This is a genomic window from Aestuariivirga litoralis (genome assembly GCF_003234965.1).
Taxonomy (GTDB): domain Bacteria; phylum Pseudomonadota; class Alphaproteobacteria; order Rhizobiales; family Aestuariivirgaceae; genus Aestuariivirga; species Aestuariivirga litoralis.
In genome coordinates this window covers 1-56,989 of sequence record NZ_QKVK01000009.1, presented here as the reverse complement: position 1 = coordinate 56,989, position 56,989 = coordinate 1, and the positions used below count along the sequence as shown (strand labels likewise).

The 56,989-nt window shown below is 66.0% G+C and carries 49 protein-coding genes and 1 tRNA gene (1 of these 50 cut by a window edge); 16 read left to right on the top strand and 34 right to left on the bottom strand.

Translation table 11 applies throughout. From position 1 onward, the window contains the following. Both DK847_RS17090 and DK847_RS17085 read right to left on the bottom strand, forming a co-directional pair. Positions 1-858, bottom strand: partial view of a ribonuclease T2 family protein gene (locus DK847_RS17090; protein ID WP_245414658.1) — the 5' portion only. Its footprint begins 129 nt before the window's first position; 858 of the gene's 987 nt are visible here — the first part of the coding sequence; it begins with the start codon at positions 856-858; its stop codon lies beyond the left edge, outside the window. A gap of 2 nt (positions 859-860) precedes the next feature. After that, positions 861-1,472, bottom strand: coding sequence for a helix-turn-helix domain-containing protein (locus DK847_RS17085; protein WP_111199906.1), 612 nt, complete (start codon positions 1,470-1,472; stop codon positions 861-863). Positions 1,473-1,706: 234 nt separating this feature from the next. On the opposite strand from DK847_RS17085, the gene cysD reads away from it, so the two are divergent. After that, entirely contained in the window at positions 1,707-2,831 is a 1,125-nt protein-coding gene (gene cysD / locus DK847_RS17080) for a sulfate adenylyltransferase subunit CysD (protein WP_111199754.1), read from the top strand. Continuing rightward, positions 2,831-4,735: a sulfate adenylyltransferase subunit CysN gene (gene cysN, locus DK847_RS17075; RefSeq protein ID WP_111199753.1), complete on the top strand. Its 1,905-nt coding sequence runs from the start codon at positions 2,831-2,833 to the stop codon at positions 4,733-4,735. The genes cysD and cysN overlap by 1 nt, the downstream gene beginning before the upstream one ends. 122 nt (positions 4,736-4,857) lie before the next feature. Here cysN and DK847_RS17070 read toward each other — a convergent pair whose 3' ends face one another. From DK847_RS17070 to DK847_RS17045, 6 genes are all read right to left on the bottom strand, one after another. Beyond that, entirely contained in the window at positions 4,858-5,961 is a 1,104-nt protein-coding gene (locus DK847_RS17070) for an HPP family protein (protein WP_245414657.1), read from the bottom strand. A 6-nt stretch (positions 5,962-5,967) separates the two neighbouring features. Beyond that, positions 5,968-6,573, bottom strand: coding sequence for a 2-hydroxychromene-2-carboxylate isomerase (locus DK847_RS17065; protein ID WP_111199752.1), 606 nt, complete (start codon positions 6,571-6,573; stop codon positions 5,968-5,970). Further along, on the bottom strand, positions 6,570-8,114 hold the full coding sequence (locus DK847_RS17060; protein ID WP_111199751.1) for an AMP-binding protein: 1,545 nt from the start codon (positions 8,112-8,114) through the stop codon (positions 6,570-6,572). Before DK847_RS17060 ends, DK847_RS17065 begins: the two co-directional genes overlap by 4 nt. Continuing rightward, positions 8,111-8,875 (bottom strand): SDR family NAD(P)-dependent oxidoreductase, encoded by a 765-nt coding sequence (locus DK847_RS17055; protein ID WP_111199750.1) that lies wholly within the window; start codon positions 8,873-8,875, stop codon positions 8,111-8,113. The genes DK847_RS17060 and DK847_RS17055 overlap by 4 nt, the downstream gene beginning before the upstream one ends. A 131-nt stretch (positions 8,876-9,006) precedes the next feature. Then, the gene (gene hutH / locus DK847_RS17050) at positions 9,007-10,539 is read right to left on the bottom strand and encodes a histidine ammonia-lyase (RefSeq protein WP_111199749.1); all 1,533 of its coding nucleotides are present in this window, start codon (positions 10,537-10,539) and stop codon (positions 9,007-9,009) included. Continuing rightward, complete coding sequence (locus DK847_RS17045) at positions 10,536-11,900, bottom strand: formimidoylglutamate deiminase (RefSeq protein ID WP_111199748.1); 1,365 nt, start codon at positions 11,898-11,900, stop codon at positions 10,536-10,538. The genes hutH and DK847_RS17045 overlap by 4 nt, the downstream gene beginning before the upstream one ends. 46 nt (positions 11,901-11,946) lie before the next feature. Between DK847_RS17045 and hutI the strand changes: the two genes are divergently transcribed. Genes hutI through hutU form a run of 3 tightly spaced genes read left to right on the top strand, consistent with a single transcriptional unit; the run spans position 11,947 to position 15,553 of the window. Next, positions 11,947-13,140 (top strand): imidazolonepropionase, encoded by a 1,194-nt coding sequence (gene hutI / locus DK847_RS17040; protein WP_111199747.1) that lies wholly within the window; start codon positions 11,947-11,949, stop codon positions 13,138-13,140. Beyond that, positions 13,140-13,871, top strand: a complete 732-nt coding sequence (gene hutC / locus DK847_RS17035) for a histidine utilization transcriptional repressor HutC (RefSeq protein WP_111199746.1) — start codon at positions 13,140-13,142, stop codon at positions 13,869-13,871. The genes hutI and hutC overlap by 1 nt, the downstream gene beginning before the upstream one ends. Before the next feature lie 11 nt (positions 13,872-13,882). Further along, a complete protein-coding gene (gene hutU / locus DK847_RS17030) occupies positions 13,883-15,553 on the top strand; it encodes a urocanate hydratase (RefSeq protein ID WP_111199745.1) in 1,671 nt (556 codons plus the stop codon). A 117-nt stretch (positions 15,554-15,670) separates the two neighbouring features. On the opposite strand, the gene DK847_RS17025 is transcribed toward hutU, so the two are convergent. From DK847_RS17025 to DK847_RS16990, 8 genes are all read right to left on the bottom strand, one after another. Continuing rightward, complete coding sequence (locus DK847_RS17025; RefSeq protein WP_111199744.1) at positions 15,671-16,783, bottom strand: PQQ-dependent sugar dehydrogenase; 1,113 nt, start codon at positions 16,781-16,783, stop codon at positions 15,671-15,673. Positions 16,784-16,840: 57 nt separating this feature from the next. Continuing rightward, positions 16,841-17,491: an alpha/beta hydrolase gene (locus DK847_RS17020; RefSeq protein WP_111199743.1), complete on the bottom strand. Its 651-nt coding sequence runs from the start codon at positions 17,489-17,491 to the stop codon at positions 16,841-16,843. After that, positions 17,488-18,690 (bottom strand): serine hydrolase domain-containing protein, encoded by a 1,203-nt coding sequence (locus tag DK847_RS17015; protein WP_111199742.1) that lies wholly within the window; start codon positions 18,688-18,690, stop codon positions 17,488-17,490. Before DK847_RS17015 ends, DK847_RS17020 begins: the two co-directional genes overlap by 4 nt. A 67-nt stretch (positions 18,691-18,757) precedes the next feature. Then, positions 18,758-19,792 (bottom strand): ABC transporter substrate-binding protein, encoded by a 1,035-nt coding sequence (locus DK847_RS17010; RefSeq protein ID WP_111199741.1) that lies wholly within the window; start codon positions 19,790-19,792, stop codon positions 18,758-18,760. Positions 19,793-19,814: 22 nt separating this feature from the next. After that, a complete protein-coding gene (locus tag DK847_RS17005) occupies positions 19,815-20,615 on the bottom strand; it encodes an ABC transporter permease (protein ID WP_111199740.1) in 801 nt (266 codons plus the stop codon). After that, a complete protein-coding gene (locus DK847_RS17000; protein WP_111199739.1) occupies positions 20,608-21,534 on the bottom strand; it encodes an ABC transporter permease in 927 nt (308 codons plus the stop codon). The genes DK847_RS17005 and DK847_RS17000 overlap by 8 nt, the downstream gene beginning before the upstream one ends. A 2-nt stretch (positions 21,535-21,536) precedes the next feature. Then, positions 21,537-22,676, bottom strand: coding sequence for an ABC transporter ATP-binding protein (locus tag DK847_RS16995; protein WP_111199738.1), 1,140 nt, complete (start codon positions 22,674-22,676; stop codon positions 21,537-21,539). 91 nt (positions 22,677-22,767) lie between these two features. Then, positions 22,768-23,511, bottom strand: a complete 744-nt coding sequence (locus DK847_RS16990; protein WP_111199737.1) for an SDR family oxidoreductase — start codon at positions 23,509-23,511, stop codon at positions 22,768-22,770. Between the two features lie 68 nt (positions 23,512-23,579). On the opposite strand from DK847_RS16990, the gene DK847_RS16985 reads away from it, so the two are divergent. Both DK847_RS16985 and DK847_RS16980 read left to right on the top strand, forming a co-directional pair. After that, complete coding sequence (locus DK847_RS16985) at positions 23,580-25,025, top strand: amidase (protein ID WP_111199736.1); 1,446 nt, start codon at positions 23,580-23,582, stop codon at positions 25,023-25,025. 31 nt (positions 25,026-25,056) lie between these two features. Further along, a complete protein-coding gene (locus DK847_RS16980) occupies positions 25,057-26,145 on the top strand; it encodes a site-2 protease family protein (protein WP_111199735.1) in 1,089 nt (362 codons plus the stop codon). Positions 26,146-26,173: 28 nt separating this feature from the next. Here the strand turns inward: DK847_RS16980 and DK847_RS16975 are convergent, their stop codons facing one another. From DK847_RS16975 to DK847_RS16950, 6 genes are all read right to left on the bottom strand, one after another. Continuing rightward, positions 26,174-27,232, bottom strand: a complete 1,059-nt coding sequence (locus DK847_RS16975; RefSeq protein ID WP_111199734.1) for a sulfotransferase — start codon at positions 27,230-27,232, stop codon at positions 26,174-26,176. An 85-nt stretch (positions 27,233-27,317) separates the two neighbouring features. Beyond that, complete coding sequence (locus DK847_RS16970) at positions 27,318-28,610, bottom strand: class I SAM-dependent methyltransferase (protein WP_161957343.1); 1,293 nt, start codon at positions 28,608-28,610, stop codon at positions 27,318-27,320. Then, on the bottom strand, positions 28,603-29,274 hold the full coding sequence (locus tag DK847_RS16965) for an ATP-binding protein (protein ID WP_111199732.1): 672 nt from the start codon (positions 29,272-29,274) through the stop codon (positions 28,603-28,605). The genes DK847_RS16970 and DK847_RS16965 overlap by 8 nt, the downstream gene beginning before the upstream one ends. Then, positions 29,261-30,772, bottom strand: coding sequence for a nucleoside/nucleotide kinase family protein (locus DK847_RS16960; protein ID WP_111199731.1), 1,512 nt, complete (start codon positions 30,770-30,772; stop codon positions 29,261-29,263). The genes DK847_RS16965 and DK847_RS16960 overlap by 14 nt, the downstream gene beginning before the upstream one ends. Then, a complete protein-coding gene (locus DK847_RS16955) occupies positions 30,753-31,757 on the bottom strand; it encodes an SDR family NAD(P)-dependent oxidoreductase (RefSeq protein ID WP_111199730.1) in 1,005 nt (334 codons plus the stop codon). Before DK847_RS16955 ends, DK847_RS16960 begins: the two co-directional genes overlap by 20 nt. A gap of 5 nt (positions 31,758-31,762) precedes the next feature. Next, positions 31,763-32,509 (bottom strand): glycosyltransferase family protein, encoded by a 747-nt coding sequence (locus tag DK847_RS16950; RefSeq protein WP_111199729.1) that lies wholly within the window; start codon positions 32,507-32,509, stop codon positions 31,763-31,765. 231 nt (positions 32,510-32,740) lie between these two features. On the opposite strand from DK847_RS16950, the gene DK847_RS16945 reads away from it, so the two are divergent. Then, positions 32,741-34,456: an ABC transporter ATP-binding protein gene (locus DK847_RS16945; RefSeq protein WP_111199728.1), complete on the top strand. Its 1,716-nt coding sequence runs from the start codon at positions 32,741-32,743 to the stop codon at positions 34,454-34,456. Here DK847_RS16945 and DK847_RS16940 read toward each other — a convergent pair. From DK847_RS16940 to DK847_RS16930, 3 genes are all read right to left on the bottom strand, one after another. Further along, entirely contained in the window at positions 34,453-35,370 is a 918-nt protein-coding gene (locus DK847_RS16940) for a sulfotransferase domain-containing protein (protein ID WP_111199727.1), read from the bottom strand. The genes DK847_RS16945 and DK847_RS16940 overlap by 4 nt on opposite strands. Positions 35,371-35,444: 74 nt before the next feature. Then, entirely contained in the window at positions 35,445-36,773 is a 1,329-nt protein-coding gene (locus DK847_RS16935) for a sugar-transfer associated ATP-grasp domain-containing protein (protein ID WP_111199726.1), read from the bottom strand. Positions 36,774-36,809: 36 nt separating this feature from the next. After that, a complete protein-coding gene (locus DK847_RS16930; protein WP_161957342.1) occupies positions 36,810-37,910 on the bottom strand; it encodes a mitochondrial fission ELM1 family protein in 1,101 nt (366 codons plus the stop codon). A 103-nt stretch (positions 37,911-38,013) separates the two neighbouring features. Between DK847_RS16930 and DK847_RS16925 the strand changes: the two genes are divergently transcribed. The 5 genes from DK847_RS16925 (at position 38,014) to DK847_RS16905 (ending at position 44,812) form a co-directional block, all read left to right on the top strand. Continuing rightward, positions 38,014-38,946, top strand: coding sequence for a hypothetical protein (locus tag DK847_RS16925; protein WP_204508374.1), 933 nt, complete (start codon positions 38,014-38,016; stop codon positions 38,944-38,946). A 50-nt stretch (positions 38,947-38,996) separates the two neighbouring features. Then, positions 38,997-40,127 (top strand): glycosyltransferase family 4 protein, encoded by a 1,131-nt coding sequence (locus tag DK847_RS16920; protein ID WP_245414656.1) that lies wholly within the window; start codon positions 38,997-38,999, stop codon positions 40,125-40,127. Next, on the top strand, positions 40,117-41,127 hold the full coding sequence (locus DK847_RS16915) for an ELM1/GtrOC1 family putative glycosyltransferase (RefSeq protein WP_161957341.1): 1,011 nt from the start codon (positions 40,117-40,119) through the stop codon (positions 41,125-41,127). Before DK847_RS16920 ends, DK847_RS16915 begins: the two co-directional genes overlap by 11 nt. 15 nt (positions 41,128-41,142) lie before the next feature. Beyond that, positions 41,143-42,123, top strand: coding sequence for an aldo/keto reductase (locus DK847_RS16910; protein ID WP_111199721.1), 981 nt, complete (start codon positions 41,143-41,145; stop codon positions 42,121-42,123). A 169-nt stretch (positions 42,124-42,292) separates the two neighbouring features. After that, positions 42,293-44,812, top strand: coding sequence for an AMP-binding protein (locus DK847_RS16905; RefSeq protein WP_111199720.1), 2,520 nt, complete (start codon positions 42,293-42,295; stop codon positions 44,810-44,812). Here the strand turns inward: DK847_RS16905 and DK847_RS16900 are convergent. The 8 genes from DK847_RS16900 to DK847_RS16865 form a co-directional block, all read right to left on the bottom strand. Next, positions 44,809-46,275 (bottom strand): mannitol dehydrogenase family protein, encoded by a 1,467-nt coding sequence (locus DK847_RS16900; RefSeq protein ID WP_111199719.1) that lies wholly within the window; start codon positions 46,273-46,275, stop codon positions 44,809-44,811. The two genes, DK847_RS16905 and DK847_RS16900, sit on opposite strands and share 4 nt — an antisense overlap. A gap of 32 nt (positions 46,276-46,307) precedes the next feature. Further along, complete coding sequence (locus DK847_RS16895; protein WP_111199718.1) at positions 46,308-47,078, bottom strand: L-iditol 2-dehydrogenase; 771 nt, start codon at positions 47,076-47,078, stop codon at positions 46,308-46,310. Then, entirely contained in the window at positions 47,078-48,079 is a 1,002-nt protein-coding gene (locus DK847_RS16890; protein WP_111199717.1) for an ABC transporter ATP-binding protein, read from the bottom strand. The genes DK847_RS16895 and DK847_RS16890 overlap by 1 nt, the downstream gene beginning before the upstream one ends. After that, the gene (locus tag DK847_RS16885) at positions 48,080-48,910 is read right to left on the bottom strand and encodes a carbohydrate ABC transporter permease (protein ID WP_111199716.1); all 831 of its coding nucleotides are present in this window, start codon (positions 48,908-48,910) and stop codon (positions 48,080-48,082) included. Positions 48,911-48,915: 5 nt separating this feature from the next. Then, entirely contained in the window at positions 48,916-49,824 is a 909-nt protein-coding gene (locus DK847_RS16880) for a carbohydrate ABC transporter permease (protein ID WP_111199715.1), read from the bottom strand. A gap of 73 nt (positions 49,825-49,897) precedes the next feature. Beyond that, entirely contained in the window at positions 49,898-51,202 is a 1,305-nt protein-coding gene (locus tag DK847_RS16875) for an ABC transporter substrate-binding protein (RefSeq protein WP_111199714.1), read from the bottom strand. A gap of 494 nt (positions 51,203-51,696) precedes the next feature. After that, positions 51,697-53,145, bottom strand: coding sequence for a cardiolipin synthase (cls, locus tag DK847_RS16870; protein ID WP_111199713.1), 1,449 nt, complete (start codon positions 53,143-53,145; stop codon positions 51,697-51,699). Between the two features lie 56 nt (positions 53,146-53,201). Beyond that, complete coding sequence (locus tag DK847_RS16865; protein ID WP_111199712.1) at positions 53,202-53,714, bottom strand: invasion associated locus B family protein; 513 nt, start codon at positions 53,712-53,714, stop codon at positions 53,202-53,204. Between the two features lie 165 nt (positions 53,715-53,879). Here DK847_RS16865 and DK847_RS16860 point away from each other — a divergent pair, with 165 nt between their 5' ends. Next, a complete protein-coding gene (locus DK847_RS16860; RefSeq protein ID WP_146256170.1) occupies positions 53,880-54,734 on the top strand; it encodes a hypothetical protein in 855 nt (284 codons plus the stop codon). Positions 54,735-54,753: 19 nt separating this feature from the next. Beyond that, positions 54,754-55,290: a GNAT family N-acetyltransferase gene (locus DK847_RS16855; protein WP_111199710.1), complete on the top strand. Its 537-nt coding sequence runs from the start codon at positions 54,754-54,756 to the stop codon at positions 55,288-55,290. A gap of 44 nt (positions 55,291-55,334) precedes the next feature. On the opposite strand, the gene DK847_RS16850 is transcribed toward DK847_RS16855, so the two are convergent. Then, a tRNA-Met gene (locus tag DK847_RS16850) sits at positions 55,335-55,411 on the bottom strand. 141 nt (positions 55,412-55,552) lie between these two features. Here DK847_RS16850 and DK847_RS16845 point away from each other — a divergent pair. Further along, the gene (locus tag DK847_RS16845) at positions 55,553-56,704 is read left to right on the top strand and encodes an MFS transporter (protein WP_146256169.1); all 1,152 of its coding nucleotides are present in this window, start codon (positions 55,553-55,555) and stop codon (positions 56,702-56,704) included. The last annotated feature ends 285 nt before the right edge of the window (positions 56,705-56,989 follow it).

Below are 56,989 nucleotides of genomic sequence, written 5' to 3'. Positions count from 1 at the left end.
GATCAGCCGGCGCCGCCCGTCATCCTTGCAGGTCACCCGCACGCGGTTTCCCGCCCCGGGGCCAAAGGCCTGGTCGAAGGCGGCGCGGATGTCTGCCGCGCTCACCTGGCGGCCGATGTTCTGCATGAGAAGGGTGGCGACGGGCGAGGCGTTCACCTCTTCCAGCAGGCGGAAGGAATCACGGAAATAGGTTTCGGCATCGGCGGGGTAGCAGCTGCCGTGCTTGGCCCATTCATGGCGCTCCAGCAGGGACTGCGCCCCGGGCATCATCCGCTCCAGGTCGGCCTGGGTGGACAGGTTGAGCTCGACTGGCGGAATGTCCTTCCAGCGCCCGCCCTCGCCCGCGGCGCGCACCGCCGGCGCCAGGTCGCAATACTGCAGGCTGGACGGCTGGGGCCACAGCCCGTGCAGCGACAGGTAATTGGCATCATGGCGCGAGCCGGTCTGCCAGCGGCATTCGCGCTTGCCGGGGTTCGCCTCGCAGAAGGCGGGCTGCCAGCTGAGCGCCAGCACATAGGCGCGCTCCACCGGCTTCGGCGCCGCCGGGGCCGGCGCTGCCTCGCCCGCCGGGGCGGGCTGCGCCTTTCCGCACTCGGCAGCGACCCAGCGCTCCGGCGGTTCCGCGCCCGGAATCTCGATCCGGTAATGCGTGGCCTTTTTCTGGTTGCGGGCCAGCAGCCGATAACTCATGCCGGGGCCGGTAATGATCTTTCCCGGATTGGTCTCCTTGCGGATCGACAGCAGCGCCTCGCAGGAGCGGCTGGCGCGGAAGGTGCCGTCCATCGGCTCGTCGGCGCGCAGGGGCGTTGCCACCAGAAGGGCCAGGCCGGCGGCGGCGGCACGCATGGCACGGCGCAAGGCTAGTCCTCGCGGCGATAGCTGATGACGGAGAGATAGCGGATGGGCAGCTTGCGCAGTTCCTCTGGCCCGTGCGGCGCCTCGGCATCGAAGAACAGGGCGTCGCCCGGGTGCATGTCATAGGTCTTCTCGCCGTGGCGGTACACGACGTTGCCCTCCAGCATGTAGAGGAATTCGAGACCGGCATGCTGGAAGGTCGGGAACACGTCCGACTCATGCGTCAGCGTGATCAGATAGGGCTCGACCATGACCGGCCCGTGCGGGCTGTGGCCGAGAAGCTCATACTGGTGGCCGGCACGCGTGCCGCGGCGCTCGATGGTGAGGCCCATGCCCGCCTTGACGAAGGTGGCGTCGCGGATCTCCTCATAGGACCGGAAGAAGGCCGTGACCGGCACCTGAAGCGCCTTGCCCAGCGCCTGCAGCGAGGCGAGCGAAGGCGAGGTTGCACCATTCTCGATCTTCGACAGCATGCCGGCGGACATCTCCGCCGCCTTGGCCAGCTCCGCGATGGTGAGGCCGAGTTTCTCGCGGAATTCCTTCACGGCACGGCCGATCGCCTGCTCCAGCAGCTTGCCCGTCGCCTCGCCATGCCCATGCGGGTCCTGGAAAGGCATGCCGGACTTCTGGGCCGGCTTGCGTCCGTTGGCTTTGTCCACTTCGTTTCCTCCGAGGAAAAACTCTATCGCGGAGGCTGGGCGACCTCAAGAGGCACAAATCCGATTACACATCGGATAAATCCTATCAACCAGAGCCTGAAAACGGCATGCTCACAGAAATTTTCCTATCAAGACGGCCAATCTTGCGCTAGTTGCCCTGTCATTCACCCCATTCAAAGGGAAAATCCTATCATGGACAGTGTCGCACAATCCTTCCTGGCGGAGATCGAGCGTTACCTCTCTTCCGCTGGGGTAGATCCCACGGCGCTCGGCAAGCAGGCGCTCGGCGATCCCAATTTCGTCTTCGACCTGCGCAAGGGGCGGTCGCCCTCCACCCGCACCATCGAGAAGGTGCGCAACTGGATCACCCAGCAATCCACGCCCGCCGGTGCGCCGAAGGCGCTGCACCGCGATGCCAAGACGCTGACCCATCTGGAGCGCCTCGAAGCCGAGTCGATCCACATCATCCGCGAGGTTGCCGCCGAGTGCGAGAAGCCGGTGATGCTCTATTCGATCGGCAAGGATTCGGCCGTGATGCTGCATCTCGCCATCAAGGCTTTCTACCCCTCAAAGCCGCCCTTCCCGCTGCTGCATGTCGATACCGGCTGGAAGTTCCGCGACATGTACGCCATGCGCGAGGCGACCGCGAAGAAGTATGACTGGGAGCTGATCGTCCACAAGAACCCGGAAGGTGTGGCCAAGAACGTCAACCCCTTCGACCATGGTTCGGCGCTCCACACCCAGATCATGAAGACCGACGGCCTGAAGCAGGCGCTCGACAAGTATGGCTTCGATGCAGCCTTCGGCGGCGCTAGGCGCGACGAGGAGAAGTCGCGCGCCAAGGAGCGCATCTTCTCCTTCCGCGACTCGCGGCACCGCTGGGACCCGAAGAACCAGCGCCCCGAACTGTGGGACCTCTATAACGCCCGCAAGAACAAGGGCGAGTCGATCCGCGTCTTCCCGCTGTCGAACTGGACCGAGCTCGACATCTGGCAATACATCCACCGCGAGAACATCGACATCGTGCCGCTCTATTTCGCCGCCGAGCGCCCGGTGGTGGAGCGTGACGGCCAGCTCATCATGGTCGATGACGAGCGCATGCGCCTCAATCCCGGCGAAACGCCCCAGATGCGCAAGATCCGCTTCCGCACGCTGGGCTGCTATCCGCTGACCGGTGCCATCGACTCGAACGCCACCTCCCTCCTCGACATCGTGGAGGAGATGCTGGTGGCCACCTCCTCCGAGCGCCAGGGCCGCGTCATCGACAAGGACGCCTCCGCCTCCATGGAAAAGAAGAAGCAGGAAGGATATTTCTGATGACGCGCTTCATCGAATTCACCGGCGGCGACGTCGAGGCCTATCTCCACGCCCAGGAACAGAAGGACCTGCTGCGCTTCATCACCTGCGGTTCGGTCGACGACGGCAAGTCCACCTTGATCGGGCGGCTGCTCTATGAAGCCAAGATGCTGTTCGAGGACCAGCTCACCGCACTCGAGGCCGACTCGAAGAAGATGGGCACGCAAGGCGGCAACCTCGACTTCGCCTTGCTGGTCGACGGCCTCGCCGCCGAGCGTGAACAGGGCATCACCATCGACGTCGCCTACCGGGCGTTTACCACCGACAAGCGCAAGTTCATCGTCGCCGACACGCCCGGCCATGAGCAGTACACGCGCAACATGGCGACGGGTGCGTCCACCGCCGACCTCGCCATCATCCTGATGGACGCGCGCAAGGGTGTGCTCACCCAGACGCGCCGCCACACCTTCATCTGCACCCTGCTGGGCATCAAGCACCTCGTGGTGGCGGTGAACAAGATGGACCTGATGGATTTCGACCAGGCCGTCTTCAAGCGCATCGAGGAGGATTACCGCGCCTTCGCCAAGTCGATCGGTGCCGACGAGATCACGGTGATCCCGGTCTCGGCCCTCCTCGGCGACAACATGATCACCCGCTCCGCCAACATGCCCTGGTACCACGGCCCCACGCTGATGGCGCATCTCGAGACCGTGCCGGTCGGCGACGATCTTGCCGACAAGCCGTTCCGCCTTCCCGTCCAGTGGGTGAACCGCCCCAACCAGAATTTCCGCGGCTTCTCCGGCACCATCGTGTCGGGCACGGTGAAACCGGGCGATGCCGTCAAGGTGCTGCCCTCGGCGCGGAGCTCCGTGGTCGAGCGCGTCGTCACCTATGACGGCGACCTCGACGAGGGTGTGGCCGGCCAGTCGCTGACCATCACGCTGAAGGACGAGATCGACATCAGCCGCGGCGACGTCATCTGCACGGCCAATGACCCGGTCGAGGTCTCCGACCAGTTCGAGGTCGAGATCCTCTGGATGAGCGACGAGCCGATGCTGCCCGGCCGTCCCTATCTCTTCAAGTCCTCGACCAAGACCGTGCCGGGCACGCTCGAGGAGCTGAAATACAAGGTCAACGTCAACACCATGGAGCATGTGGCGGCGAAGACGCTGGCGCTCAACGAGATCGGCGTCTGCAACCTCGAACTCGATGCCCAGATCGCCTATGCGCCCTATGTCGAGAACCGCAACCTCGGTTCCTTCATCATCATCGACCGCTTCTCCAACAACACGGTCGGCATGGGCCTCATCCGCTTCGCGCTGCGGCGTGCGGCGAACATCCACTGGCAGGCGGTGGACGTGAACAAGCAGGCGCGCGCTTCCCTCACCGGCCAGAAGCCCGCGGTCCTCTGGTTCACGGGGCTTTCGGGGGCGGGCAAGTCGACGATCGCCAACCTCGTCGAGAAGCAGCTCCACGCCGCCGGCCACATGACCTACCTGCTCGATGGCGACAATGTCCGCCATGGCCTCAACCGCGACCTGGGCTTCTCGGACGCCGACCGGGTGGAGAACATCCGCCGCGTCGGCGAGGTCTCGAAGCTGATGGTGGATGCGGGCCTGATCGTGCTCGTCTCCTTCATCTCGCCCTTCCGCTCCGAGCGCCTGATGGCCCGCGAGCTGCTGGAGGACGGCGAGTTCATCGAGATCTTCGTCGACACATCGCTGGCGGAAGCCGAGAAGCGTGACGTGAAGGGCCTCTACGCCAAGGCCCGCCGCGGCGAGATCAAGCACTTCACCGGCATCTCGTCGCCCTACGAGGCGCCGGAGAAGCCGGAGATCCGCGTCGACACCACCAAGGTGACGGCGGAAGGCGCGGCCGACCTCATCGTGCAGTACCTGAAGGACAAGGGGCGGCTGGCGAAATAGGCCCAGCACAACCCTCGGATCTCATCATGGCCGGGCTCGTCCCGGCCATCCTTTTTGGAGCCCGCGAAAGGATCGCCGGAACACGCCCGGCGATGATGCCATGGGTGGTCGAAGGTCTTGCCTTACGTCTTCACAGGACGCGCCGCCCCCGTCACCGCCAGCCTCGCCAGGGCGACGATCATGTCCGTCTGCGTCACCAGCCCGACGAGCTTGCCACGGCCGTCGGTGATCAGCACCGCGTGGTGGCGGCCGTCGCTCAAGTGATCGACCAGGCGCAGCACGCTGTCGTCCGGCAGGGCCGTCACAGCATCGCTCATCATCTCGGAAACCGAACCAAGCGGGTGATCGGGCTCATGCATCTCGACGACGCCGGCAACGCGGCCCTCCCCATCGACCACCGGCAGGATGCGCAGGTCATGCGCCAGCAACAGGCGGTGCGCCTCGCTCCATGGGGCATCGGCGCGCACCGAAAGGACATCGCGTGACATGACGTCGGCGCAGCGCGGCACGCTTGCCGTGCGCTCGAGTGCCGAGAGTTCGGCGCGGCGCACGATGCGGTGGAGGTCGTCACGCGAGATGTCCAGCGGCTCGTCGCCTTCCGCCAGTGCGGCATCGATGTCGCCTTCGGTGAGTTCGACGCGAAGCTGCGGGGCCAAGTCCTTGGTGCCGTGTGTCTGCGCCATCACCACCTTGGCCCTGTGCGGATAGCTGTGCTTCGAGAAGCGGTGGAAGACGAGGCCCAGGATCACCAGCAGGATCGAATTCAGCGCCACCGGCACAAAGGCGAAGCCGAAACTGTATGACGCCGCCGCCGGCCCGCCCAGCACGCCGAGCAACGAGGCGGCACCACCCGGCGGATGCAGGCAGCGCAGCAGCGACATGACGGCAATGGCGAGGGCAACTGCGACTGCCGCTGCGAGCGCCTTGTCCGGGATCAGATGCGCGACGGCGATGCCGACGAGGGCCGAGATGGTGTTGCCGCCGATGATCGACCAGGGCTGGGCGAGCGGGCTTGCCGGCACGGCGAAGAGCAGCACGGCGGAGGCACCGAGCGGCGCCACCAGCAGCGGCAGGTGCTGCATGTTGCCCACCGCCCAGCCGGAAATGAGCCCGGTGACGCCGATGCCGATGAGCGCGCCCAGGCAGGCGATGCTCCGGTCACGGAATGTGGTGCCCGCCATGCGTGGCGTGAGGGCGCGCACCACGCCCATCAAGGTGTCCTGCATGGCGGCTCAAACTAGAGGGATTTTGCCGCGCGAGATATGAATATCCAGCAGGTCCAGCCTGTCGTTTCCAAAATACAATCTGGTGCCGGTATCGAGCGTGGGCACGCCGAAGACGCCGCGCGCGATGGCCTCGGCCGTGTTGTCGTCCAGCCGCTGCTTGTAGACCTCGCTCACCGCGGCGGCCTTCACCGCCTGTCCGTCGAGCCCGGCTTGCGCTCCCCAGCGCGCCAGCTGGTCGAGATCGGTGATGTCGGCCTCATCCGCCCAGTAACCCTTGAGCACAAGGCGAACGAAGTTCTCCGCCTTGCCTTGCTCCTCGGCAAGAATGCAGGCGCGCAGCGCGCGGGAGTTGCGCAGCGGATAGTGCGGGTGATAGCGCAGCGGCACGCCCTGGAGCTCCGCGTGGTCGAGGATGTCCTGCCGGAACCACGCAACGCGCGCCGGTGTGGCTTCCAGCGGCTTCACGCCGCCGATCTCGTCAAGCAATCGCGGCAGGTGCAGCGGCCGCCAGTGCAAGGCAAGGCCATGCTTGCGGGCGAGGTCGCCGACGCGGAAGGAGGCGAGATAGACCCAGGGCGAATGGACGTCGAACCACAAGGTGAGCTCCGTCATGCCAGCCTCTCCATGCGCTTCTCCCTCGCCCAATCGCGCAATTCAACCTTGCGGATCTTGCCCGACGGCGTGAGCGGGAAGCGCTCCACCGCGAAGATCACGGCGGGCACCTTGAACTTCGCAATGCGCGCGGCGCAGAGCGCCTGCAAGTCGGACGCCGCGACGGGCGCGGCCAGCTTCACCGCCGCGCCGACGATCTCGCCGTAATAGTCGTCCGGCACCCCGAAGACCGCGACCTCGGCCACCGCCTCGTGGCCCTGCAGCACCGCCTCGATCTCGGCGGGATAGATGTTCTCGCCGCCACGGATGATCATGTCGCGCAGCCGTCCGCCGGCGATGACGAGGCGGCCGTCGTCACGCAAGTAGCCGAGATCGCCGGTGCGCAGCCAGCCGCCGTCGATGATGGTCTCGGCCGTGGCCTCGGGCTTGTTGTAGTAACCCTCCATCACCATCGGCCCCTTCGCCTGGATTTCGCCGATCTCGCCCGCGGGCAAGTCCTCCAGCGTTTCCGGATGCACGATGCGGAGGTCATAGCCCGGCAACGCCCTGCCCGCCGTTTCCCAGCGCAGCGGATCGTCGTGCTCGGGGCAGACGAAGAGCGTGCCGCCCTCGGTCTGGCCATAGACCTGGGAGAGGCCAGGCATGGGGAATTCTTCCGCGCAGCGCCGCAGCACATCCGGGTTGCAGTCCGCCCCGCCGCAGCTTCCGGCCTTCAGGCTCGACAGGTCGTAGCCGGCCCGCGCCGGGTGGTCGAGCATCGCCAGATAGGAGGTGGGCACGCCGGAGAGATGCGTGCAGCGCTCGCCCTCGATGACGCGGAACATGTTCTCCGCATCGAAGCTCGGCACGCCGACATAGGCGGCACCCTGCGACAGGCAGCCGAGAAGATTGAGGATGCAGCCCGCACAATGGAACAGCGGGATGATCGAGGTCCAGCGGTCGCCCGCTTCCACCCCCAGCCGGAGCGCGCTGTTGGCCGCCACCAGCATCATGGCGCGATGAGAAAGCAGCGCACCCTTGGGAAAGCCCGTGGTGCCGGAGGTGTAGAGCAGTGCGGCGGTGGCATGCGCATCGGGCACGACCGGCGTGAAGGCGTGTCGCTCGGCAACGAGACGGGGATAGTCCTCCTCCAGCGTGAAGACATGCGCCAGCAGCGGCAGCTGCGGGCGCAAGGCCGTGACATTCTCGAGATAGGGATTGGAGCGATACTGCGTGGAGCAGATCAGCGCCTTCGAGTCCGACTGCTTCAGCGCATAGGCAAGGTCATCCTTGCGGTAATGCGTGTTGAGCGGCACGAAGGTGGCACCCAGCGCCGCGCAGGCCATCTGCACCACCGCCCATTCGACGCGGTTCTCGGCCAGCAAGGCGATGTGATCGCCAGCGCCAAGGCCGCGCGCGGCAAGCGCACCCGCCAGCGCCTGCGCGTCATCACGATACTGCGCGAAGCTGCGCCGCGCCTCCTGGTGCGGGAAGACCAGTGCATCCGCATCAGGCCAGGCCTTCGCCGCATGCTGCAGTGCCGTCCACGGATGCAGCATCATTGCGCGCACCAGCCGCCATCGGCGAGGAGAATCGTGCCGGTCACGAAGCTCGCGGCATCGGAGGCGAGGAACACGGCGGGCCCCACCATCTCCTTCATCTCCGCCATGCGGCGGAGCGGTGTTCTCGCCGCGATCTCCTTCTCGGCCCGTGCCAGATAGGCCTGGCCCTCGGCCGTCATCGAATGCCTGGTGTAGCCGGGGTTGAAGGCGTTGACGCGGATGCCATGCGGACCCCACTCGCTCGCCAGCCCCCGCACCAGCATGTCGATGCCGCCCTTGGCCGCGCAATAGGGTGTCAGGTCCTCGAAGGCCGCGACGGAGGCGTTCGACGAATTCATCACGATCACGCCGCCCCTGCCCTGGGCGATGAACTGGCGCGCCGCCGCCTGCGCGCAAAGGAAATAGGACCTGAGGTTGCCGCCGATCACCGTGTCGAACTCGGCGGCGGTAAAGTCGATGGCCTTCTTCTTGACGTTCACGCCGGCATTGCAAACGAGAATGTCGATCCGGCCATAGCGGCGCACCGCGGCGGTGATCAGCGCATCCGCCCCTTCGGGCGTGGCGACGTCGGCCAGCACGGGCAGCGTGTCATGGCCCTTGGCGCGGAGTTCGGCGGCGGTCTTCTCGGCCGTCTCGTAGCTCCGCGCGCAACCCACCACGATGGCGCCGGCCTCGGCGAAGCCATGCGCCAGCTCCCGCCCGATGCCGCGGCTCGTTCCGGTGATGACCGCCACGCGGCCGGTAAGGTCGAAGAGGTTCATCGATGAGTTCAGCTTTCCCGAGTACCACCCTTTAGCACCGTCATCCCGGCGAAAGCCGGGACCCCGCTTCGAGCCCCTGCCACGCGGAAAGCGGGGCCCCGGCTTTCGCCGGGGTGACGACCCTATTGTATCTACCTGCAGCCCAGCGCGCCGAGCAACTCCGGCACCAGCTGTGCAAAGCTGCCCTGCTCGACGAGCGTGGCGACGGCCTCGGTGTCGGTGGCGAATTCGCGGTCCTCGTCGCGCTTGGCCGATTTGGCACGCACGATGCGGTGCGCCTCCTCGATGGGCGCGGAAGATGCCAGCGGCCGGCGGAAGTCGATGCCTTCTGCCGCTGCCATCAGCTCGATGGCGATGATGCGGGAGAGATTGGCGTTCATCAACCCCAGCCGCCGCGCGCCATGGGTGGCCATGGACACATGGTCTTCCTGGTTGGCCGATGTGGGTGCCGAATCAACCGAGGCCGGATGCGACATCTGCTTGTTCTCGCTCATCAGCGCCGCCGCCGTGCATTGCGGGATCATGAAGCCGGAGTTGAGGCCGGGGTTGCGGATGAGGAAGGGCGGCAGCAGCGAGATCGAGGAATCGATCAGCGCCGCGATGCGCCGCTCGGACAGCGAGCCGATCTCGGCAATCGCCATGGCGATGATGTCCGCCGCGAAGGCCACGGGCTCGGCATGGAAATTGCCGCCGGAGAGCACGGCACCATCCTCGGCGAAGACGAGCGGGTTGTCGGAGACCGCATTGGCCTCGATCACCAGTGTCCTCGCGGCATTGGCCAAAAGGTCGAGGCAGGCGCCCATCACCTGCGGCTGGCAGCGGAAGGAATAGGGGTCCTGCACCCGGTCATCGCCCTCGAGGTGCGAGGCGCGGATCTGGCTGCCGCCGAGCAGGCGGCGGTAATGCGACGCCGCCAGCTGCTGGCCCGGATGGGGCCGCAGCGCATGGATGCGCGGGTCGAAGGGCGTGTCGGAGCCCATCACGGCATCGACCGACATGGCGCCCGCGAGGATCGCGGCCTCGGCATTGCGTTCGGCGGCGACGAGGCCGGCGAGCGCCAATGCGGTCGAGACCTGCGTGCCGTTCAGCAGCGCGAGGCCCTCCTTGGGGCCGAGCGCCACGGGGGCGACGCCCGCAGCCTTGAGAGCTTCGGCGCCGGACACGCGTGCGCCCTTCACCATGGCCTCGCCTTCGCCGATCAGCACCAGGCTCATGTGGGCGAGCGGTGCCAGATCGCCCGAGGCGCCAACCGATCCCTGGCCGGGGATCACCGGCAGCACGTCCGCATTGATGAGGGCGGCCAGCGCCTCCATGGCAGCGAGCGAGATGCCCGAGGCGCCCTGTGAGAGCGCATTGAGCTTCATCAGCAGGATCAGCCGGGTGACGCCCGCCGAGAGGGGTGCACCCACGCCTGCCGCATGCGAGCGCACGATATTGACCTGCAGCCGGTCGAGGTCGACCATGGCGATGCGCGTCTTGGCCAGCTTGCCGAAGCCGGTGTTGACGCCATAGATCGCATCGCCCGTGGCCAGCAGCCGCTTCACCGTCTCGGCCGAGCGGATGATGCGGGCGCGCGCGCCGTCCGACAGCGTGACCTTGATCGGGCCTGCCAGCGCGGCGCGGATGTCGGCAAGGTCCAGCGGGCGTTCACCGATGGCGATCATGTGTCGAGCCTCCTCAAGGCAGCGCGGAAGTTCCGCGCGATGGTCTCTTCGTTGACGTGGTGGCGGTCCTTCACGACCTGCGTGCCGCCGACGATGACGTCCTTCACCAGCGCATTGCCGCCGGAAAAGATCCAGGTGTCGAGGGCCGCATCCTCGCGCCGCCCCGCCAGCAGCGGGTGATCTGCATCGAGCACCGTGATGTCCGCCCTGTATCCGGGGGCGATGGCGCCCACCGGCTGGCGCATCGAGCGCGCCCCGCCCTTGAGCGCCGCGTCAAACAGTGTGCGCCCCGTGGACTGGCCGGGGCCGGCCGCCAGCGCATTGCGGGTGCGGTCGCGCAGGCGCTGGGAATATTCCAGCATGCGCAGGTCTTCCGCAGGTGAAACGGTGATGTGGCTGTCGGAGCCGATGGCGATGGCCCCGCCTTCGGCCATGAAGCCGGTGGCGGGGAAGATGCCGTCACCGAGATTGGCCTCGGTGGTCGGGCACAGCCCGGCAATGGCGCCGGAGCGGGCCAGCGCGGCCGTCTCGGCCGGGGTCATGTGGGTGGCGTGGATCGCCGTCCAGCGGTCGGAAAGTGCGAAGCTCTCCATCAGCAGCTCCACCGGGCGGCGGCCCGAGAAGGCGAGGCAGTCGTCCACCTCCTTCACCTGCTCGGCGACATGCACGTGGATGGGGGCATCGTCCGGCAGCCCGGCAACCACCTCGCGCAGCAGCTCCGGCGTCACCGCCCGCAGCGAGTGGGGCGAGATGCCGACGCGGCGAAGGGGGTCTCCCTTTGCCTGTATAGACAGGTTGTCCACGATCTTCAGGAAGCGCTCCGCCTGGTTCAGGAAGCGCCGCTGGCCTGCCACCGGGTCCTGCCCGCCGAAGCCGCCGAAAGCATAGAGCGTGGGCAGGATGGTGATGCCGATCCCTGCATGTTGCGCCGCAGCAAAACAGCGGAGGCTCATCTCGGCCGGGTCGGCGTAGGGGGTGCCGTCCGGCTGGTGGTGCAGGTACTGGAACTCGCCGACGATCGAGAAACCGGCCTTCAGCATCTCCACATAAAGCTGTGCGGCCACCGCTTCGAGGTCGTCGGGCGACAGGCGCAGCGCGAAGCCATACATCGCCTCCCGCCAGGTCCAGAAACTGTCCGCCCCCGGCCCTGCCCGCTCGGCAAGGCCCAGCATGAAGCGCTGGTGGGCGTGGGAATGGACGTTGGGCATTGCCGGCACGGCGATGCCGGAGAGGCGTTCGCCCTCCGCACGGCCCGCCGCGACGCCCGAAATCATGCCGCCGCTGTCGACGGTGACGGTCACATCCCGTTGCCAGCCTTGCGGCGTGAGCGCGCTGGCGAAGTGAAATTTCCGGCTTTCCATGGGTCGGACTATACTGTATATACAACCTTATACAAGAGGCTTCGTCATGCTGCTCACCAACCTCACGGCCGCCACCATGAAGGACGGCTATGGCCTGATCGAGGACGCCGCGATCCTCATCGAGGGCGGCCGCATCGCCTGGGTCGGCCCCCGGTCTGAAGCGCCCTCAGGCCATGACGCGACCGACTGCGAGGGCAGGCTGGCCACCCCGGGCCTCATCGACTGCCACACCCACCTCGTCTATGGCGGCAGCCGGGCGCATGAGTTCGAGCAGCGCCTCACCGGCACATCCTATGCGGAGATCGCCAGGGCCGGCGGCGGCATCGCCGCCACCGTGCGGATGACGCGGGCCGAATCGGAAGCCGATCTGGCCGCCTCGGCGCTGCGCCGGCTGGACAGCCTGCTGGCCGAGGGGGTGACGACCATCGAGGTCAAGTCGGGCTACGGGCTCGACCGCGACACCGAGATCAAGATGCTCAAAGTGGCCCGGGAGCTTTCCCAGTGGCGCCCGGTCGACGTGGTCACCACCTATCTCGGCGCCCATGCCCTGCCGCCGGAGTTCAGGGAGAACCGGGCGGGCTACCTCGACCTCGTCTGCAACGAGGTGATGCCCGCAGTGGCGGAGGCGAAGCTCGCCGACGCCGTTGACGCCTTCTGCGAGGGCATCGCCTTCTCGGTCGATGAGACCCGCCGGGTCTTCGAAACCGCCAAGGCGCTGGGTCTCCCCGTCAAGCTCCATGCCGAGCAGCTCTCCAATCTCGGCGGCTCGGCCATGGCGGCCTCATTCGGGGCCCTGTCGGTCGACCACATCGAATATCTCGACCAGCCGGGGGTGGATGCCATTGCCCGCTCCGGCACGGTGGCGGTGCTGCTCCCCGGCGCCTTCTATTACCTGCGCGAAAAGCAGGCGCCGCCGGTCGATGCCCTCCGCAAGGCAGGGGTGCCCCTGGCGGTCGCCACCGACCTCAACCCCGGCACCTCGCCCGTGCACTCGATCCTCACCGCCATGAACATGGCCTGCGTGCTCTTCGGCCTCACGCCGGAAGAAGCACTGAGGGGCGTCACCGACAATGCCGCCAAGGCGCTCGGCCTCTATGACCGCGGACTCCTCACGCCGGGCATGCGCGCCGACATCGCGCTGTGGAACACCGCGCGGCCGGGCGACCTCGCCTATCCGCTGGGATTCAACCCGCTCGCCGCCGTCATCCACCATGGCGAACTGGTGCGGGGCATCCTCTGATGAGCGAGGCCCAGCCGCTCTACGCCAAGGTCAAGGACCACATCCTGGAGAACATCCGCTCCGGCGCCTGGGAGGCGGGCCGCCGCGTGCCCTCCGAGAACGAGCTGGTCGAAAGCTTCCGCATCAGCCGCATGACGGCCAACCGCGCGCTGCGCGAGCTCACCGCCGAGGGCTTCCTCAGCCGTGTCCCCGGTGTGGGCACCTTCGTCAAGGAGTCGCCCGCCCTCTCCAGCCTGATGGAGCTCCGCAACATCGCCGAGGAGATCGCCCAGCGCGGCCACCGCTATTCCTCACGCCTCATCCGCAAGGGGCTGGTCGATGCCAATCCGGCGCTGGCCGAGGAGTTCGAGGACCGGGCGCTGAAGCAGCTCTTCCACATCGTCATCGTGCATGAGGAAAACGGCGTGCCCGTCCAGCTCGAGGACCGCCACGTCAACCCGTCGCTCGTCCCCGACTTCCTCGACCATGACTTCACAGAAACGACACCAACTGCCGTGTTGCTCGCCGCAACGCCGGTGGATGAGCTGGAGCACACGGTGGAGGCAACGCTTCCGACAACCGAACAGCAACGGCTGCTCAACATTGCCGCACTCGAACCATGCCTGGCGCTCTACCGCCGCTCATGGAGCCGGGCACGCGTCGCAACCGTCGTCACCCTCACCTACCCCGCCAGCCGCTACGCGCTGTACAGCCGCCACCGCACCAACGCGCGCGGCACCTTCTCGCAATAGGAGCCCTTCCCATGACCACCCGCCGCGACAACACCCGCGTCATCAAGGCGCCCACCGGCACCACGATCTCGGCCAAGAGCTGGCTCACCGAGGCGCCCTTGCGCATGCTGATGAACAACCTCGATCCCGGTGTTGCCGAACGCCCGGAAGAGCTTGTCGTCTATGGCGGAATCGGCCGCGCCGCGCGCAACTGGGAAGCCTTCGACAAGATCGTGGCGGGCCTCCGCTCGCTCGAGGAGGACGAGACACTGCTCGTCCAGTCCGGCAAGCCCGTCGGCATCTTCCGCACCCACAAGGATGCGCCGCGCGTGCTGATCGCCAACTCCAACCTCGTACCGCACTGGGGCACCTGGGACCATTTCAACGAGCTCGATAAGAAGGGCCTGATGATGTACGGCCAGATGACGGCCGGCTCGTGGATCTATATCGGCACGCAGGGCATCGTGCAGGGAACCTACGAGACCTTCGCCGAAGTGGGCCGCAAGCACTACAACGGCAACCTCAAGGGCAAGTGGTTCCTCACCGCTGGCCTCGGCGGCATGGGCGGCGCGCAGCCGCTCGCCGCCACCATGGCCGGCGCCTCGATGGTCGCCATCGAATGCCAGCCCTCGCGCATCGAATTCCGGTTGAAGACACGCTACCTCGACACCAAGGCCAACTCGATCGAGGAAGCGCTCGAGATCATCGACCGCTCGCACAAGCAGGGCAAGCCCATCAGCGTCGGCCTGCTCGGCAACGCCGCAGAACTACTGCCCGAATTCGTCAAGCGCGGCATCCGCCCCGATGCGCTCACCGACCAGACCTCGGCGCATGACCCGATCAACGGCTATCTCCCCGCCGGCTGGACACTGGCCGAATGGGAAGAGAAGCGCGTCACCGACCCGCAGGCGGTGAAGGCCGCCGCCATGGCCTCGATGAAGGCGCATGTGCAGGCCATGCTCGACTACTGGCACATGGGCGTGCCGACGCTCGACTATGGCAACAACATCCGCCAGATGGCGCTCGAGATGGGCCTCAAGAACGCCTTCGAATTCCCGGGCTTCGTGCCAGCCTACATCCGGCCGCTGTTCTGCCGCGGCATCGGGCCCTTCCGCTGGGCCGCACTCTCCGGCAACCCGGAGGACATCTACAAGACCGACCAGCGCGTGAAGGAGCTGATCCCCGACGATCCGCACCTCCACAACTGGCTCGACATGGCGCGCGAGCGCATCGCCTTCCAAGGCCTTCCCGCGCGCATCTGCTGGGTGGGCTTGGGGCAACGCCACCGCCTCGGCATGGCCTTCAACGAGATGGTAAAGAACGGCGAGCTCGAAGCACCCATCGTCATCGGCCGCGACCACCTCGACTCCGGCTCCGTCGCCTCGCCCAACCGCGAGACGGAAGGCATGATCGATGGCTCGGACGCAGTGTCCGACTGGCCGCTGCTCAACGCGCTGCTCAACACCGCGTCGGGCGCCACATGGGTGTCGCTGCACCATGGCGGCGGCGTCGGCATCGGGTACTCCCAGCATGCCGGCATGGTGATCGTCGCCGACGGCACGGACGATGCCAGGCGCCGCCTCGAGCGCGTGCTGTGGAACGACCCCGGCACCGGCGTCATGCGCCATGCCGATGCGGGTTACGAGATCGCGGTGGAGTGCGCCAGGGAACAGGGGCTGAAGCTTCCGGGGATCACGGTGTAAGTTACAGCGACTCTCACCCCACTCTCATCATGGCCGGGCGCGTCCCGGCCATCCTTTTCGGTGACCGCGAAGAGGATGCCCGGACCAAGTCCGGGCATGATGAGGCTCAGAGATCGCTCACCCCGCAACCACCCGCATCACCCGCCCCTTCGGCGCCGCCTCATCCGTCAGCACGTAGAAGAACCCGTCCGGCCCCTGCCGCACGTCGCGAAAGCGGGCTTCGCCGTCGAAGAGCTTTTCCTCCTCGATGACCTTGTCGCCGTCGAGCTTCAGCCGCGCCACGTGCTTCAGCGCCAGGGCGCCGACGAAGAGATCGCCCTTCCAGTTCGAATAGCGGTCTCCGGTATAGAACACCATGCCCGAAGGACCGATGGAGGGCGTCCACACATGGACGGGCTGTTCCATGCCGGGCGTCTCGGTGAGGCCCTCCCCGATCGGCTCGCCGGAATACTCGCGGCTGTAGGTGATGACGGGCCAGCCGTAATTCCTTCCCGCTTCCGGATGGTTCAGTTCGTCGCCGCCCTTGGCGCCATGTTCCGTGGTCCACAGCCTGCCGGTCTCGGGATGGATGGTCGCGCCCTGCAGGTTGCGGTGGCCGATGGACCAGATTTCCGGAAGCCAGCCCGCCACCTTCGGATTGTCCGGCGGAATGCCGCCATCCTCGGTGATGCGGATGACCTTGCCGATGTGGTTGTCGGTCTGCTGCACCAGCGGACGCAGGTTCAGCCGGTCGCCGGTGGTGACGAAAAGCGCACCCGTCCTGTCGAAGGCGAGCCGGGAGCCGAAATGCGCGCCGCCCTTGTAGGCGGGTTGCTCCCGGAAAATGACCTTCACATCCGAGAGGCTGCGCAGGTCCTCCGACAGCCGCCCGCGCATCACGCTGGTTCCGTTCTTGCCCTCCTCGCGTGGCTCCGCGAAGGACAGGAAGACGAGGCGCGTCGTGGCGAAATTCGGGTGGAGGGCGATGTCCAGGAGCCCACCCTGCCCCCCGGCGGCAACCTCCGGCAAACCGCTGATGGGCTCCGACAACTTGCCGTCCGATGCGATGGTGCGGAGATTGCCCTTCCGCTCGGTGACGAGGATCGGGCCCTCCGGCAGGAAGGCGAAGGACCAGGGATGATCGAGGCCCTCGGCCACGGTCTCCAGCGTCACGTTCGACGAGGCGCGCGCAGCAAGTGGCGCGAGCGGGACGGCGAGCAGGCTGGCGAGAAGGCTTCGGCGGTCGATCATTGGGCACCCACTTTCAACTGAGCAGGCTTGTCTACGAAGCGGGCGGAATCATGGATGTCAGGTGGCCAGCGGAGCGAGCCCCGTTCGCAGTTTCGTGATCTCGTCGTCATTGATGCCGTGTGACGACCCCGGATAGATGCGCTCGGTGACGGCGGCCCCCATGCGGGTGAAGAGTTGTGTGGTCTCCTTCACGCGCGCCAGCGGAATGTGCGGGTCATGGTCCGAGCAGCCGAGGAAGATGGTGGCGCCCTCCAGCGAGCCCGCATAGTCGCGCGGCGTGCCCGGCGGGCCAATGGCGCCGCCGCTCAGCACGCCGACGAAGCCATAGGGCCGCGGGTTGCGCAGCACGGTTTCGCTGGTCAGGCAAGCGCCCTGGCTGAAGCCGGTGATGGCGAGCCTCTCCGGCGCAATGCCGGCGGCCAGAATGTCGGCGATGATCGCCGCCACGCGGTCCAGCGCGCGGGTGAGCCAGGGCTCGTTCGCCGCGGTGGGCGCCATGAAGCTCTGCGGATACCAAGTATAACGCTCGGCCTGCGGGGCGAGATAGCAGAGCTCCGGCTGGGCCACCACATCGGCAATCGGCAGCATGCTTTCGGCCGTGGCGCCACGGCCATGGATGAGCAGGACGATGCCCTTGGCGCGTGCCGGGGGCGCACCGGCGCGCGCCAGGGCGTGGCGTTCGATGACGGTGTCGAGTATGTGGCTCATGCGAGGTGCCTTCCGATGGCGTGCAGTGCGGCCTGCGTGGCGATATTGAAGGGCGTCGACAGGAAGTCGGGCCAGCTCGAAAGCTTGGCGGCAACGATCCCGTAATCCCAGTTCACATAGATCATCTGGCCGAAGACGCCGCGCGCATAGATCGACCGCGTGCGCGGGTCCTCGATCCACCACTTGTTGCGGTAGGAACCCTGCGGCAGCGATGGCGACGGCGGTGCTGCGGGATCATGGATGCCGCTGCGCGTCGCCTCCACCCAGTCGTGCGGGATGATGCCGCCGCCATTGTCGAGATAGAGCTGGCCCACCCGCGCATAGTCGCGCAGGCAGGCGTTGAAGCCGCCGTCGGCGAGCGAGCTTCCCACCGCATCCACGGTGAAACTGGCGCTCTGCTCGGCGCCCATGGGCTGCCAGAGTTCGTCCGAGACGATCTGGTAGAGGCGCTTTCCGGTGGCGCGTTCCATGCAGAATCCCAGCACTTCCGTCTCGATCGAGCGGTAGGAGAAGCGCTCGCCGTGGCGGCATTCGAGCTTGCCGAGGCCCAGAACCTGCTCGAAGACGTGGCGCGGCCAGCGGAAATTGGGACCGCTGCCCGGCGGCACGGGCTTCCAGCCGGAGGAGACATCGAGCTGGCCGATATCGGAATAGGGATCGGTATAGGTCTCGTCGAAGGTGACGCCGCTGCGCATGTCCAGCACGTGCTGCAGCGTCGCGCCGCGATAGGCAGTGTCGTTGAGTTCAGGGATATAGTGGGTGACGTGAGCTTTCACGTCGAGCAGGCCCTTGCCCACCAGCACGCCGGCGGTGGCGGCGGTGACCGATTTTGCCACCGACTGCGAGAGATGCAGCGTGCGCGGCGTCATGCCGTTGAAGTAGCGCTCATAGACGACGGCACCCTGCTTCAGAACGATGAAGCCATCGGTATAGGTTTCGTCGAGAAGGCCGGCGAGCGTGGTCGCAGCACCTTCCACCGAGGTGACGGGCAGCGCATCGAGGTCCTGCTCCTTGCGGGGCAGCTGTCTCACCGGGTCCTCGCCGCGCCAGACCTCCGCCGTGGGCAGGATCTGACGGATGTTCTGGAAGGCCCAGCGATTCCACGGCGGCCGGTCCCAGTCCTCGCGCGTCGGCACGAGCTGCGGCGGGGCGCCTTCCATGATCGGCGGGCGGGGATCGGAGTTGCGGTAGGAGGTCATGCGTTCACCCAAAAAGAAGAAGGGAGGCCGGAGCCTCCCTTCAGCATAGCACCGCGGCGCGCGCGGATCACTTCATCAGGTCGGTCCAGATCCGGGTGTAGAATTCCACGGCTTCGGGCGGGCAGGCCAGCGCGAAGGTGGACTTGGCCTGGAGGTCGGCCGGGATGGTGAGTTCCGGGGCGTCCTTCATGTCGGCCGGCATGAACTTCTCCGAGCCCGCGATGCCGTTGGCATAGCGTGCGAAGGCCGAGAGGCCCGCCGCATTCTCCGGGTCCATCACGAAGTTCTGGAAGAGCTTGGCGTTCTCGACGTTCTTGGCATCCTTCAGGACGGAGAGATTGTCCATCCAGACGGTGAAGCCTTCCTTCGGATAGCCGTACTTGATGTCCGGGTTCTGCAGGCGCTGGCGCAGCGCCGAGCCGTTCCAGTCGCTGGTGGCGAGATAGTCGCCCTTGGTCATCTTCTCGATCGTCGAGTATTCCATCGCGATCCAGTTCGGCTTGGCGGCGACCAGGGTGTCACGCGCCTTCTTCAGCACCTCCTTGTCGGTGGTACAGCGCGTGCCCCCGTTATAGGCGATGGCGGCATCGATCACGTCGGTCATTTCCGGAACGACGTTGACCTTGCCCTTGAGCTCGGCCGGCGTGTCGAACAGGATGCCCCAGGTGTTCACGTCACCCTGGTAGGCCTTGGTATTGACCGAAACACCCACCGTGCCCCACTGCCACGGCACCGAATAGTGGCGGCCGGGATCATAGGGAACGTCCGCCCAGCGCGGATCGACGTTCTTGAAATTCTCCATCTGGTCCGGCCGCGTCTCGAGCAGCAGGCCCTCGCTGATCCAGATCGGCATGAAGTTGGCCGAAGGCACCACCATGTCGAAGCCGTGGCCACCGGCGCGCACCTTGGCCAGTGCCGTGTCGTTCGAGTCGTAGTCGGTGATGGTGACCTTGACGTTGTACTTCTCTTCGAACTTCTTGATCACCTCGGGGCTGGTGTAGTTGCCCCAGTTATAGATGTTGAGCACGCCTTCGGCGAAGGCGGGCGCTGACATCGCCATCACCATGGCGGCGGCCAGCAGTGCTTTGGACTTGAAACTCATCGTTTGCTCCCTGTTTTCAATTTCACGTCTTTTTCCGGCTGATGAAGAAGAACATCGTCACCAGCAGAACCGAGATGCCGAGGAACACCGTGGAAATGGCGTTGATCTCCGGCGTGACCGAGCGCTTGAGCTGGCCCAGCATGTAGGTGGGCAGCGTTTCCTGCCCGGCGGATTTCACGAATTCGGTGATCACCACGTCGTCGAGCGAGATGACGAAGGCCAGCATGAAGCCGGCGAGGATGCCGGGCCAGAGCAGCGGCAGCGTCACCCGCCGGAAGGCGGCCCAGGGCGTGGCGTAGAGATCCGCCGCGGCGCGTTCCAGCGTCAGGTCCATGCCCTCGAGGCGGGCGCGGATCGGCATGTAGGCGAAGGGGATGCAGAAGGCGGTGTGCGCGGCGATGAGGTAGCCCAGGCCCGAATAGCCGGTCCAGATCTTGATGCGCGAGAAGACGATCAGCAGCGCCACGGCGGTGACGATCTCCGGCACCATGAGCGGCTGGTTGATGAAGGCATATTTGAAGGTGAGGCCGCGATAGGGAGCGGTGCGGGTGGTGGCGATCGCCGCCATGGTGGCCGTCACCGTGGCGATGGTGGCCGCGACGACGGCGATGACGGCGGAGCGGATGGTGGCCTCCTGCACCGCGGTGTTGTGCCAGGCCGACTGGAACCAGCGCAGCGAGAAGCCTTCCCAGACCGAGACATTGATGCCGGCATTGAAGGCATAGAACACCAGGGTCGCCACCGGCAGGTAGAGCACCGCGAAGCAGAGCAGCGCGATGAAGGGGAAGCCCGGCATCGCGCTGATGGAGAAGCCCCTAGACATGGCCGTGGCCCCCGCCCTTGGACGTGTTCCTGACATAGACGAGGAGGGCGAGCGTGACGATGATCATCAGCGTGATCGAGAGGGCGGAGCCCAGCGGCCAGTTGCGGCCCTGGCCGAACTGCAGGTCGATCAGGTTGCCGAGCATCATGTTCTTGCCGCCGCCCAGCACGCGCGGGATGACATAGGCGCCGAGCGAGGGGATGAAGACCAGGATGCAGCCCGCCACGATGCCGGGCTTGACCAGCGGGATGATGACGCGGCGCAGAACCTGGAAGCGGTTGGCATAGAGATCATAGCCCGCCTCGACGAGGCGGAAGTCGAGCTTCTCCATCGAGGCATAGAGCGGCAGCACCATCAGCGGCAGGTAGACATAGACCATGCCGAAGAGGATGGCCCAGTCGGTGAACATGATCTGGATCGGCTTGTCGATGAGACCCAGGCCCATCAGCGCCGAGTTGACGATGCCCTCGTTGCGGATCACCTCCTGCATCGCGAAGGTGCGGATGAGGATGTTGGTCCAGAAGGGAATGGTGATGAGGAAGAGCCAGAGATCGCGCTTCTCGGGCCTGCGGGTGGCGATGAAATAGGCAGTCGGGAAGCCGAAGAACAGTGCCGCGACAGTGGTGATGAAGGAGAGCTTCAGCGAGCGCCAGAAGATGTTGATGTTGGCCCAGGCGGGACCCAGCGTATCGTCGAACATGTCGCGCTCAAAGAGCACGTTGAACCAGCCGTCGAGCGAGAACTGCCAGTACTTCACGTCACCATAGTCGCCCTTGACCATGAAGGAGTAGAGCACGACGACGGCAAGCGGGCCGATGGCGGCGAAGAAGATGATGAGGAGTGCCGGCGCCGAGAGCAGCCAGCGCTTGCGGATGCTCTCGCGTTCGGCCCTGTCGGCCGCCTGCTGCGCGATGCCCATGCTCAGTCCCTCACCACCTGGGCCGAGTTGGGCTCCAGCGCCACGCCGACGGCATCGCCCACCGCATGGCCGGTGCCACCGCCATGCGAGTTCTGCTGGCGGATGATGAAGGTCTCGCCGCCGTCGAGCTTCACGTAATAGTGGGTGTCGGTGCCGAAATAGACCACGTTCTCCAGCCTGCCACGGAGATCGGCGGGGGCACCGGGCGCGACCAGGTCAGCGTGTTCCGGCCGCACCACCACGGTGATGGCGCCGGACGGGTTGAGACCCTCGGGCAGGCCCGCGGTGATGGTGGCGCCATCCGCCAGCCTGACTTCGGCGTGATGCCCCGAGACGCCGGTGACGTTTCCCTTGAGGAAGTTCGTCTCGCCGATGAAGTTGGCGACGAAGCGCACCGAGGGACGGTCATAGATTTCGCGCGGGGAGCCGATCTGCAGGATCTTGCCCTTGCTCATGACGGCGATACGGTCCGACATGGTGAGGGCTTCTTCCTGGTCATGCGTGACGAAGATGAAGGTGATGCCGGTTTCGTGCTGCAGCCGCTTCAGCTCGATCTGCATGTCCTTGCGGAGCTTGTAGTCGAGGGCCGAGAGCGGCTCGTCGAGGAGCAGCACCTTGGGCTGGGGTGCCAGCGCGCGGGCAAGTGCCACGCGCTGCTGCTGGCCGCCGGAGATCTGGCTGGTGCGGCGGTTGGCGAGTTCCTCCATGCGGACGAGCGACAGCATCTGCGACACGCGCTTGTCGATCTCGGCCCGGGGCTTGCCCAGCATCTCGAGGCCGAAGCCGATGTTCTGCGCCACCGTCATGTGGGGGAAGAGCGCGTAGGACTGGAACACGGTGTTGACCGGCCGCTTGTAGGGCGGCAGGGGGGCAATGTTCTCGCCGTAGAGGAGAATCTCGCCATCGGTGGGGAAGTCGAAGCCGGCGATCAGCCGGAGCAGCGTGGTCTTGCCGCAACCCGAGGGCCCGAGCAGCGTGAAGAACTCGTTCTGGCGGATCGAGACCGAGACATTGTCGAGAGCCTTGACGGCGTCGGGGCCTGCTCCGAATTGTTTGGTGACGCCCTTCGCCTCGATGGCGGTCTGGCCTGCTGCCAAGATATAGCTCCCTGTTCCGCGCTTTCCGGCGGTTACCGCTGCCATCCTAAGCCGGGAAAAGACCCTTTGCCAATGGCTTCGCGCTGCCCGTCACAATTGACGCAGCGGCGGCGCAGGGCACCCCGGCAAAAATCGCCTAGATCGACCAGCCGCCGTCGATGACGAAGGTCTGCCCGGTGACGAAGGCCGCCTCGTCGCTGGCGAGATAGACCACCAGCATGCCGATTTCCTCGGCCCGGGCCATGCGGCCCATCGGCTGGCGCGAAATGAAGGCCGATTTCGCCGCCTCGTAATCACCCGTGGCCTTGAGGCGCTCGGTCAGGGACGGGCTGTCGACCGTGCCGGGGCAGATGGCATTCACGCGGATGCCCTTCGAGGTGTAGTCCGCCGCCAGCGCCTTGGTCATGCCGATCACCGCGGCCTTGGTGGCGCCATAGACGAAGCGGTTCGGCACGCCCTTGATGGAGGAGGCGGCGGAAGCCATGTTGATGATGACGCCGTTGCCACGGGCGAGCCAGCCCGGCATGAAGGCCTTCATCATCCGGTAATGCGCCTTGACGTTGAGGTCGAAGGAGAAGTCCCAGGCCTTCTCGTCGGTCTCCATCAGGGTGCCGGCATGGACGTAGCCGGAGCAGTTGAACAGAATGTCCGGCGTGCCGACGCGCTTTGCCGCGGCGTCGACTTCGTCCTGCTTCAGCACATCGAGGGTGAAGGTCTCGATTCCTGCCTGCTCGGCGGCGAGCGTCTTCAGGGCTTCGGCATTGATGTCGGTGGCCCAGACCTTTGCCCCCTCCTTCGCCATGCAGATGGCGGCGGCGCGGCCGATGCCCTGGCCGGCGGAGGTGACGATCGCTGTCTTGCCGTGAAGCCTGCCGGCCATGGACTTCTCTCCCAATGTCCTGTTCTCTGTTGGCCGGAATCACTAGCGCCTCGACATGAGTTTTGTCCATGACCAACGATGACCTGTGCTACCTCCCCGCCCATGAGGCCCTGAAGCTGTTCAGGAAGCGCAAGCTCTCGCCCGTCGAGCTGACCAAGGCGCTGATCGCGCGGGCCGAGAAGGTGAACCCCAGGATCAACTGCCTGGCCGACCGCTACGCCGACGAGGCGGTGGCGCAGGCGCAGGCCTCGGAGGCGCGCTACATGAAGCGCGGGGCGAGGACCGGCGCGCTCGACGGCGTGCCGCTGTGCGTGAAAGATGCGCAGCGGCTGAAGGGCAAGCGCACGACCCATGGCTCGCTGATCTTCAAGGACTCGGTGGATGATCATTCGGACCCGATGATCGAGCGGCTCGAGAAGGCCGGTGCCGTCATCCTGGCGCGCACCACGACGCCGGAGTTCTGCCTCTCCGGCATCACCACCTCGCGGCTCTGGGGCGTCACGCGCAACCCGTGGAACACCGAGTGGGGGCCAGGCGGATCATCGGGCGGTTCGGGGGCCGCACTTGCCGCGGGCATCACCACGCTGGCGACGGGCACCGACATCGGCGGCTCGATCCGCATTCCCGCCGCGGCCTGCGGTGTCGTCGGCTACAAGCCGCCGCATGGGCGGAACCCGGACGGGCCGCCCGCCAATTTCGACCGCTTCAATCACTGCGGCCCGATGACGCGCAGCGTGGCCGATGCGGCGCTGATGCAGAACGTGACCTCGGGGCCCCACCCGCTCGACCATGACTCGCTGCGCGAGACGGTGGTGCTGCCGACAGAGGCACGATCAATCCGTGGACTGAGGATCGCCTGGTCGGTGGACCTCGGCTACGTGCCCGTCGAGCCCGCCGTGCGAAAGAACATGCTGAAGGCGCTCGAGGTGTTCAGGTCGCTGGGCGCCAGGGTGGAGGAAGTGGACCTCGGCTGGACCGGGGAGGTCGAGAAGAACGGGCTGCACTGGTACAACCTGATGCATTTCGGCCGGCAGACCATCTGGCACCTGAAAGACTCGAAGCACCTGATGACGGACTATGCCGTGAAGTTCGCCGAGGTGGCCGGCAAGCTGACGGGTGCCGACGACGTCCACAAGCCGTGGGAACAGGCGCACCGCATGTACCAGACGCTGGGGCCGGTGCTGGAACGCCACGACCTGTTCATCTGCCCCACCAACAACGCGCCATCGGTGAAGGCCGAGCACGATCCGTGGGACGGGAATTTCACGGTGGCGGGCCGCAAGGTCGACCCCGAGTATGGCTGGGTGATGACCCACCAGTTCAACATGCTGCACAATTGCCCGGTGCTCTCGCTGCCCTCGGGACATGCGGAAACGAGGGTTCCCACCGGCATCCAGCTGGTGGGACGGACATGGGACGATGTGAAGGTTTTCCGCGCTGGCCTGGCCTTCGAAAAGGCCGTCGGCGGCTGGTATGGCACAAGAAAGACCCGCCCCGGTTGTGATTTTTCTTGACATTTGAGGAAAAATTCCCTATACTGGGACCATGAACTGGGCACTCACCATCGGCTCCGTCGCAGGCACCAGGGTCAGGCTGCATGTCACCTTCCTGATCTTCCTCGCCTGGATCGGCATTGCGGATTATCTCGCCGGCGGCCCGTCCGCCGCGGCTGAATCGATTGTGTTCATCCTGCTCGTCTTCCTGTGCGTGACGCTGCACGAGTTCGGCCACATTGCCATGGCGAAGCGCTTCGGGGTCAACACGCCGCAGGTGATCCTGTCGCCCATCGGCGGCATTGCGGCCATGGAACGGATGCCGGAAAACCCGCGGCAGGAACTGCTCGTGGCCATTGCCGGACCGCTGGTCAACGTGGCGATCGCCCTTGCGCTGATGGCCGTGCTGGGGCTCGGCCCGCAGTTCATCGCCAGCTTCGACTTCGACCGCGCCACGCTGGCGGAGCGCCTGCTGCTGGTGAACGTGGTGCTGGTGCTGTTCAACCTGATCCCCGCCTTTCCGATGGATGGCGGCCGCGTGCTGCGCGCCGTGCTGGCCATGAACATGGCGCCGGTGCGCGCCACGGCGCTTGCCGCCCGCATCGGGCAGGCCTTCGCGCTGGCGTTCTTCGTGATGGGGCTGCTGTGGAACCCGATCCTGATGTTGGTCGGCGTCTTCATCTATTTCGCCGCGGCGGCGGAGGAGCAGCAGGCCGCCTTCACCGGCCTCGCCACCCGACTTTTCGTGCGTGACGCAATGGAGCCATCGCCGGTGGTGCTGGGCGAACACGATCCGGTGTCGCAGGCCATCGACGCCTTGCTGGCCTCGCCGCAGAAGGATTTTCCCGTGGTGGATGGAACGGGCCGCATCGTCGGGCTGCTCGACCGCGATGCGATGATCAGAGGCCTGCGCGAACGGGGTGCGGCGGTGCCGGTGGGCGAGGTGATGCGCGGCTGCGCACCACTGCTGCCGGGAGAACCGCTGGCGGAGGCCTATGCGGCGATGCGCGCGCGGGGAGCCGGCGCCGAGGTGGTGATGGATGCGGCAGGCCGCGTGATGGGCGTGCTGACGGCGGAGAACGTGGCCGAGATGATGCTGGTCGAAAGCGCCCGGCCGGGCTGGCTCAGCCGGCGCGGATAGGCAGGGGCGCCGGGGCGCGGAGCCTGGCTCAGGCGTCGCGGGCGTGGCGGGTTGCGGGCTGCAGCGGGGCCCCCGCAGGCGCGGCGGAGGGCGCCGGGAAGGGACGGATCACCGCACCTTCCTCCGGCAGCGCATAGCCATAGGGGCGAAGGTCGAGACCGGTGAGCTTCTGGAGGCGCTGGTTGCTGTGGCGGTATCGCTCTGCCATGGGTGCCACGCGGGCCAGCAGCCGCGCCTTGACATGCTCGTTGAGGGCGCGCGGCACCAGGAGGCCGAGGTATTTCTGCAGACCGAGATGCACCGCCTGGCCGACGCGGCGGCCGAGCAGCGACGGCGCGAAGCCATTGCCGCGCGAACTGCGGATCACCGGCGAGAGCAGGCGCAGGCCGACGGCGGTGAGGTAGTTCTGGCTGGCATTCTCCCGGCTTGCGGCAGCCAGCGCCTGGCGCGGCGGCTCCACCCCGGCGAAGCGGCAGATGCGGGCGACGAAGTCCTGCGGGGCCTTGCGCAGCATCTCGTAAGGCAGCACCAGCACGTTGCCGGCACCGAAGCGGCGGTGATAGGCCTCGACCAGCCGGTCATAGTCCCAGTAGCAGGGATCAAGGCCCGGGGCGCGGGCATCATGCTCCGGCGCGAGGAAGCCCGTGATGCTGCGCGGGCCGCCATATTTCAGGTATTGCATGTAGTTGGACAGGATCATGGCGCGCTGCTCGCGCACCACGATCAGCACCCGGGCATTGGGCAGCGTTTCGTGAAGACGATTGCATATGGCGGAACGGTCCATGCCGTTGGACATGGGGTGTCCGCTCAGCCGTTCGTTGCTGACGACGAGGCAGCGGCCCTCGGGAACGATTGCAGCGCCAACCGCCGAACGTGCCTGCGCGGCATCGAACTGATCCTCGCGCAGCATGTTGCCGTCGGCCGCGCGGTAGAATTCATAGGAGCCGAACTTGGCGCGCGACTTGCGCTTCTTCACGCTCTCCGGCGCCGCCGTCCAGAAGGGCATGTCTGGATTGGCGAAGAGATGAACCTGGAGCCATGAGGTTCCGGTCTTGTGCAGGCCAATGTGGATCAGCGGGGCGGTCATGGTCGGGGACCATCTTAGGCCAAGAGTTCGGGGGCCATAACGGACAAAATACGGATGCGACTACAGCCTCAGATGGCAGGCCGGGTCACGCCTTCGGCACGCTGCCGTACCACGACTCGTCCACGGTGATGACCTTTGCCCCGGGAGCGGTGCTGCGAATGAAGTCGTTCCACCGGCCATACCATCCATCCACCCAGCCAGCTTGCGCGTAGAGCTGAGCCAGTTGACGATGGCGCTTCTTGCGCCTGAGGCCCGCCTTGCTGGCGAGCTTGTAGAGCAGGCCCTTGTCGGGCTTCACGGCGATCTCATTGTCATGAAGCTGGCGCGACAGACGTTCCATGTCCGGCTTCAGGACAACGACCACCACCTTTTCCGCACAGGCGATGAGATCAAGCGCCTGGTCACGCGGATACTCCTGGCAACCGGTGGCGAAGGGCCGCAGGAAATCATAATGCAGCACCGCGCCCTCGAGATCATGCGGGGGAAGCGACGGTGTCGCGGTATGCTGCGTCTGGAGCAGCTGGCCTGCGCCCGTCATCGGCCAGTTGCGGCTGGACGACGGAAGCTCCGCAGCGAGCTCGGGTGGCAGCTGGCCATCGCCGATGCGCTTCAGGAACGTCGACTTGCCCGAAGAGGTGGGACCACTGACGATGACCAGCGTGCCGATGCGCCGCCGCGTGGCCACGACGATGAAGCGCTGCTTGTGCGAGGACGGCACGATTTCGATGCGCGAGAACAGTGCACGCTGGCTGCCGAGGATGCGCAGGACGGCGGCGGGCGTGAAGAAGTATTTCTGCACCTCACCCTGCGACTTGAAGGAGGGCACGCCACGGCCAATGAAAACCACCGGCAGCTTGCCAATGAGCTGCCGGGTGAGCGCGCCCACCCCCAGCTTCCTCGCGTCGCGGGGGTTGAGGGAGGCCACTTCCAGCACCAGCCGGTCACGCGTGGCCTCTGCCAGCTTGTGCAGCACGCCGATGGGATTGAACAGGTGGTGCAGCACGTTGAGACAGAGGACAATGTCGTAGCGCCGATCGAGCGCCTTGGTCTCGATATCGTCCATCACGAATTCGGCGTTGAGACCCTTGATCTCGGCCAGGGTGCGGGCTTGTCGAAGCTTGCCCGGATCAACCTCGAGACCTGTGGCGGCAGCGGCACCGCGTTCCAGCGCCTCGAAGCAGAAATACCCGAGGTAGCTCCCGATATCGAGCACGGTCTTGCCCGTGATGCCCCCGGCAAAGGCGATCTCGCAGACCTCCTTGCGGTCGGCGCCCGGCGTCGACAGGCCGTGCGGCAGCGTGATTTTCTGATACTTGAGGTCCTCCGCGGCGAGGAAGGCCTCGATCTCCGCCTTGCTCCACGTCCTGCCTTCAGCCATTGCCATGCTTTCCCTGCCGTTTCGCCGCCGCTTGCCGGATTTCGGAAACGGCGGCCATGACTTTCGCCGCACTCACCTCGACCGGATCGTGCCCCGAGAGTTCCAGCACCCTTCCGGCGGAATGATGGCGATAGAGGTCCATCAGCATGCCATAGAGAGCTTGCCCGGAAACGAGTCCCTGCCGCATCTCATCCTCCGGGCGCTTCTGCAGGCGGCTGTTGCCGCCGTTGCGGGCGATCAACCGCTCGGCGGCAAGAGCAGGCGGTGTATTGAGACAGACGATCAGGTCTGCCGCAGTCGGCGCAAGCGCCGCCACCAGACGGTCGAGCGCTGCCGGATCGTGGCTCCTGCGGTCGAGCAGCAGCGACCAGAGCTTCTGGATCATGCCCTGGTCGATGACCAGCGGGCCCGCGGCCTCACGTTCATAGAAGCGCAATTCCGCCGCGAGCCTGGTGAGGCGCCTGGCATCCATCGTCTCCAGCGGGCGGAGCGACAGCATGAAGGGCAACGCGGCGCGGTAGACGGCGAGGCGGCGGGGAAGCGGCAGCGGAGCGGGGTCGGTGTTGCGGGAGGTGGGCCAATGGGCGGGCAGCGCCCTTGTGATGGTGCTCTTGCCGGCGCCGGGCAGGCCGACGAATTCGATGACCGGGTTAGCGCGCAGCATGGGCCTGCCGCAGGATGCGCTGCCAGATGGTGCGCTTGACCGCGAGCATCACCTGGTCGAGCGGCTGGTCGGCATCGACCGACACGACGTCGACGCCGGCGAAGTCGAGTTCGCGCGTCAGGGCGCATTTGCGCGCGATGCTGGACAGGCTGTGATCGGGCTTGCGGGCATGCGCCACCTCGGGCGAGACGACGAGCTTGATGAGCAGGTCGGGCCTGAGCGTGGCGAGCCTGCGATAGCCCTCGCGTTCAGCCGCCGCCGCCCAGCCGAAGGAGGCGCCCTCCTGCAGGCGGGGGCCGTCATAGATGCCGTAGACCTGCATCTGCGGAAAGCGGTCGAGCACCACCATGCTGCCGCCCTCGGCCAGCCGGCGCGCCTGCGCAAGGGCGCGGCGCTTCGAGGAGGTGGCGGGAAGCTGGTGGAGGGCGAGCAGGCGGTCGAGGAATCCGGCAGGCTTGCGGGCGCGCGGCGCACCCTCCCCCTCCGGCGTCTTCGGCGTCTTCGGCTTCTTCGACTTCTTCGTCCTGGCCTTCACGGCATGGCGCAGCCGGTCGAGCAGGCGGGTGCTGCCCTGCCCCGAGCCCATGTAATAGCCATGCACATCGAGCTTGTAGCGCAGCCACTTGCGGATTGCCGCCGTCAGCGTCGACTTGCCCGAGCCATCGCTGCCGATGAAGGCGACGACCAGCCCCGGCCCCGCGGCGCGCTTGCCGGTGACGGTGGCAGGCCTGAGCTTGCGCAGCTCCTTGGCTGCCGTGGCCTTGAGGTTGAGGGCCGCGCCCCGCAGCCGGGCCTCGGCCCAGGGCATGCGGTGATGGTCCTTCAGCGCGGCGTAGACGGAGCGGCTGACGGCCAGAACCGCTTCATCCGTGGGCGGAGGATTGCCGGCGAGGGCTCCGACGGGGGCTGTGTCGAAGCCCGGCAGCAGTTCGCCCGCCAGCGTCTTGAGACGTGCGGCATCGGCGCGCGACAGGAGCCAGTCGAGCTCGGCGCGCACATGGTGCGGCAGCTTCAGCTTCCCCTTGCGCTTGGCGGGCGGCATCTTGGCCCACATGCGGACGATGAGGATCATCAGTTCCATCTCTGCCGTGGGCGTGGGCCATTCGGCATCGAGCGCATGATCGGTGTGGGCGAGCAGCGCCTCGCCCCACGGCAGGCGCAGGTGCTTGATGCGGCGCAGTCCGGTAACCAGCGCGAAATGCAGATGCACGTGGAGGAAGCGGCCCGTCGTCTCGTCCATCAGCAGCCAGTCCTCGACGTCCGGGTAGCTGCCCCAGGGCTGGCTGCGCATTTCGAGCGCGTTCTGTTCACGCAGGATGTTGCGCACCACCGCGCGCTGGGCGGGGTCGGCGTACATGTCGATGTCGGTCTGGCCGGAGAGCGCCTCGGCGAGGTGGCCGTTGCTCTTCCAGTGGACGAAGCGGATGCCCCTTGCCGTGAAGGCCCGGGCGAGGTCGCGGGCTGCCGCGAGCGGCGCCTCAGCGCTGGTAGTGGCCACGGTACCACTCCACGAAACGGCGGACGCCGGTGCGATAGTCGGTCGCCGGGCTGAAGCCGGTGAGCGACTTCAGCAGGCGCGAATCCGCCCAGGTGGCGGCAACGTCGCCTTTCTGCATCTCCATGTAGTTCCTGTGCGCAGGGATCCCCAGGGCCTGCTCCAGCGCGTCGATGAAGTCGAGGAGCTTCACCTTGTCGTTGTTGCCGATATTGACGACGCGGAACGGCGCCACGCCGGAGAGGCTGTCATGCGCGCCCACGGGCTCGCCATTCACCGGCACGGCATCGATGAGCAGCGCGATGGCGCGCACCAGGTCGTCGATGTAGGTGAAGTCGCGGTACATCTCCCCGCCATTGTAGATGTCGATGGGCTCCCCATCGAGGATGGCACGGGTGAACTTGAACAGCGCCATGTCCGGCCGGCCCCAGGGGCCATAGACGGTGAAGAAGCGCAAGCCCGTCATCGGCACGCCCCAGAGATGGGCATAGGAATGGGCCAGCGCCTCGCCCGCCTTCTTGGTGGCGGCATAGATGGTGAGCGGCTGGTCGGCCTTGTCGGTTTCCTCGAAGGGCATCTTGCTGTTGCCGCCATAGACCGAGGAGGTGGAGGCGAAGACGACATGCTTCACGCCGAGCTGGCGCGCCACCTCGATGACGTTGAAGGTGCCGGTGACATTGGTGTCGACATAGCTGCGCGGGTTCTCGAGGCTGTAGCGCACGCCGGCCTGGGCCGCGAGATGGACGATCACCTCCGGCCGGAAATCCTCCGCGGCGCGCGACAGGGCATCGAGGTCCTCGAGCCGCGCCAGCGTGGCGGAAAAGGCGTTGCTGCGCTGGAGCCGCGCCTGGCGGGCGTGCTTGAGGGTCACGTCGTAATAGTCGGTGAAGGCGTCGACGCCATGCACCAGCCAGCCTTCGGCGAGCAGCAGCTCGGCGAGGTGATACCCGATGAAGCCGGCCGTGCCGGTGATGAGGACCCTGCGCATCGCTCTCACATGAAGAAGGCGCGGATCATGAGCACCAGGTTGCCGGGATAGCAGCGGCCGGTGCGGATGGTGCGCCAGAAGCGGTAGAGGGCGGAATCCGCCGACTTGTACCAGGGCAGGTGCAGCAGGCGGGCCTCCGATTCATTCTTCGAGCGGAACAGGATGCCGCGCAGCGTGCGCACGTTGTACTCGGTGGGAATGGCGATGACGCCGATCTCCGGCATCTCCCACATCAGGCGGCGCAGGATGGGCTGGTCGAACTTGGCGTTTTCGCTCTTGTAGCCTTCCGACCAGCGGGCCAGGAATGTCTGCATCCGGTCACTCAGGCGATAATAGAGCACGCCGCCGTTGAAGCCGGTGAAGCCGGGATCGACCTTGGGATCGGTGAGGCGCGCGGTGGCGGAGGAGACCGGATGCCGATTCTCGACGTGGCAGCCGGCAAGGTCATAGCGGTCGAGCAGGCCGAAGGGCTCGGTGATCGAACCGATGACGCGCGTATCGGCATCGAGATAGAGCGTATCGCGGAACGGCGACCTGGCCAGGTAGTCGAGCTTGGAGCGGCGGTGCGGGTCCTTGACCTCGAACCACATGTCGATCGCCGGGTCCTTCGAGGGCACGTCGCTGAACAGGGCAATCGGCAGGTCCGGGTGCTGCTTCTTGGCGCTGCGGGCCGAACGCTCCGCGTCACGCACATAGGGCGCGCCCGAAGCAATGTAGATGATGCCCCTTCCGGCCTGCTGTGCAGCGACCAATGCTGAACTCCCCAAGGGCGCCGACGGCGCTGCAACCCGCGCCGGAACCAGCCTGCCGGGGCAGTTAGGACTTGCATTTCCCGGGGGCTGAGCTAACGACCGTGGCGCTTCTTGAACGATAAAACCAGCCGTTTGCGGGGCTTATAGGGGCGGCGTGCCGCAATTGCAAGCCGTGAGCGGCGGGGCTAAGTCTCCCCCGGACGGCCTGGGGACACTCTCGGCACGAGGACAATGCGCAAGGTCTTTCACATCTTCTTCAACGCCGAGGGCACAAGGCCCTTCCTGGTGCTGTTTGCGCTGCTGGTGGCAGCGCTCTGCGAGGCCATCGGCATTTCCGCCCTGCTGCCGGCGGTGGCGATCGTCGCCGACCAGCCCGGCGGCGCGGCCAGCGGCAGCCATTCGGGGCTGAGCCAGAGGGTTGTCACCGCGCTGGAATGGGTGGGCATCGACCCGACGCTGGGCAACCTGGTGCTGATCATCGGCGTGGCGCTGGTGCTGAAGGCGGTGGTCGGTTTCTTCGCGCTCACCTATGCGGCGAATTCCGCCGCGCGCGTCGGCGTGCGCATGCGCGAGCGGCTGCTGGACGCGCTGTTCGGCGCCAGCTGGCGCTTCTATTCGGAACAGCAGGCAGGAAGCTTTGCCAGCGCCATCAGTGCCGATGCAACCCGCGCGGCCGATGCCTACCTGATGGCGGCCAACTTCTGCGCCATGTCGGTGCAGGCGGTGATCTACGTGATCATCACGCTCTTCGTCGACTGGCGGCTGGCGCTGCTCGGCCTCACCGTCGGCATCGTGATGAGCCAGTCGATGGGCTTCCTGTTCCGCATGTCGAAGAGGGCGGGCCGCCGCCAGGTCGACTCGACGCGCGAACTCACCGTGAAGACGGTGGAACTGCTCGGCAACATCAAACCGCTCAAGACCATGCACCGCTACAACTCGTTCCGCACCTCGATCCGCAAGGCGATGCTGCGGCTCGAGAAGGCGCTGCGCCAGCGCGGCGTGGCCCAGCAGCTGACGGTGCAGGGCGGTGACGCGGTGATGGCCATTGCGCTGTGCCTGGTCATCTATGTCTCCTACACCTATTTCCACATCACCATCACGGCGCTGCTGGTGGGCGGCATCCTGTTCATGAAGGTGCTGGACAATTTCGGCAAGCTGCAGCGGCTGCTGCAGCAATCGGCCCAGACGCAGGCCTCCTACGACCGCGTGCAGCAGCTGATTGCGCTGACCGAGGCCAACCGCGAGGCGGCGCGCGGCACGCGTGAGCCGGACGCCACCGGCGACTGCCGTTTCGAGCACGTCAACTTCTCCTATGGCGGGCATGACGTGCTGCAGGACGTGAACATCGTGGTGCCGTCACGCCAGGTGACGGTGCTGAAGGGTCTTTCGGGCAGCGGCAAGACCACCCTCGTCGACCTGCTCATCGGGCTGCACCAGCCGAAGAGCGGGCGCATCACCCTGGCAGGCGTGGCGCTCGAGGACATCGACATCATCAAGCTGCGCCGACGCATCGGCTATGTGTCGCAGGAGTTGTCGCTGCTGCACGCACCGATCCGCGAGAACATCTGCCTCGGCGACGAGAGCCTGACGGAAGACGACATCGCGCATGCCGTGAAGCTCGCCGGCCTCGAGGACTTCATCGCCAGCCTTCCGCAGGGCCTCGACACCAGCGCCGGCGAAATGGGGGCGAGGCTGTCGGGCGGCCAGCGCCAGCGCATCGCGCTCGCCCGCGCCCTGGTGACCAGGCCCGACATCCTGATCCTCGACGAGGTGACGAGTGCGCTCGACCCGGCGACCGAGGCAGAGATCGTCGGCAACATCCGCAAGCTGGCACATGAGTTCACCATCATCGTCATCACCCACCGCGATGCCTGGGTGGAGGTGGCCGACCGCCTCTACGAGGTGCGGGGAGGCCGGGTGAACGAAGTGGGACGCGCCGCGGCCTAACCGTTGTAGCCGTAGACCGGGTTCAACGTGTCGCGCACCAGCCGGTCCAGCGCATCGGCCTGCTCGTCCGTCACATAGTCACGCCAGCCCCCGACCTTGCCGCGGCGGACCTTGAAGCTCGACGGGTCATCGGCATTGCCGGGCTTCATGCTGCGCTGGCCACCGGCCTTCTTGGCGTTCTCGGTTTCCATGCGGCGCATGTTATCGATTGAGGCAAAGGTGACGGCGTCTTCCAGGTCAGCATCCGTCGGCTGCTGGCCGAGGAACGTCACGATCCGGCCCAGCTCCTTCTTGGTGTCGGCGCGCAGGTCCTCGTAGCGCACCACCAGCAGCTTCTTCATGCGGGGCGCTGCATCGGCCCAGTCGTTCATGAAGCCGATGATCTTGGGCAGGCCCGCCTGGGCGCCGGCGATGAAGTCATGCACGCTGGTATCATCGGGCAACGGGTAATCATTGATCACCTTCTTGCGCGGTTCCATGCGGTGCTTCCACTGGAAGAACTGCGAGACCGCGGTATCGCGCGGGTCGCGCACCAGCAGCACGGTGGGGAGATCGCGGTAGATCTCCGCCTTGCGGTCATGGCCGAACCAGTCCTTCAGGTAATTGTCGTGGGTGAAGAACAGGACCGGCACACCGGGATGCCGGTCACGAAACTCGTTGAAGGCCGAAATGCCCTCGCTGGCATAGCCGTTCCGGTGGGCGAAATAGCGCCACAGCATGACCCTCACCCAGGTGCGGCCGCTCTTGCCGAAGGACACGATGGCGGCATCGGCCGCCTCCAGCTTCTTCTTCTCTTCGTAGCCCCGGAACCAGCGCTCGAAACGGATGCCGGTGTCCCGCGGGAGGACGGCCGTGCCACGGGAAATCAGCTGGCGCAGGCCGACGCGAAGGTCGAAGGCATTGGGCAGGGGCATCAAATACGGCTTTCAGCGGCAAAAGGGCCGGGCGGGCATAGCAAATCCCCCGCAGCACGGCAATGTGCCGGGCCTTAGCTGCGTTTGTCGACGTTGTGAGCCAGAAGATGGGCGATGCGGCTTTCACCCGCCGGGCCGCGCTCGGCGCGCTGGTGAATGTCGAGATCGGGCTTGCCATTGCCCTCGATGATCATGGCGCCGTCCGCCAGCATGGCCACGTCCCAGCCGACCACCACCCGCTCCGGGAAGGCCTCATGCGCCTTCACCGCCAGCGCCATGACTTCGGCCCAGTGCGGCAGGGTGCGGCCGGCGAAGCGGGCACCGCTGACGGGGTGCGTGTCGCGCCAGCCGACATCGGGCCTGATGCCGATGTCGGAGGCGATGCCGATCTGGCCGGTCTGCAGGTTCACCGCCGTCGCCAGACCACCCTGGTGGAAATTGTCGACCACCGAATTGCCGATGGCCATGCGGAAGGCGGCATTGGTGGCCTCCGCCCGGCCCTGCTCGTTGCGGCAGGTGAGAAGGCGCACGGTGGCCAGTGCGCCGTTCGAAATGTCGTCCAGCGCCGGATGATTGGCGAGGCGCGGCTGGACGAGGAAATCATCCTTCAGCGACTGGCGGGCGAGCTTCTCCATCAGCTGGTCGCGTGTCAGCACGTCGCCGTGGGCGTTGCGGTAGCGGCCCTCGCCGAGGAAGTCCCAGCGTTCCATGCGGTGGCCGCCCGAGCCCGAGCGCGGCTTCACGAAGAGATCGCCATCGGGAAGGACATCGCTGCCACCCTTCAGCGGCCGGCGCTCGCCCCTGGAGAAATGCATGAGCACGGGCACCGCCCTGACACCCTGTTCGTGGCAGTGCTCGGCGAACCAGATCTTGTCGTCCATGCCATCCGCCCCCGGCGGCGGCTGGAGCAGCGAATAGGCGGGGCCGATGGTCTCGTGCGCGGTGAGATAGAGCTGCGCGCGCTTCCTGCGCTCGGCGAGGTGCAGCTCGAACATGTAGAACCAGAAGGGGGCGATGGCGAAGCGCGCCGCCATGTCGACCTGCCCCATGACCTGCGCCAGGGGACTGACGCCGGACCGCTGGGCGATGGCGCGCGCATTGCGGCGGGCGAAGATGAAGACCGCGACCGGAAGGGCAATGGGCCAGGCGATGGCGGCGGCCACGGCCCTCACGGGACCCCACGGCAGCTGCCAGTAGCGCCAGGCATAATGGCGGTGGAGATATTCGGCGGGCGGCAAGGCCAGGGTGGGCTTGCCGCGGAAGGCCCGGCGCAGCGCCATGGGAAGCCCCGCCACCATGTAGGCGAAGCCTTCGCCCGCAACCAGCAGCGCCTTCCACGCTGCCCCTTTCAGCGTCGTCAGGCGATCGCCGAGGCTGAGGCTGTTATCTTGCGGGGCAGGCATCGAATCAGGGCTTTCCGGCACGTGAGGTGGGCCCGCTCATAGGCCAAAAAGCGCGCGGATGCGAGTGACGGACCGGGACAGCCCATCCTCCAGCGGCGCCGGCGCGGACGCAGGAGGTGGCTCGCCCAGCCAGCGGGCGTGGCCGGACCTGACCAGCTGGCGGTGCACCACGCGCAGGTCACGCGAAAAGCGCGGCGGTGCATGGTTGATCAGCAGGCGGAAGAATGTCGCCTCCAGCCTGCGGCCGCGCCGGCCGATCCGCGGCACATCGAGATCGGCGCGCATCGCATAGGGGCCCTCCTCGATGTCGAAGAGCAGCACGGGCTTTACGGTGCTGACGGCCTCCGCCATCATCGAGATCGAATCCGCTGTGACGATGATGCGGCTGGCAAGGCCGAGCATGGCGTGGAAGGGATTGTCCGCCGCATCGGGTTGCCAGCGGTGGAAGAAACAGGGCGCGGTGATGGCGGCCTGCAGCGCGTCTTCCGCGGCAGTGCCGGTGCGGGCGCTGGTGGTGACGAGCAGAGACCCGCCATCGGATGCTGCGAGCGCCGAGGCCTCACGCCCGAGGCGCGCCGCCGCCTGGGGGGTGAAGTGATAGGGCCCGCTGGACCCGCCCACCAGCACGGCGGTGACGGGGCGCGGCAGATGGGCGAGCTTTGGCGCCCAGCGTTCCGCCTCTGCGGCAAGGCGCTGCGGCGTCACGTCATGCACCGGCAGCAGGTTGTGCAGCACGTTGGGGGCCTGCGGCAGGCGATACTGCGGGGTGGTGATGACGAGATCGAAGCGGCGGAGATCCGACCACGGCGTGCCGACGAAGACGATGCGCAACTGCGGGTTCCGGGTGCGGAGCCAGAAGGCCACCGCCTCCGCCCCGCGGCCCGAGCAGATGACGAGATCGGGCCAGGGTGCCGTGAGCGGGCTCGAGGCGGCAAGATTCACGCCGGCCAGGGTGGGCAGGCTCAACAGGCGCAGCAGGCCCTCATGGCCCCGATAGGCGAGTTTCTTCGTCTCGACCGGCCAGCCCAGGCGACCGGCAATGGCGCGCAGCTGGGTGTTGTCGCCGGAATGCGGGCTTTGCAGGATCCAGGTTCTCGGCTGGCCGTTTTTCAGGCAGAAATTTCCCTGTTTCTGCAAAGACTTGGACCTTGTGACAGAGAGCCGCGCGCGGGCGGCCTTGGACGCATGGGTCAGTACATGATACAGGGGGCCGTTGTAAGCAATAGTTTCGGGGATTGTCATGGCTATGACCGGCAATGCTGGGGCCACCCGGCCTCACATCTTCATCCAGACGAACAACAAGCAGTCGATCGGCGCGATCGTGTCCGCCTATTCGATGAAGCGTTCGCCCCACGCCGACAAGTTCGACGTGACCATCATGCACAAGGAAGACTACCCCTGGTTCGCCAAGCGCGACGGCCAGACCTACAAGCGCCACGGGGTGGACCGCGTGTGGCACGAGAATGACCTGCAGACCTTTACCCTCACCCGCTTCCTGCCGCCGCAGCTGATGGGCTACCAGGGCCGCGCCCTCGTCGTCGACCCTGATGTCTTCGCGGTGCAGGACGTGTGGGAGCTGCTGACGCGCGACATGCAGGGCAAGGCCATCATGTGCCGCGGCTCCAAGTTCAAGAACGGCGCCTATGCCTCCTCCGTCATGCTGCTCGACTGCGCCAAGCTGAAGCACTGGGACGTGGAGAAGGGCTTCAACGAACTGTTCGAAGGCAAGCGCGACTACCACCAGTGGATCTCGCTCCTCATGGAAGACCCCAACACCATCGGCGTGTTCGAGAACGAGTGGAACGACTTCGACAAGCTGACGCCCGCAACGAAGATGATCCACAATACCCGCCGCCGCACCCAGCCGTGGAAGACCGGCCTGAAGGTCGACTACACGCCGACCGAATTCGTGCCGGTGATCGGCTGGATCATGCGCATGCGCCGCAAGATGTTCGGCGACCACGCCTTCCTCGGCCATTATGCCCGCCACCCGGACCCCAAGCAGGAACAGCTGTTCTATGGCCTGCTGAAGGGCGCCTACGAGGCCGGCATGGTGACCGACGCCCAGATCAAGGAAGCGATGGACAAGAACTACATCCGTCATGACTCGGTCGAGGTGATGAAGGCAGCCCCCAGCCTGCCGCCGCTCACCGAAATGAAGGCCGCAGCCTGAGCGCGGCGCACCAGTCGCATCCGTCAGAGCCACCCGCAGACGAGCTGCGGGTGGCTCTTTTCACGGGCAACTACAACTACATCAAGGACGGCGTGGCGCTGACGCTGAACCGCCTCGTGGCGTTCCTGGAAAGCCGCGGCGTGCCGGTACTGGTCTTCGCCCCCGTGGCGGAGACGCCCGCCTTCGAATCGGTGGGCGAGCTCGTCGCCGTGCCCTCCTTCGCCATTCCGACGCGCAAGGAATACCGCATTGCGACGGGGCTTCCGGCAGAGCAGCGCAGGCGGCTCGAGGCCTTCCGCCCCACGCTGTTCCATATCGCGGTGCCGGACATACTCGGCTACCAGGCGCTGAAGCTCGCCGAACTCTGGAATGTGCCTGCCGTCGCCTCCTACCACACGCGCTACGACACATATCTGCGATTCTATGGCCTTGGGCTTTTCGAAAAGCTGGGCCAGCGCTACATGCGGAACTTCTACAACCGCGTGCGCCGCGTCTATCCGCCCTCGGAGTCGATGGCGGAGATCATCCGCAGCGAGGGCCAGTCGAGCCACGTGGAGGTGTGGGCGCGCGGGGTTGACAGCGAGCTGTTCTCGCCGGCACGGCGCGACATGGCGTGGCGGCGCGCGCTGGGCATCGCCGATGACGAGGTGGCGGTCAGCTTCGCCGGGCGGCTGGTGAAGGAGAAGAACACGGCGATCTACATGGCCGTGATGAACCTGCTCACCGCGCGCGGGTTGAAGGTGAAGCCGCTGGTGATCGGCGACGGACCCGAGATGGCGGCGATGAAGGCGGGGCTGAAGAACGGCGTCTTCGCCGGCTTCCTGCATGGCGAGGCGCTTGCACGCGCCTATGCCTCCTCCGACATCTTCTTCTTTCCCTCCGAAAGCGAAACCTTCGGCAACGTGACGCTGGAAGCGATGGCGAGCGGTCTTCCCGCCGTCAACGCCATTGCCAGCGGCAGCAATTCGCTGGTGGTGGAGGGCGAGACGGGACACCTCGTCAGCGCGCGCGATGAAGCGGGGCTGGCCGACAGGCTCGCAGCCCTGGTGACGGACGAAGCCCTGCGCCGGCGCATGGGGGCAGCAGCGCGGGCTCGGGCGCTGACATTCAGCTGGGATGCCATCCTCTCCGGCCTGCTCGACAGCTACCGGGCCGTACTGCGCGAAGCTGATGGCCGCTGACCCGACGATCTGGATCCTCTCGCGCGGGCGGAAGGGCGACCTCGACCAGATGCTGGCCCTGGCGAGGGCCACGGGCTGGCCCTGCGAAATCAAGACACTGCGTTTCGCGGGGCCGGAGATCCCCGTGCTGTCGAAGCTCTTGCTGAAGGAGAAGATATCGCCGCCCTGGCCCGACCTCGTGCTCGTTGCCGAGGCCTCGCCCAGTGTGATCGCCCGCGAGATCAAGCGCCTGTCTCCCGCAACGCGCATCGTCTGCCTCGGCCGTCCGGCGGGAGCGCCGCGGAATTTCGACCTCGTTCTCACCACCGCGCAATATCGCATTCCGCCTGCTGACAATGTGGTGGAACTCGCCATGCCGCTGGCGGAGGTGACGGAGGCCACTGCCACCTCCGGCGGTGGTCCGATTGCGCTTGCCGTGGGCGGCCCCGCTTTTCCCGACCTGCTCGATGCCTCCGCTGCCGAGCGGCTCGCTACCGATGTGCTGGCCCATGCGGCAAACGCCGGCGCCACTCTTGACGTGGTGACCAGCCCGCGCACACCGCCGGAGGCGATTGCCGTGCTCGAGCGCCGCATCACCGCGCCGCACCGGCTGAGCATCTTCGGACGCGGCGCCAATCGCTACCGGGAGGCCCTGGCCGAGGCGTCGGCGATCATCGTGACCAGCGATTCCGTCTCCATGGTGGCGGATGCGCTGGCCACGCAGAAGCCCGTCTCCGTCTATCCCTTGCCGCAGGCCCTGAACGCCAAGTGGAAGCTCGGGAGCTGGCTCTATCGCCACGCCATCGAAACCCCGCGGCCGCTGACGGCAGCGCTGCGCTGGCTGTTCGATGCGGGTGTCATCGAAGTGGCACCTGACCGGCGCAAGCTATTCCAGCGCCTCGTCACCGAAGGCCGGCTCGGCTGGTTCGGCGAAGCCGTGCCGCCGCCGCAACCCGGTGCCGCGCAGCGCGACCTTGAAATTGCCGTCAAGGCGCTGCGTAATCTGATGTTCCAGCCCTGATCCAAGGAGTTTCCCATGCACACGCGCAACCTCGGCCAGCTCAGCGTTTCTGCCATGGGTCTTGGCTGCATGGGCATGTCGGACTTCTATGCCGGGCAGGACGATGACGAATCGATCGCCACCATCCACCGCGCCCTCGAGCTTGGCATCACCTTCCTCGACACCGCCGACATGTATGGCGTGGGCCGCAACGAGGAGCTCGTTGGCAGCGCCATCAGGGGCAAGCGCGACAGCTTCGTGATCGCCACCAAGTTCGGCAATGTGCGCGCGCCCGATGGCGCCTTCCTGGGCGTGAACGGCAAGCCCGACTATGTGAAGGCCTGCTGCGAGCAGAGCCTGAAGCGACTGGGCATCGAGGTGATCGACCTCTATTACCAGCACCGCGTGGACCCCAACACGCCGATCGAGGAGACGGTGGGGGCCATGGCCGATCTCGTGAAGGAGGGGAAGGTGCGCTACCTCGGCCTCTCCGAAGCATCACCCCGCACCATCGAGCGGGCGCACAGGGTGCACCCGATCACGGCACTCCAGACCGAATACTCGCTGTGGACGCGCGACGTGGAGGACGAGATCCTGCCCACGGTGCGCCGCCTCGGCATCGGCTTCGTGCCCTACAGCCCGCTCGGCCGCGGCTTCCTCACGGGCCGCTTCAAGGACCCCCAAAGCCTCGATGCCTCCGACTACCGCACCAGGACGCCGCGCTTCCAGGGCGAGAATTTCGAGCGCAACCTTGTCCTCCTCAAGGAAGTGGAGGCACTCGCCGCCGAGAAGGGCGCCACGCCGGGGCAGATCGCGCTGGCCTGGGTGATGGCGCAGGGTGACGACATCGTGCCGATCCCCGGCACCAAGCGCCGCCGCTACCTCGAGGAAAACGCCAGGGCGGAAGCGATCGTGCTGACGGTGAGCGACCTGCGCCGCCTGGCCGCCGCCTTCCCCAAGGGCGTCGCCGCGGGCGAGCGCTACATCCCAGCCTCCATGAAGGCGATCGACCGCTGAGGCGGCAAGACTTCGACTAAAGTTGCATTTTGGGAGCGGGCCCGCCTTCCTTTCGATAACTTACTGGCGAAAGACGGGAGCTGCTTGATTCATGTCAGGGTCCAGTCAAGGAACAGCCATTATTGCCCCCTAGCTGATCGCGCAGTCGAACGGCGGAGCCAGTGTTTCCTTGAACATCCTCGAGCATCTTGCGCCCGGCAATGACGCGCCGGCGCTGGTCTTCACCGACCATGTGCTGAGCTATGCCGCACTCTCGGTCAGCGTGACCGAACTGGCGCAGCGCATGGGGCATTCGAAGAAACTGGTGGCGCTGGAGGCGCAGCCGCGGGCCGACTTCGTCATCGCCTATCTCGCCGCGCTCTCGGCGGGCCATGCCGTGGCCCTGCTGCCGCCGGGCGATGCAGCTGCCGCCGCACTCTTCCACCGCGATTTTGCGCCCGACATCAGCTTTGCGCTCAACGGCGGCGGCTGGCAGATGACGGAACGCAGCAACCGCGCGCGCGGCCGCCTTCACCCGGACCTGGCCGTCATGCTGGCCACTTCGGGCAGCGAAGGGCGGCCCCGCTGGGTGCGGCTGTCGCGGGCCAGCGTCGCGGCCAATGCCGCGAGCATCATGGACTATCTTGGCCTCACCGCGCAGGACCGTGCCGCGCAGACCCTGCCCTTCCATTATTCCTATGGCCTCTCGGTGCTCAATTCGCATCTGGCGGCCGGCGGCAGCCTTGCCTTCTGCGGGGCGAGCCTGATCGCCGATGGTGTCCTCGACGCGGCAGCGCGACTTGGCTGCACCAGCCTTGCCGGCGTTCCCTACAGCTTCGAACTGCTCGAGCGCATCGGATTCCGCCAGCGGATGTGGCCTGCGCTGCGCAGCATGACCTGCGCCGGCGGCCGCCTGGCGCCGGACCTGGTGACGCAGTATGCCGAGGCCATGCGGGCGCATGGCGGCCAGTTCTTCGTCATGTATGGCCAAACGGAAGCGACAGCGCGCATGGCCTATCTTCCGCCCGGTGAAGCTGCGGCACATCCCGACTGCGTCGGCATCGCCATTCCCGGGGGCACCTTCCGCATCGATGCGGCGTGCGGCGAGGAAGGCGAGCTCTTCTACCGCGGGCCCAATGTGATGATGGGCTATGCCACGGCACGTGCCGACCTCGCACGCGGTGCGGAGCTCGACGAACTCGCCACCGGCGACATCGCAGTGATGACGGAGGCAGGGCTCATCCGCCTCGTGGGCCGCGCAAAGCGCTTCTCGAAGCTCGCCGGCCTGCGCATCGGGCATGAGGCGATCGAGTGGTCGCTGCGCGAACGCGGCATCGCCTGCGCGGTAACCGGCAATGACGAGGCGATCACCGTCCATGCCGAGACGACGGACGCGGACGTGATCCGCCTTGCGGCGGAGGCCGCCGCCATTCCGCAGCGTTTCATCCGCCTCGCACGCCACGACAGCCTGCCCCGGCTGGCATCGGGCAAGATCGACTATCGGGCGCTCTCGGCCCCTGCCCCGTCAGCCGCTGCGACGCCTGCGCGCGACCTGCTGCAGGATGTCCGCGCCGCCTTCTACCCCCGTCCGGTGACCCCGCAGGACAGCTTCGAAAGCCTCGAAGGCGACTCGCTTGCCTATGTGCAGGTGTCGCTTGCCGTGGAGGCACGGCTGGGCCAGTTGCCCAACGGCTGGGAGGCCATGCCCATCGCGACGCTGGAGGCGATGGCAGACCGCACGGCCGCACCACGGCGTTCCTGGTTCGGCAAGGTCGAGAGCCACATCGTGCTGCGCGCCGCGGCCATACTGCTCATCGTGCTGCACCATGCCTCCAACTGGCCGATCCCCGGCGGCGCCATGGTGCTGATGATGCTGGTGGGCTATGGCTTCGCGCGCTTCCACCGCGAACCTCTGTTCGAGGGCCGCGTGTCCGCCATCCTGCATCCGATGATGCGGAACCTGCTTCCCTATTTCGTGGTGATCGCGGGATTTGCGCTCGCCTGGGAGCAGATCCCCTGGGCCTCGCTCTTCCTGGTGGGCAATCTCGGCTTCGCCGATCCGGCAAAGGGCACGATGTTGCCCTTCCAGTACTGGTTCGTGGAGGCCTATGCCCAGCTCTGCCTGGTGACCGCGCTGGCCTTTTCCTTCGGCAGCCTGCGGCGGGCCGTGGCCAGGCAGCCCTTTGCCACCGCCTTCGTGGCGATGATCATGGCCTTTGGCCTGCGCTACGGCGTGCCGCTCATTTATGACATCGGCCTGCGCAAGATCTTCCTGCTCAGCTATGTGCTGTGGCTGCCACTGCTGGGCTGGGCTGCCTATTTCGCACAGAGGACATCACAGAAGCTGCTGCTGCTGGCCGCTCTTGCAGTGATCAGCCCGGCGGCCGCCTATTTCGGCGGCAACTGGACGGGCGCCTGGGTGATGAACCTGGTGCAGCTTCCGGTCATGGCCATGCTGCTGTTTCTTCCGGCAATCCGCCTGCCGCGCCTCGTGCTGCCGGGCGTGATGCTGGTGGCAGCCTCAAGCTATCACATCTATCTCTTTCACCTCGTGATCCCCGAGCTTCTCCAACTGCAGGGCTATGGCCTATGGGGCATCGCGGCGACGGTGGCCGTGGGCCTCGTTACCGGCATTGCTGCGGCCACGCTGCAGCGGTTGGCGCTCGCAAGCCTCAGCCGCAAGGCGGAACTGGCGACGCGCGAGGCCTAGGCGCCCACGAAATCGGCCAGCGCCTGCGCGGTGCCTTTCGACCAGATGTCAGTCAGGCTCCTGGCGAAGGCCTTGCGGAAGATGGCCGACTGGCCGACATCGCCATAGACATCCTCCATCGACAACCATGCGAGCGGGTCGGACTTGGCCTTTGCCGCCAGCTCGGTGAGCCGTGGCCAGATCGGGTCACCCGCCGTGATGTCCTTGCCCGTCTCGGTCTTGCCGAAACAGTGGCGGCACCAGAGGGCCGACTCGAAAGCGAGGGAGTCGATGGAGCCTCCCGCCTTCAGCCGGTCGCGCGCCACCGGCACGATGAACTTGGGCTGGCGGTTCGAACCGTCGAAGGCCAGCCGGGGAATGGTGTCGCCGATCTTCGGGTTGGAGAAGCGGCGGTGGATGAGGTGATAGTAGTCGTCCAGGACAACTCCCGGCACCGGCGGCACCGTCGGCATGATCTCCTCGCGCTCGATCTTGGCGAAGAAGGCGCCCACAAGCGGATGGTTCATCGCATCATGGACGAAATGCACGTCGAGCAGGCTCGCCGGATAGGCGATCGCGGCATGGCCGCCATTGAGGATGCGGATCTTCATGAATTCGAAGGGGGTGACGTCCGGCACGAACTGCACGCCCGCGGCTTCGAGCTCCGGCCGGCCATTGCAGAAATTGTCTTCCAGCACCCACTGGATGAACTCCTCGCAATAGACCGGCCAGTTGTCCTCGATGCCGAAATCCTGCGCACAGAGCTTGCGCTCGCGGTCGGTCGTCGCCGGCGTGATGCGGTCCACCATGCCATTGGGGAAGGCGGCCGTGGCGGCGATCCAGTCGGCAAGGCCCCTGTCCCACAGCCGCGCGACACCAGCGACCGCATTGCGCGCAACCACGCCATTGTGGGGAATGTTGTCGCAGGACATGACGGTGAATGGCCTGGTGCCCGCCGCGCGGCGCTTCCTGAGGCCGAGTGCGATGAGGCCGAAGACGGTGCGCGGATCATCCGGGTTCCTGCCGTCGACGGCGATCTCCTCGAACTCCGGATTGAACTGGCCGGTGGCAGGATCGATGAAATAGCCGCCTTCGGTGACGGTGATGGAGACGATGCGGATCGCCGGATCGGCGAGTTGCCGGACGATCGCCGCACGGTCCTCCGGCGGGATCATGCCCAGCATGGCGCCGGTGACGCGGGCGCGGCTGACACTGGCCTCCTGCTCCACCACGGTGGTCAGCCAGTCCTGGGGCTTCAGCGCATCATGCATGTCGCGGTCGGCGGGGCGCACGCCGGTGCCGATGATGCCCCAGTCGCGCGACTTGCCCATGTTGAACAGCGCGTCGAGATAGACGGCCTGGTGCGCGCGGTGGAAGTTGCCGAGGCCGAAATGCAGGATGCCGGGCTTCAGGTCAGAGGCCCGGTAGTTCGGCACGGCGACGCCCTTGAGGCTCGGCAGGTTGGCGCGGTTCAGCTTCGTCATGTCACTTCTCTCTGCAAATCGGGTGATGAGCGTCAGCTCATCCACTGGCCGCCATCGACATTGTAGGTCTGGGCGACCACGTAGTCGCTCTCGGATGACGCCAGGAAGATGGCGCAGCCGACATGGTCCTCCGGCCTACCCATGCGGCCAAAGGGAACGCCCTCACCGACGAGGCGCTTCTTTTCGCCCTTGGGGCGGTTCTCGTATTTGGCGAAGAGCCCGTCGACATGTTCCCACATCGGCGTATCGACGACGCCGGGTGCGATGCCGTTGACATTGATCCGGTGCGAGATGAGGGCAAGGCCCGCCGACTGGGTGAGGGAGATCACCGCGGCCTTGGACGCGCAATAGACGGCGACCAGCGCCTCGCCGCGACGTCCGGCCTGCGATGCGAAATTGATGATCTTGCCGCCCTGGCCCCTGCGCTTCATGCTCTCCGCCACTTCCTGCAGCATGAAGATCAGGCCCTTCACGTTGACGTCGAAGACGAAGTCATAGCTCTTCTCGGTGATCTCGCCCCAGGGCGCCATGTCGAAGACTGCGGCATTGTTGACGAGGATATCGATGCCGCCCATGCGCTTCTCGCATTCGGCGACGCAGTCCTTGATCTCGTCCAGCCTGGTGACGTTCAGCGCATAGGCGAAGGACCCGTTGCCGATCCTCTGCGCCAGCGCATCGGCCTCGGCGAAGTTGAGGTCCGCCACGCAGACACGCGCACCCTCGCGGGCATAACCTGCCGCAATGGCGGCACCGATGCCGCGTGCACCGCCGGTGATGATCGCGGTCTTGCCCTGGAGACGCATCAGACGAGAACCTTTCCCTGGGAGTCGAAACGATGAAGCCGTGACGGGTCGAAATGCAGCGCCACCATGTCGCCGGGCTTGCCCGCATAATCACCCGGTGCGCGCACCGTGAGGCGGCCGGCATCGCCTGCCTCGACGTGAAGGAAGGAGTCGGACCCCAGATGCTCGGCCAGGGTGATGGTGCCGCGCGCCTCGCCGCCTTCCGGAACGATGGCGATATGCTCGGGCCTGATGCCGAGGGTGGCGGCCTTGTATGCCGCGGCGAAGGGGCCGGTGATCAGGTTCATCTTGGGCGAGCCGATGAAGCCCGCGACAAAGACCGAGTTCGGCCTGTTGTAGAGATCGAGCGGCGAGCCGACCTGCTCGATGACGCCCTTGTTCAGCACCACGATGCGGTCGGCCATGGTCATGGCCTCCACCTGGTCATGGGTCACGTAGATCATGGTGGCGTCGAGCTGCTGGTGGAGCTGCATGATCTCGACGCGCATGTTGACGCGGAGCGCGGCATCCAGGTTCGACAACGGCTCGTCGAACAGGAAGCACTTGGGCTGTCGCACGATGGCGCGGCCGATGGCGACACGCTGGCGCTGACCGCCGGAGAGCTGGCGGGGCTTCCTCTCGAGATAGTCCGTGAGGTTCAGCGTGGCGGCGGCCTTGGCCACCTTGGCGTCGATCTGCTCCTTCGGCTCGCCCGCCATCTTGAGGCCGAAGGCGATGTTGTTCCTCACACTCATGTGCGGATAGAGCGCATAGGACTGGAACACCATGGCGAGGCCGCGCTTGGCCGGCGGCACGTCGGAGACATCCGTACCGTCAATCATGATCTGGCCGGAGGTCAGGTCCTCGAGACCCGCGATGAGGCGCAGCAGGGTTGACTTGCCGCAGCCCGACGGACCGACGAAGACGATGAACTCGCCATCCTCGATGTCGAGATCTGCACCGGGAATGATGACGGCCTCGCCGAAGGCCTTGCGGACGTTCCTGAGGGAAATGGTGCCCATTTACTTCACTGCTCCGAAGGTGAGGCCGCGGACGAGCTGCTTCTGGGCGAACCAGCCGAGGACGAGGATGGGGGCGATGGCCATGGTGGAGGCCGCCGACAGCTTGGCCCAGAACAGGCCCTCCGGGCTCGAATAGGAGGCGATGAACTGGGTCAAGGGTGCGGCATCCTTGGTGGTCAGCGTCAGCGTCCAGAAAGCCTCGTTCCAGGCGAGGATGATGTTGAGGAGAACGGTGGACGCGATTCCCGGCACGGCCATGGGTGCGAGCACATAGATCAGTTCCTTGCCGATGGACGCACCATCCATGCGCGAGGCCTCGAGGATCTCGCCCGGGATTTCCTTGAAATAGGTGTAGAGCATCCAGATGATGATCGGCAGGTTGAGCAGCATCAGCACCATGATGATGCCGATGTGGCTGTCGAGCAGCTTGAGGTCGCGGAAGATCAGGTAGAGCGGGATCAACGCGCCCACCGGCGGCATCATCTTGGTGGAGAGCATCCACATCAGCAGGTCCTTCGTCCGCTTGCCGGGTGCGAAGGCCATGGCCCAGGCGGCAGGGACAGCGACGAGGAGCCCGATCAGCGTCGAGCCGAGCGCCAGGATCACCGAGTTCGACGCGAATTTCAGATAGTCCGAACGCTCCTGCACGACGCCGTAATTCTCCAGCGTCCAGTCGAAGAACAGGAAGGTGGGCGGAATGCTGACGGCTTCGCCTTCCGTCTTGAAGCTCGTGAGGATCGTCCACAGGATCGGGAAGAAGATGGCAAAGCCGATGACCCAGGCGAGGCCTGTGAAGATCAGCTTGCGGCGGAGGGGAACTGCGCGTGCCATGTGTCTCAGCCCTCCAGGTTCTTGCCGATCATGCGCATCAGGAAGAAGGCGACGATGTTGGCAAGGATCACCGCGATGATGCCGCCGGCCGACGCGCCGCCGATGTCGTTCGAGAGCAGGCCATACTGGTAGACGAGGAAGGGCAGGTTTCCGGCGCGGCCGCCCGAGCCCGTGACATAGATCTCCGCGAAGACGTTGAGGAGGAAGATCGTCTCGATGAGGATGACGACGGTGACCGGCCGCGCCAGATGCGGCACGATCATGTACCAGAAGAAGGACAGGGGCGGTGTCCCATCCATCTGGGCCGCTTCCTTCTGCTCCTCGTCGAAACTCTGCAAGGCGGTGAGGATGATGAGCGTGGCGAAGGGCAGCCATTGCCATGACACCATGATGACGATCGCCGTCATCGGGTAATGCGCGAACCAGTCGATGGCGCCGAAGCCCAGTGACTTGGTGATCCAGGCGAGGAAGCCCTGCACCGGGTGCATCATCATGTTCTTCCACACCAGTGCGGAAACGGTGGGCATGACGAAGAAGGGTGCGATCACCATGAGGCGGACGAAGTTGCGGCCATAGATGGCCTGGTCGAGCAGCAGGGCCAGCAGCGTGCCGCCCGCGACCGAGATCACCAGCACCCAGAACACCAGCAGCAGGGAATTGCGCATGGCCTTGAAGAAGGCGGGGTCGGTGAGGAAGTAATAATAGTTTGTGGTGCCCGCGAGGCAGCGGTTGGCCTCGTCGATGAGCGCGCCGGGCGTCAGCAGCGAGCAGGCGGGATTGGGATCGAGCAGGTTGTAGCGGAGGAAGGAGAACCAGATGGTCATGCCCAGCGGCACGATCATCCACAGGAAGAGGGCGAGGACCGATGGTGCAACGGCGATCCGGCCGATCGAGCGTGTCTGCTGCGTTGCCATGAATCAAGCCCCGGAGAGGGAGGGAAAATGGCTGCCCGGAGGAGTCCGGGCAGCCCAGTTGCGGGAGGTTTCGTTACTTGATGTAGCCGGCCTTGGTCATCTCGCGCGTCGCCACGTCCTGGGCCTCGGCGAGTGCTTCATCCGCGGTCTTCTCGCCGGCCAGCGCCGCCGAGAAGATCTGGCCCACCGTGGTTGCCATGCCGGCAAACTCGGGGATCGCCACGAACTGCACGCCGACGTAAGGCACCGGCTTGACGGTGGGCTTGGTCGGGTCAGCCGAGTTGATCGAGTCGAGCGTCATCTTGGCGAAGGGAACCTTGGCATATTCCGGGTTCGCATAGAGCGAGGTGCGGGTGCCCGGAGGAACATTGGCCCAGCCTTCCTTGGAGGCGACGAGCTCGGTGTAGTGCTTGGACGTGGCCCAGTTGATGAACTTCTGGGCGGCCTCTTCCTTCTGCGTGCCGGCGGGAATGGCCAGCGACCAGGCCCACAGCCAGTTGCCGCGCTTGCCCAGCCCGTTGTCCGGCGCCAGCGCGAAGCCCACCTTGTCGGCGACCTTCGAGTCCTTCGGGTTGGTCACGAAGGAGGCAGCCACCGTGGCGTCGATCCACATGCCGCACTTGCCGGCGTTGAACAGCGCCAGGTTCTCGTTGAAGCCGTTGGACGAAGCGCCCGGAGGGCCATCGGTCTTCAGCAGGTCGAGGTAGAAGTTGAGGGTGTCCTTCCACTCCTGGGTATCGAACTGGGGCTTCCAGCTCTCGTCGAACCAGCGCGCACCGAAGGAGTTCGACGTGGCCGTGATGAAGGCCATGTTCTCGCCCCAGCCGGCCTTGCCGCGCAGGCAGACGCCGTAGATTTCCTTGTCCTTGTTGGTGATCTTGCCGGCGATGCGCTTGATGTCCGCCCAGGTGGGGGCATCCGGCATCTTCTCGCCCGCTGCCTCGACGAGGTCGGTGCGGTACATCACCATGGAGCTCTCGCCATAGAAGGGTGAGGCCATCAGCTTGCCGTCGACCGTGAGGCCGCCAGCGATGGCGGGCAGCAGGTCAGCCGGGTCGTCGACCTGCGTCAGCGGCACGAGCCAGCCCTTCTTGCCCCAGATCGGCACTTCATAGGTGCCGATGGTGAGGACGTCGAACTGGCCGCCCTTGGTGGCGATGTCGGTCGTCACCTTCTCGCGCAGCACGTTCTCCTCGAGGGTCACCCACTCGAGCTTGATGTCAGGGTTGTTCTTGGTGAAGTCCTCGGTCAGGCCCTGCATGCGGATCATGTCGCCGTTGTTCACGGTGGCAATGGTCAGGGTTGTTTCGGCCGAGGCGGTCGAGGCAAGGGCGGCGAGGCTGATCGCGCCCAAAATGCCTGCCAGAAGAGATTTCATATGGTCCTCCCGTTCGTGCGAGCAATTATTTGCTCATTGTGAGAGCATATGTTCACTCAAGGAGAGTGGTCAATCCGGATCTTGTGGTGCAGTGCACCGTCATTTCGCTTATGCAGCAGGGAATTTCAGGCATGCCATTGCCCTACGGGCCCTTCGGATCGCTCACTGGCGCCCGTTGACTGGGCATTTGCTCTGAGTATCGCATCTCAATGGGCGTGCTGATGAAGATTGGGCAGTGGGCCTGCCACTCCACTCAACTTTAACGCCTTTGCTCATCTGGCCTTATGAATTTGTTCAGGCTTTGTCCCTGAATTTTGCAAACGTTTGCAGGGCGGCTTTCGCAGTCCATCACAAGCACGGTCAAGCCCTCAAAGCCAAGATCCAGAAATTGCTCAATTTTTTGGATTTACGCCTAAAAGTTGTGCAAACTGCTGTCCGCAACCCTTTGCACAACGCTTTGCAAGATTCGCCTTTCGTTCCGGACGAGATGAAAATCAGAGAAGCGGCGTCATCAACCGCATTGTCGACTCGATGAGCCTCGCGCCCACCGGACGCTTTGCCCAGGGCACCAGCATCACGGCGTCTGATTGATCCAGGTAGCTCTGCTGAAGCGCCCGGAGATCGGCCACGAAGCCCCGGTCATAGACCAGAAGCGAAACCTCGTAGTTCAGCCACAGGCTCCGCATGTCGAAATTGGCGGTGCCGAACATGGCCTGCTCGCCGTCGACGGTGATCGACTTGGTGTGCAGGAGGCCGGCCTTGAACTCATAGATCTCGCAGCCAGCGGAGATGATCTCGTCGAAGAACGACCGGCTGGCGTGGCGGACCAGGAGGGAATCGATGCGCCGCGGCAGCACCACGACGACCCGAACCCCGCGGGCGGCCGCCCCGCGCAGGGCGGTGACGAGAGCATCCTCCGGCACGAAATAGGGCGTGGTCAGCACCACCTCATGACGGGCACCATTGATGAGCGCCAGCATGATCTGCAGCAGGCCATCACCCGACTCACCCGGTCCCGACGCCAGAACCTGCACCGGCGCCTGGCCCCTTGCACTGCTTGGCGCAAGCCCCGTGGCCGCCAGGACCTGCTCCAGCGTGACGCCACCTTCCGCCACCCAGTCGCTGATCATCACCGCGCCCAGCACGCCGGCAACCGGCCCCTCGATGCGCACCATGGCATCGACCCATTCACCCACGCCCGAATCCTGCTTGAAGAAGCGCGGGTCCACCATGTTCATGCTGCCGGTCCAGGCGATGCGGCTGTCGACCACCACGATCTTGCGATGCAGTCTCAGGTCGGTGCGCCCCGCGATGCCGCGCAGCAGCCCCACGGGAAGTGCGGCGCGCAGTTCCACCCCGGCCCCACGCAGAAGTCCGGGCTCAGGGCCCCTCCACCAGCGGCCGGCCCCCATGGCGTCGACCAGCACCAGGCACTTGACGCCGCGCCGCGCCGCGCGGGTCAGCGCGTCCAGCACGTCGCGTGTCAGGCCGCCCTCGGTCCAGATGTAGAATTCGACCAGGACACTCCGCTCTGCTGCTTCGATGTCGGCCGCGATGTGCCGCAGCATGGCGAGCGTGTCGCCGGAGAGCGCCAGGCTGTTGCCGGTGAAGGCGGGTGCGCCGAAGAAGCTTTCCCCCGCCCGCTCCAGCGGGCGCTCTTCCGGGGTCAGCTGCGTGCTGCCCCGCAGCAGCCGGTTTTCCGCAATATGGGGTGCGGTGATCTTGCGGAAGTCGCCCTGCATCTGGGCCAGGCGCTCCGCGCGGCTGCGCGAGATGCGCCGCTCGCCGATGAGGAAATAGAGCACCGCACCGATATAGGGCAGCATCATTGCCATGAGCAGCCAGGCAAGCGCCACGCCGCGTGCCGGGCGGCGCAGCAGCACACGCAGGATGACGGCCGCCATCAACGCGGCATGGATGACGATGATGATGAGTGAAGTCATGTCGGGTGCCAGCTAAGGCGAGACAGGGCGCAGAGGCAAGCGGCCTTGTCTGCCTGCTAGTTCCTGGGCGTGTCGAGCGCCTTCAGGCCCTCGTCGAGGCCCTTCAGCGATACCGGGATGGTCGTCGCCTCGCCCACGCCGCGCATCTTGAAGGTGATGGACAGCGACCCGGCGCCACGCAGCGTCTCCAGCAGGCTGTCGCTCACCGTGGTGCTGGCAATGCAGCCACGCCTCACGCAGGTCTGTACGGAAAGAAGCAGCGGCGTGCTCCCCGCCTTGCCGGCAACGCCTGCCGGAATGTCGAGCCCCAGGGGCAGAACCGCGGCAAGCCGCAATTCATGGCTCTGGTCATGGCGAGCCAGCGCAATGGAGGCCACGGGCAGCCTGGTGTCGCGCGCCATGATCTTCTGGTGGAGCGCGCAGGCCTCCTGGCCTCCGCTGAGCTTTGCACAGTGCAGGACCCAGTCGCCGAAGGTCCGGTCGGCCGCGGGCGTCCCGTCAGCGGCGGCAAGCCCTGACGAGACACAGAACGCGACAATAAGCGTGAGGAGCGCGATGATGTTCTTCATGTGACGCGTCGAACCCGGCAAGACCAACTGGCCTCCAGCATAGGGTGGCGCGCAGGTGGGTTCAAGTTCAACCCTGTTGGCAGGCCCGCCGGCCGCAAACGTTGTTCCTGTTGATCTTCACCGCGCAATGGCATGTGATCGGCAAGCGCAGGAGGCGACACGGTCATGCAACAGGACGTGGCACGAGACCACGTGAACACCTTCTGGAACGGGGATGCGCTCACCCCCGTCGAGGCCGCCTGTCTTGCCAGCTTCGTCACCCGGGGCATCGAGGTCCGGTTCTTTTCCTATGACGCGCCTGTCCTTCCGCGGGGCGTCACATGGCACGACGCCAGCACCATCCTGCCGCGGGAGAGGTTGTTTCATTTCGACGGCAGCCCCTCGGCCTTCAGCAACATCTTCCGCTACAAGCTGTTGTTCGAGCGGGGCGGCTGGTGGGTCGACACCGACGTGGTGATGAGGGGCGCTGGCCTGCCCGCGGTCACTCATTTCTGGGCAAGGCAGGACCGGACGCGGATCAATGGCGCGGTCCTCAAGTTTCCAAAAGGCGATGGGCTGTGCGAGCGTCTCCTGGATGAAAGCGAGGCGCGGGCCAGGGCCCTGACCGGTTGGGGCGAGATCGGGCCGGACCTGCTGACCGCCTTCATCGCTGGTGGGCCCCATGACCTCTATACGCAAGACAGCGAGACGACCTACCCCGTGCACTGGCTCGAAACGCATTACTTCTGGTTCCCCGAATATCTCCCCGTCGTGCACGCGCGGATCGGCCGGTCGATCTTCGTGCATCTGTGGAATTCGCTGTTCGATCGCATGGGGCTGAGCCTCGAGCATCCGGTGCCGCGCGGGAGCTACCTCGCGGAGCTCGTGCAGGACCTGCGCCCCGGCCATGTCGTTCCGCTCGATTCCGCGCGCCGCAACTCGGCGGCCGGATCCGTCAGGGCCTATCTCGCCCAGGACTGGGTGGAGGACAGCTGGAACGCCACACGGCGGCCGGGCGAAAGCCTGCTGCGCCCGCAATGATGCGCAAGCAACGCAAGTCATGATACTTCACACGCCGCGCCTGACCCTCAGCCCATGCCGCCCGGAAGACGGCCGCGACTTCATCGCCCTCGAGCACGACCCCGACGTGATGCGTCACCTGACCGGTGGACGTGTCGGCGCCCAGGTGCCGGCTGAGCTTGCCGGCACATATCTCCAGCCGAGGGGCGGCGAGCCGCATGTCTGGACAGCGCGGCGAAATGGCGCCGCGTCCTTCGTGGGCTGGTTCTGCCTGTGGCCCGAGACGGATCAGCATGCCGAGCTCGGATATCGCCTGCGGCGGGACCACTGGGGCCAGGGCCTGGCGTCGGAGGGGGCGGCGGCCCTTGTCGGCTGGGGCTTCGGGTCGGCAGGCTATCAGCGCATCACCGGCTGCACGATGGCCGCCAACCATGCTTCGCGGCGGGTGCTGGAAAAGGCGGGCTTGAGACATGTGCGCACGCTGCCGGCTGCATGGGCTGCGGCAATCCCGGACGGTGCCGGAGGCGAGGTTCATTACGAAATCACCCGGGGCGACTGGATCGCGCAGTCTGCCTGATCCGCAAACAGGAAACCCCGCCCTCTTGCGAGGGCGGGGTTTTTTGGTTGCGGGAGCCAGATTTGAACTGACGACCTTCAGGTTATGAGCCTGACGAGCTACCGGGCTGCTCCATCCCGCGTCGAAACGCGAGCTGTATGTAGCAACGCGAATCCTGTTTGTGAACCCCTCATGACACTTTTCTTTTGGGCTGTTGGCAGCCATGTGAGCACGTCGGGTCGGGGCGGTTTCCCTGCCCGTTCCGCTGGGCTAGAAGCGGGCGATGAGTGCACGTGCCTCTCCCTCGCCCCGCATGGCCATCACAACCGTCTTCGTGACCTTTGGGGTCGCCATCGGCGCCCTCGCCGGTTCCATGCCGTCGGTGATGCGCAATGCCGGCATCGGCGCGGAGACCTTCGGCCTCGGGCTGACCCTGTCGACCGTGCTGACGGTGGGCGCGATGGCGGCGGGCGGGCAGATCGCCCGTGCCGCCTCGAACCGCGCCGTGCTGCTGGCCGTGCTGCCAGCCTTCGCGGTGTCGCTCGGCGCCTATCTCACGGCGGCATCGCCGACGTGGTTCTTCGTGACCATTCCCGTGATGGGCCTGTGTTTTGGCCTCACCGACCTGTTCATGAACGCCGAGGCGGTGGCACTCGAGCATGACCTGAAGCGGCCGATCTTCATGACCTTCCACGGCGGCGTCTCGGCCGGTGTCGGCGTCATGGCGGTGGCGGCGAGCTGGCTGTCGACACAATGGGGAACCTGGGCCGTGGCCGCGGTGGCGGCGGCGATGTTCGCCCTGTCATGGGTCATGGTCCAGCGTGCCATTGCGCCGCGCGCCCTCGCAACAGGCAAGGCCGCGCGCATCGGCACGCTGCCGAACAAGACACCGTTGATGCTTCTCGGCATCGCGGCCGGGCTCATCATTGCGGCCGAAACGGCGGCCCTGCTGTGGTCGGCCAAGCTGCTCGACGAGATCGCGCCGTCGCTGGCGGCGATCGCCGGACTGGGGGCTGCGTTCTTCGGCCTGTGCAATGCCGCGGTGCGCTTCCCGGGCGACCGCATGCGTTCGCTGCTGGGTGAGATGCCGCTGATGTTCGCTTCGCTCTCCGTGTCGATCGGCGGATTCGTGGCGCTGGGCCTGTCGACATCCTTCATCGTCAGCGTTGCGGCCTTCGCCTCGGTCGGCTTTGGCCTCGCGCTGCTCATCCCCACGATCTTCGCCATGTCGGCGCGGCTGGTGCCGGAGAATCGCGCCGGGGCCCTCAGCTTCGTGTCGCTGCTGACGGCGCTTCCACGCATCCTTGCGCCGCTGGTCTTCGGCATGGTGGCCGCGCGGCTGGGCATTGCCTTCGCCTTCGGCCTGGTCGCCGTGGGTCTTCTGGCCTCGCTCGCGCTGATCGTCTCGTTCAAGCGAAGGGGCCACGCGGCTTGAGCAGAGCCACGCCGATGCCGGGATCCATCTTTGGGCATGGGGGCGTGGGGGTGTTGGGTGTGTGGTGTTGATTATGGTTTGCTGAACGCAAGAACCGCCGTGGCTGGGAGCCGACGGCGGTTGTTGTGTATTGCGATTGTGGATGAAGGGGTTTTCCTGTCGATGCTCTTGTCCGGAAAGTCTTCAACTTTGCGGGAGCATCATTTCTCTGTCCTTTGCAGGCCTGGCAGCGACCTACTCTTCCGCGTCTTAAGACGAAGTACCATTGGCGCTGGGGCGATTTAC

Excerpts from the sequence above, each read along its gene's own strand:
- DK847_RS17085 (WP_111199906.1), bottom strand. The coding sequence starts at position 1,472 with ATGCCTTTCCAGGACCCGCATGGGCATGGCGAGGCGACGGGCAAGCTG.
- cysD (WP_111199754.1), top strand. The coding sequence starts at position 1,707 with ATGGACAGTGTCGCACAATCCTTCCTGGCGGAGATCGAGCGTTACCTC.
- cysN (WP_111199753.1), top strand. The coding sequence starts at position 2,831 with ATGACGCGCTTCATCGAATTCACCGGCGGCGACGTCGAGGCCTATCTC.
- DK847_RS17070 (WP_245414657.1), bottom strand. The coding sequence starts at position 5,961 with ATGCAGGACACCTTGATGGGCGTGGTGCGCGCCCTCACGCCACGCATG.
- DK847_RS17065 (WP_111199752.1), bottom strand. The coding sequence starts at position 6,573 with ATGACGGAGCTCACCTTGTGGTTCGACGTCCATTCGCCCTGGGTCTAT.
- DK847_RS17060 (WP_111199751.1), bottom strand. The coding sequence starts at position 8,114 with ATGATGCTGCATCCGTGGACGGCACTGCAGCATGCGGCGAAGGCCTGG.
- DK847_RS17055 (WP_111199750.1), bottom strand. The coding sequence starts at position 8,875 with ATGAACCTCTTCGACCTTACCGGCCGCGTGGCGGTCATCACCGGAACG.
- hutH (WP_111199749.1), bottom strand. The coding sequence starts at position 10,539 with ATGATCGCCATCGGTGAACGCCCGCTGGACCTTGCCGACATCCGCGCC.
- DK847_RS17045 (WP_111199748.1), bottom strand. The coding sequence starts at position 11,900 with ATGGAAAGCCGGAAATTTCACTTCGCCAGCGCGCTCACGCCGCAAGGC.
- hutI (WP_111199747.1), top strand. The coding sequence starts at position 11,947 with ATGCTGCTCACCAACCTCACGGCCGCCACCATGAAGGACGGCTATGGC.
- hutC (WP_111199746.1), top strand. The coding sequence starts at position 13,140 with ATGAGCGAGGCCCAGCCGCTCTACGCCAAGGTCAAGGACCACATCCTG.
- hutU (WP_111199745.1), top strand. The coding sequence starts at position 13,883 with ATGACCACCCGCCGCGACAACACCCGCGTCATCAAGGCGCCCACCGGC.
- DK847_RS17025 (WP_111199744.1), bottom strand. The coding sequence starts at position 16,783 with ATGATCGACCGCCGAAGCCTTCTCGCCAGCCTGCTCGCCGTCCCGCTC.
- DK847_RS17020 (WP_111199743.1), bottom strand. The coding sequence starts at position 17,491 with ATGAGCCACATACTCGACACCGTCATCGAACGCCACGCCCTGGCGCGC.
- DK847_RS17015 (WP_111199742.1), bottom strand. The coding sequence starts at position 18,690 with ATGACCTCCTACCGCAACTCCGATCCCCGCCCGCCGATCATGGAAGGC.
- DK847_RS17010 (WP_111199741.1), bottom strand. The coding sequence starts at position 19,792 with ATGAGTTTCAAGTCCAAAGCACTGCTGGCCGCCGCCATGGTGATGGCG.
- DK847_RS17005 (WP_111199740.1), bottom strand. The coding sequence starts at position 20,615 with ATGTCTAGGGGCTTCTCCATCAGCGCGATGCCGGGCTTCCCCTTCATC.
- DK847_RS17000 (WP_111199739.1), bottom strand. The coding sequence starts at position 21,534 with ATGGGCATCGCGCAGCAGGCGGCCGACAGGGCCGAACGCGAGAGCATC.
- DK847_RS16995 (WP_111199738.1), bottom strand. The coding sequence starts at position 22,676 with ATGGCAGCGGTAACCGCCGGAAAGCGCGGAACAGGGAGCTATATCTTG.
- DK847_RS16990 (WP_111199737.1), bottom strand. The coding sequence starts at position 23,511 with ATGGCCGGCAGGCTTCACGGCAAGACAGCGATCGTCACCTCCGCCGGC.
- DK847_RS16985 (WP_111199736.1), top strand. The coding sequence starts at position 23,580 with ATGACCAACGATGACCTGTGCTACCTCCCCGCCCATGAGGCCCTGAAG.
- DK847_RS16980 (WP_111199735.1), top strand. The coding sequence starts at position 25,057 with ATGAACTGGGCACTCACCATCGGCTCCGTCGCAGGCACCAGGGTCAGG.
- DK847_RS16975 (WP_111199734.1), bottom strand. The coding sequence starts at position 27,232 with ATGACCGCCCCGCTGATCCACATTGGCCTGCACAAGACCGGAACCTCA.
- DK847_RS16970 (WP_161957343.1), bottom strand. The coding sequence starts at position 28,610 with ATGGCTGAAGGCAGGACGTGGAGCAAGGCGGAGATCGAGGCCTTCCTC.
- DK847_RS16965 (WP_111199732.1), bottom strand. The coding sequence starts at position 29,274 with ATGCTGCGCGCTAACCCGGTCATCGAATTCGTCGGCCTGCCCGGCGCC.
- DK847_RS16955 (WP_111199730.1), bottom strand. The coding sequence starts at position 31,757 with ATGCGCAGGGTCCTCATCACCGGCACGGCCGGCTTCATCGGGTATCAC.
- DK847_RS16945 (WP_111199728.1), top strand. The coding sequence starts at position 32,741 with ATGCGCAAGGTCTTTCACATCTTCTTCAACGCCGAGGGCACAAGGCCC.
- DK847_RS16940 (WP_111199727.1), bottom strand. The coding sequence starts at position 35,370 with ATGCCCCTGCCCAATGCCTTCGACCTTCGCGTCGGCCTGCGCCAGCTG.
- DK847_RS16935 (WP_111199726.1), bottom strand. The coding sequence starts at position 36,773 with ATGCCTGCCCCGCAAGATAACAGCCTCAGCCTCGGCGATCGCCTGACG.
- DK847_RS16925 (WP_204508374.1), top strand. The coding sequence starts at position 38,014 with ATGGCTATGACCGGCAATGCTGGGGCCACCCGGCCTCACATCTTCATC.
- DK847_RS16915 (WP_161957341.1), top strand. The coding sequence starts at position 40,117 with ATGGCCGCTGACCCGACGATCTGGATCCTCTCGCGCGGGCGGAAGGGC.
- DK847_RS16910 (WP_111199721.1), top strand. The coding sequence starts at position 41,143 with ATGCACACGCGCAACCTCGGCCAGCTCAGCGTTTCTGCCATGGGTCTT.
- DK847_RS16900 (WP_111199719.1), bottom strand. The coding sequence starts at position 46,275 with ATGACGAAGCTGAACCGCGCCAACCTGCCGAGCCTCAAGGGCGTCGCC.
- DK847_RS16895 (WP_111199718.1), bottom strand. The coding sequence starts at position 47,078 with ATGCGTCTCCAGGGCAAGACCGCGATCATCACCGGCGGTGCACGCGGC.
- DK847_RS16890 (WP_111199717.1), bottom strand. The coding sequence starts at position 48,079 with ATGGGCACCATTTCCCTCAGGAACGTCCGCAAGGCCTTCGGCGAGGCC.
- DK847_RS16885 (WP_111199716.1), bottom strand. The coding sequence starts at position 48,910 with ATGGCACGCGCAGTTCCCCTCCGCCGCAAGCTGATCTTCACAGGCCTC.
- DK847_RS16880 (WP_111199715.1), bottom strand. The coding sequence starts at position 49,824 with ATGGCAACGCAGCAGACACGCTCGATCGGCCGGATCGCCGTTGCACCA.
- DK847_RS16875 (WP_111199714.1), bottom strand. The coding sequence starts at position 51,202 with ATGAAATCTCTTCTGGCAGGCATTTTGGGCGCGATCAGCCTCGCCGCC.
- cls (WP_111199713.1), bottom strand. The coding sequence starts at position 53,145 with ATGACTTCACTCATCATCATCGTCATCCATGCCGCGTTGATGGCGGCC.
- DK847_RS16865 (WP_111199712.1), bottom strand. The coding sequence starts at position 53,714 with ATGAAGAACATCATCGCGCTCCTCACGCTTATTGTCGCGTTCTGTGTC.
- DK847_RS16860 (WP_146256170.1), top strand. The coding sequence starts at position 53,880 with ATGCAACAGGACGTGGCACGAGACCACGTGAACACCTTCTGGAACGGG.
- DK847_RS16855 (WP_111199710.1), top strand. The coding sequence starts at position 54,754 with ATGATACTTCACACGCCGCGCCTGACCCTCAGCCCATGCCGCCCGGAA.
- DK847_RS16845 (WP_146256169.1), top strand. The coding sequence starts at position 55,553 with ATGAGTGCACGTGCCTCTCCCTCGCCCCGCATGGCCATCACAACCGTC.